Raw genomic sequence first — 47,851 nt, forward strand, 5'->3', positions numbered from 1 at the left:
ACACGGTTAGAGCTATTCTCTTTTTTCTTTTAACCAACAATAATTTTACACTAAGTTCTAATATTAACGATGTGTTTCTGAATTTTATCCATCTCCATTTCCGACTCATTCCGACAGATGGGGCAGAATTTTTCTCCAGATGTTTTCTTTCCATTAACCTATTCTCAGCTAGACATGTTAAAATAAGAGAGATAATATATTTGAAGGTGACACCCCCTTTATACGAATGTAAAGGGAAAGCACTTTCATAATAACAGATTTGGAGGGATTTTATGTCAACACATATTGGAGCAAAAAAAGGCGATATCGCCAAGACGATTCTGTTACCAGGTGATCCGCTAAGAGCGAAATTCATTGCAGAAACATTTCTGGAGAATCCGAAACAGTACAATGATGTCAGAGGTATGCTGGGTTATACAGGCACATATAAGGGTTTAGAAGTATCTGTACAGGGTACAGGAATGGGTATTCCATCAATTTCCATCTATGTGCATGAACTGATCCATGAGTATGGGGTCAAGAACCTCATGAGAGTTGGAAGCTGCGGATCTATGCAGGAAAATGTGAAGATTAGAGACGTTATCCTGGCCAGTTCAGCTTCAACGACCTCATCGATCAATAAGAACAGATTCAGAGGTATGGACTTCGCAGCTACCGCAAGTTTTGAACTTCTGCACACTGCATATACCAAAGCAAAAGAACTGGGTATCGACGTTCATGTAGGCAATGTCCTCAGCTCAGATATCTTCTATGATACAACTGGGGCAGCAAAGCTCTTTATGGATGCAGGAACACTAGGTGTGGAAATGGAAGCTGCAGCACTATATACTGAGGCCGCTCTTGCAGGCGTCAATGCGCTGACATTACTTACAGTTTCAGATAGTCTGATTACCGGAGAAGAAACAACAGCCCAGGAAAGACAGGAAACATTCAAGGAAATGATGAAGATTGCACTGGAGACCGCAGTAGCAATGGCATAATTCAATCAGAAGGTTAAAGAAGAAGTGCTGAGCACTTCTTCTTTTTAGTTAATTAATAAAAATTTATTGATAATCGATAAATTTAATGCTATGATATGAATATAATAAATAAAATTTATGAAAGTTGGTGTACTGATGAAAAGAATGTCTATTTCCTTATTCCAGATCGGTGTCCTGTTTATTACGCTCTGCATAGTGCTGCTATCCATATTCTGGCTGCCCGATACTGCGGCTTATTTTGCAGAAGAAGCTCCTGAGTGGGCTTATCTGAAATGGCCGCTTCTTGCAGGAATCTATGTGACGCTGGTTCCCTTTCTCTTTGCCATAATTGAAGGACTCAGGCTCAGCAGAAGAGTAGCAGTGAATGACGCGTTTTCGCGTAAATCTGTTCAGCATCTGAAAAACATCAGAAACAGTGCATTTGTCATTTCAGCCATGTATCTTGCTGGAACCATCGTGCTTTCAAGGCTGGTCGATATTTCACCTGGAATAGGACTGCTTGCCATAATCATTATGCTCGCATCTCTTATGCTGGGTCTGATCAGCGGCATTTTGGAGGAACTTTTACGTAAGGCATTGGAGATCAAAGAAGAAAATGATCTCACTGTTTAAGGAGGGGATATAATGGGTATAATCGTAAACTTGGATGTAATGCTTGCAAAAAGAAAAATGAGTGTTACAGAGCTTTCAGAGCGTGTCGGAATTACCATGGCCAATATCTCGAATCTGAAAACAGGTAAAGCCAAAGCTGTCAGATTCTCGACTCTTGAAGCAATCTGTAAAGCGCTGGACTGTCAGCCAGGGGATATCCTCGAGTATAGAGAAAATTAAAGTGAGAGAGGTAATGTATATGGATTTTGAACAGATCAGAAAAATCGATGATGAATTCAGGAGAGTTGAAGCGACATATGAGATTTTCAATGAAGATACGCGGCTGAACGGGTCACAGGCTGCAAGAGTGGAGTTTCTGACAACTGTCCGCTATATTGAAAAATACCTGCAGGAAGGAATGAAGATTCTGGATATCGGTGCCGGCGCCGGTGAGTACAGTCTTTATTTTGCAAAACGGAACTTTTCTGTTGATGCACTGGAATTATCAGAGTCAAATATAAGAGCTTTTGAGAAGAAAATCCGAAATGATATGGAACTTAAGCTGATAAAGGGGAATGCCATCAATCTTTCGATGTATCAAGATTCATCTTTTGATGCTGTTCTTCTGCTTGGGCCGCTCTACCACATTGAAAACATGGAATATCGGAACCTGTGTCTGAGTGAGGCAAAACGAGTGCTCAAGCCTGAGGGAAAGCTTTTTGTATCATTTATCAGCAATGACATGGTTATTCTTACAGAGTTCAGTTACAGAAATGATTTCTTTACCGATGATTCTTATGATCATGAAAGCTTCAAAGTGAAAAACTTCCCTTTTGTATTCTATACTGTTGAGGAGTGCAGAGAAATTCTAGCTGGTGCAGGGCTTAGTACACTTCATGAGATCGCTTCAGATGGCGTATCAGAACTTTTGGAGGATAAAATCAATACTCTGGACAAGAAGTCCTATGATCAGTATCTGAAGTATCATTACCATATCTGTGAAAAGCCGGAAATGATTGGGAGAAGCAATCATCTGCTGTATGTTACAGCAAAATCATCCATGAAATAAAAGAGCTGATACTTTTTTATTCATTTTTGATCAAATAATCCCTTTGACATTATGTAGTCAATGCCACTATACTAAGAATATAAATTAAAACTGAATAGTACTTTAGGTATCTTTGCATCAAGCAGAGATTTAAAAGGGAAAGAGGTTTGAATCCTCTACAGCCCCCGCTACTGTGTACAGGGATGAAATCTTCAGTAACCACTGAGCAATGCTCGGGAAGGTGAAGAGAGTAAGAAGATCTGTAAGTCAGGAGACCTGCCTATCGTAGTATGAATATTTCATAGCTTCGGAGGGAGGTTTGTGAGTTTTTTCTTTTGCAAAAAACACATGGATTATTCCATGTGTTTATTTTTTTGGAGGTTTACATGAAACGGGTGATAATTGCAGGGATCAGCAGCGGAGTGGGAAAAACAACGATCAGCATGGGCATAATGAGAGCACTGGCAAGAAGGGGCAGAAAGGTAATTCCATTTAAAACCGGTCCTGACTATATAGATACGGGTTTTCATCATGCTGCTACAGGAAGAGCTTCCGTCAATCTGGATTTATGGATGACCGGAGAAGAAAATACAAAATTTATCTATGGGCTACACAGAAATGAAGGAGATTTCGCTGTAATTGAAGGTGTTATGGGATTATATGATGGTCTGGGTGATGAGAGATCTACAGGAAGCACTGCTCATCTGGCCAAGGTCATTCATTCACCGGTCATTCTCATTATGGATGGATCTCATATGGCAGCTTCAGCTGCAGCTGTTGTTCTGGGATTCAAAGAATATGACCGTAACGTCCCCATAAGAGGGATCATTGTAAATAATGTGTCTTCAGAATACCATTTCAGACTGATCGAGGAAGCCATCACACGGACAACGGGCATTCCCTGTCTCGGATATCTGCCGAATAATCCTAAGCTCAAAGTACCTTCTCGCCACTTAGGACTATTTCAGCAGGAGGAAATCGAGAATATCGATGGTCTCATGGACGAGGCTGCTTCATTTATCGAACAGCACATCGATCTGGATCTTCTTGAAGAAGTATCTGAAGTTTATGAAGAAGTACCTCAAAATATTTCTATCGATCCACGAGCGTTTCTTGAAAATATCTGCAAAGATCTGAAACTTGGAGTAGCGAGAGATGAAGCGTTCTCATTCTACTATGAAGACAACATCAGGCTTCTCGAATACATGGGATTTGAAATTATTCCTTTCAGCCCTCTCCATGACAGTACGCTCCCGGATAATCTCGATGCGATCTATATTGGAGGCGGATATCCTGAACTGTATGGTGAGAAATTATCCAGTAACAGAACTTTTCTTGATTCCATAAGGGCTGCACTTGATAGAGGCATAGACACTTATGCCGAATGTGGTGGATATATGTATCTTATGGAAGGAATTGAAGACTCCGAAGGAAAGTTCCATAAAATGACAGGGTTCTTTGATGGATACTGCAAAATGACTAAATCCCTTCAGCAGTTCGGATATGCTGAAGTGCGGACTGAAACAGGAATTAATTTCAAGGGGCATGAATTTCATCATTCGAGGTGGACGGGTCCAGCTGAGACATCTCTGTCTCTTTCACTGAGCAAGCCCAAAGAACTGGGAAACCCAGTAAGCTGGAAATGCGGACAAAGGAAAGGGAACGTTCATGGTGCTTATGTACACATCCATTTTTACAGCAATCTTGAAGCGGTTAAGTCAATCGCGAGGGATATATATGAATCGAGGAGGTCAAGAAATGAAAACATTACAAATCAGAAAACAGACTAAAAACCAGATGCTTGTACAGATGAGTCTTCTTATCGCATTAAGTTACCTGGGATCACTCATCAAGATCCAGGGGTCTATTGCCCTGGATGCACTTCCAGCCTATTATGGTGCACTTATGCTGGGACCTTTGCCTGGTGCGGCAATAGGAGTTTCTGGACACATTCTGACTGCTCTGACCAGTGGGTTTCCCATGACGCTTCCCCTTCACCTTTTCGTTGCATGTTCAATGGGCGTCACTGTAGGTCTCTTTGGCTATCTGGCGAAAAACGTAAATCAGATCATGGCAGCAGCAGCAGGTGTTTTATTCAACGGACCTGTGAGCACATTAGGCGCAGCTTATGTCGCGTCACTCATGGGTCTGGGATTTTCAGGTAAAATCATGTTTTATGCGCTGATTGTGCCTCTGACACTGACATCAGCAGTGAATGTCCTGGGCGGACTGCTCCTTTACCGCACAGTCGTACGTTATATGAGACAGGAGAAAACACATGAAGTATCGTGATCTGAATCTGATTCCGTGGGATGAGGAAAGCTATCTTGTCATATCCTGCGACAGTGCGGGCGGTATTGGCGATAAATCAGGAGACATCATCACGACAGATCCAAGGACATTAGGCTTTCACACAGCTCAGGTTGCATTAATGGAAATGCTGTCCATTGGGGTTTATCCCTTTTTTCTCTCCAATACCTTGTCTGTGGAAATGGATCCGACTGGATGCGAAATTATACATGGTATACGAGATGCGCTAAAGATTTTCGATCTTCACGATAGAGTCGAAATCACTGGAAGCACTGAAGAGAATATCCATGTTATATCCTCAGGAATGGGACTTACGCTCCTAGGCAGAATCAGCACAAAGGAATTCAAGTTTCCTGAAACTCGGAAAGATGATGTTGCCGTGGCAGTTGGCCTACCCGTCTGTGGTCAGGGTGTACTAGATGGTGATGAAGCCGGTCGGTTCAGTCTTAAGGCGCTGAAAAAAATACTCGGTAAGGATTATATTCATGAGATCATACCGGCGGGTTCAGGCGGAATCATTCATGAAATATCGGAACTTGAGCAAAGGTCCAGTCTGATTTTTGAAAAAGGGGATACAGATACTCATGATATTTATACTTCAGCTGGACCCGCAACATCAGCACTCATCACTCTTCATAGAGACCATCTGGAACAGCTGAAGAAAGACCTCGCAATCCCGATGGTGATCATCGGAGAATTTATATGCGGAGAGGAACGTGAGAACAATTGGGAATAATCACTTTAGTCACAGGTGGTGCAAGAAGCGGTAAAAGCACTTTTGCCGAAAATATAATGTGGAACAAGACCGATGTTTTGTATATTGCCACAGCAGTTGCCTATGATGAGGAAATGAAAGAAAGGATTAGACTGCATAAGAATCAGAGACCAGAAACATGGGAAACCTTGGAAGCTTATGACCATCTAGCTGAGAAACTGTCTGAATCAGGTATATTTTATGACGGAATTCTACTTGACTGCGTCACTGTGATGCTGACAAATCTTCTTTTCTCCATTGAAAGCTTCAACGAAGAAGAAGTTAATGAAGAATTCTGGCGCACATTTGAATCTGAGACAATCCTTAAGATAAAGAAACTGCTTCGCTCCGGGCGAAGTATCACAGACCGGTTTATTCTGGTGACCAATGAAATCGGGATGGGACTTGTTCCGGAAACCGCATTTTCAAGATACTTCAGAGATATGGCAGGAAGAATCAATCAGATGATCGCAAAAGAAGCGGATGAGGTCTATCTGGTCGTATCGGGTATACCAATGATGATCAAAGGCGGAGACAAATCATGAACACTTTTCTTCTGATGCTTCAGCTGTTTACAAAAGTGCCGATTAGGAAGGAAGTCCCATTTGATCGGAGGAAGTTTAGCCGCGGTGTCGTGTTTTTTCCGCTGATCGGTCTTGTTATCGGGATCATGGTCAGCCTACCCACCTATGCCGCGGAGCGATATTTCGGAAGAGAAGTGTCTGCAGTCATTATGATCTTCTCTGCAGCAGCCGTAACGGGCGGCCTTCATCTTGACGGTCTTGCAGATACTATGGACGGTATTCTTTCAGCTAGAAGCAGAGATAAAATGCTTCTCATCATGAAGGACAGCCGTATCGGTACCCATGGCGTTCTGGCTCTGATCTTTACGATATTCGTCAAATACCAGTTTTTAATTAAAGTGGAAAGCAGTCTATTTATGTTAATGGTGATTGTTCTACCCGTAGCAGGAAGAACAGCCATAAGCGTTATGCTGCTAGGGTCACGCTACGCGAGGGAGGATGGTCTTGGTAATCTGTTCATCGGAAGAACAGAAGACATCGAATCGGTTGCCTCAGGTATTCTCGGAATGCTCATCACATTCGCTTTCCTTGGGTTAAACGGGATCGCGGCATTGGGTATAACACTTGTACTCACTGCGCTCTTCAGGCTGCGCCTGGATAAGATACTCGGCGGTCTTACTGGTGACACATTGGGCGCATTGAACGAGATGGCCGAACTGACCTATATTCCAATATACATCCTGATTGAAAGAGGGGTGAATCTTCTGTGACAACATATTATTTCGTCCGGCATGGAACAACGGATTTTAACGGTCTTGGTGTATATTTCGGGAAAACCGACAGCCCGCTGAATGTGGAGGGTATTCTTCAGGCCAAGGCATTAGGCGTATCTCTTTCAAAGGTCAATTTTGATGAGATCTACACAAGTCCCATGAAGAGGTGCGTAGATACAGCCAGGTTCATAACAGATAAAAGAATGCCTTATGTACTTGATGAACTCAGCGAACTTGATTTTGGACGGTGGGAAGGACTGGATTTCAGACAGTGCAGTGAAAGAGATCCTGAAGAGTTCAGAAAGTGGTCTGCGGATTATCGAAATACAGCTCCTCCGGAAGGCGAAAAATACACCGAATTCTACACCAGAGTAAGGAGATTCTATGAAGAGATCCTTATGCAGAAAGAGGGAACGATGCTGATTGTGGCGCACAAAGGTGTGCTCCAGCTCCTTGTCTCCCTGTTCCTCTCTGACAGTGACAGTCTTTTCTGGAATTTCAACTTTCTTCTTGGAAAATACAGCATCCTTGAACGATATGAGGACCACTGCACGATCAACAGACTAAATGTATAGAGGAGAATCACAAATGAATAGAAACATCATGATTCAGGGGACCTCATCATCCGTCGGAAAAAGTATCCTCACTGCAGCTTTGTGCAGAATATTTACCGAAGACGGATTCCGGGTTACTCCCTTTAAATCCCAGAACATGTCTCTCAATTCCCATGTGACCATGGATGGATATGAAATGGGACGTGCTCAGGTCCTTCAGGCTGAAGCCTGTAAAATTGCGCCTCGTGTCGAAATGAATCCTATTCTACTGAAACCCTCCACAGACCAGATGTCTCAGGTCATTGTGATGGGAAGGGTTTATGAGTCCATGAATGCCAAGGACTATTTTCTTCACAAATCTGAACTGAAAAAAGTCATCATGGACGCGTATGACAGGCTTATGGAGTCAAGTGACATCATCGTCATTGAAGGTGCAGGAAGTCCCGCGGAAATCAACCTCAAAGAGGACGATATCGTCAATATGGGCCTCGCTGAAATGGTTGATGCACCTGTAATTCTTGTGGCAGATATCGATCGTGGTGGCGTCTTCGCTTCCATCTACGGGACAGTCATGCTGCTCACGGAAAAGGAAAGGAAGAGAATAAAAGGAATCATCATCAACAAGTTTCGAGGAGACATCACTCTTCTTCAGCCTGGTATCGAACAGATCGAAAAGCTCGTTGGCATAAGAGTGCTCGGAACTGTGCCATACTTCAGCCATGATCTTGATGATGAGGACAGTGTGGTCGACTGGTCGAAGTTTTCAAGAGGCAGCGGGTCAAGGCTTGATGTGGTCATCATAAAACTTCCATATCTTTCCAATCTTACAGACTTTCAGCCTTTATCCCTTTTCAGAGACGTCAACCTCCGTTTTGCTGATCTAGGCGATGAGCTTGGTACGCCGGATCTTCTGATTCTCCCTGGAACGAAGTCTACTGTAGAAGCGATGAAAAGCATCAAAGCTAGCGGTATGGAGGATAAGATACTCGCCTGTCATGAAGCGGGAACTGTCGTCATGGGCATATGTGGAGGATATCAGATGCTGGGCAGGAAGATCATCGACAGACATGGTGTAGAGTCCGATGAGGAAGAGACTGAGGGGATGAATCTCATCGATATGGTCACCACATTCAGGGAGGTGAAGAAGACATCTCTTGTAAGCGGGAACAGCTATTTAACTGATGCAAAAATCAGAGGGTATGAAATCCACATGGGCGAGAGTGAGCATGGCGTCGAATATGTACCGCTTAATCGACTGACAGAGAGAAACAATGCTCAGATAATCGAGACTTCTGAGGGCGTGCTCGACAAAGAAAATGGTGTCCTCGGTACTTATCTTCACGGGATATTTGACAATGCAGGTTTCACTAAAGCGCTACTTTCCTATATCTGTTTAAGAAAAGGATTCATACCCCATGAAGAGAACATACCTGATTTCTGGGTGCATCGTGAAAATGAACTCGAAAGACTGGCGGAAACCGTACGGAAAAACATCGACATGGAGGCTCTATATGCTGTTCTTCACAACTGATTTCAGGGTTATCACAGCGGCCCTGATCCTGGACTTCACCTTTGGTGATCCTCAGAATCTCCGTCATCCTGTAATGGCAATCGGATACTACATTGACCGGTTTGAGGCGAAGTTAAACAACATTTCTGATACAGAGGCTAAAGGAAAAGCCAAGGGACTTCTCCTGTGGATCAGTACCATAGCAGTCACATTATTATCTGTAATCGGCCTTATGATGATCGCACTCACCATCCACCCGCTGGCTTACCAGGCAGTAAACATCGCTCTCCTGTGGATGGGGATCGCAGCGAAATCACTGAAAAAAGAAAGCATGAATGTCTATCATGCAGTCTGCAGTCAGAACATAGATGAGGCAAGGCAAAGGCTCTCCTATATTGTAGGCAGAGATACCCGGAACCTAAGCTTCGAATCCGTTATTCTGGCGACTGTGGAAACCGTTGCAGAAAACACCTCTGATGGTGTGATTGCGCCTCTCTTCTATGGACTCATAGGTGGTGCGCCTCTTATGTGGGCCTATAAAGCTGTAAACACCTTAGATTCAATGGTGGGCTATACCAGTGATAAATACAGGTACTTTGGGTATGTCTCGGCGAAGATGGACGATCTGTTCAACTACATCCCTGCAAGACTGACCGCGCTTTTTATGGTTGCCTCTTCATATCTCCTGGGTTACTCAGGAAAAGAAAGCTACAGGACATGGAGAAAAGACTGCAGAAATCACAAAAGTCCAAATTCGGGACACCCAGAGGCAGCGGCAGCAGGGGCTTTAGGTATCCAGCTGGGTGGCAGCTCCATATATTCCGGCAGGCTCGTACATAAACCCTATATCGGAATAAGAAAAAGAGAACCGCAACCTGAGGATATCAGAAGGACAAACAGAATGATGCAGACTGCAGCTGTGCTGTTTCTTGGCATCAGCGGTGCCATCATTAGGGTATACATGAAAGGAGGGGTCTAAAATGAATTATCACGGTGGCGATATCTATCGATATACAGATGAGATGACGGATTTCAGTTCAAACATCAATCCCCTAGGGGTGCCAGAAAGCTTTAAAGAAGTGCTGCTTGGTGAACTGTCCTCTGTGACCCGATATCCCGATAGAATGTATCGCAAACTGACCCGTTCCATCCATGACTATATAGAGAAGAGTGAGGATGAAGTGGCTATCGTTCTTGGCAATGGTGCAGTAGAAGTCATCTACAAGGCCATGCAGGCACTGCCTGTAGAGAGTGTGATCATTGCAGCACCAACATTCTCTGAATATAGAAGGGCTGCAGAGCTGTCAGGGCTCAGGTTCAATGAAGTGATCCTGTATGACCGCTGCGGAAGACTAAGGACAGGGGCACTCATCGATGTCATTACTCAGCGTACCCTGGTTGTTCTGTGCAATCCGAACAATCCTACGGGCACACTGACCCCGAGAGATGATTTCCTTAAACTGCTGGAAGTTCTGAAATCCCGTGAAGGTTACCTGATGGTGGATGAAACCTTCATAGAATTCACATCGGACTATCCGGGCTCAAGCATCATTGATGAAAGAATGGATAATCTCATCATCATTAGGGCACTGACAAAGTATTACGGGATGCCTGGTATAAGGCTCGGTTATGGGGTTTTCCATAACAGAGAACTTGGACAGAGGGTCAATTGGCTGATGGAACCCTGGCATATCAATACTTTTGCAGATCTTGCAGGGCAGACAGTGCTTTATGACAGAAAGTACCAGGAGGAAACAAGAAAATGGATCAGAGAAGAGAGAGCTTTTATGATGAATGAACTGAAAAAGCTTACGCAGTATACTTTTCTGACCACCGAATCAAATTTTATACTGGTGTCATCAAAAAAGTATACTGCTGTGGAAATTCAGGAGATTCTCCTTAAGGATAGACTTCTGATCAGATTGCCTGAAGGGTTCACCGGACTTGGCGAACATGAATTCAGGATCGCCATCAAGGACAGAAAATCAAATATGAAACTCATATCGTTACTTAAAGAAATTACATAATAAACAGGAGTGATAAAAAAATGAAAAGAAAAATTATAAGCTTATTAACGGTGTCTTTACTGACCGTGGGTATCCTTTCAGGATGCGGTGTAAAAAATGGAGAGAATGATCAGGTAGCCTCTGGAAATTTGGAGACGCCTGTAGAGGAAGAGACTGCTGAAGATGAGCATACAGTCTATCCCCTGACCATAGAAGATTCAGCTGGAAACACAGTGGTAATTGAAGAAAAGCCTGAACGGATCGTATCTGTGGCACCAAGCATAACAGAAACCGTGTTCGCACTTGGTGCAGAAGGACTACTTGTTGGAAGAACAGATTACTGCGACTATCCGGCTGAAGTATCAGGTGTTGACTCTGTGGGTACGCTGAAGGAACCCAATATCGAAAAAATCGTTGAACTTGAAACTGACCTTGTCATAGCATCTACTCATTTCAGTGATGATGTCTACGAGAAGCTGAATGAACTGGGCATAAAGGTTGTCGTGCTTAACCCCAATGACAGTTTCGCTGGCGTGTACAGCGTGATCGAAGTGCTTGGAGAAATTGTGGATCTCAGTGAAAATGCGGACAAGCTGAACAATGAGATGAAAGAGACAGTCGCTGAGGTAGAGGAGAAGGTTTCAGGCCTTAGTGCGCCATCGGTATATTATGTGGTGGGATATGGCGAGTTTGGTGACTTTACAGCGGGAGGCGGGACATTTATCAGTGAAATGATCAGAATGGCCAACGGTGAGAATATTGCCGATGATGTTGAAGGCTGGAGTTACAGTCTGGAAAAAATCGTTGAGCACGATCCTGAAATTGTTATCGTCTCCAAGTATTATGAGACAAAAGCTGGTCTGATTGAAGCGAATGGATACAAAGACTTAAGTGCGGTGAAAGCGGGCAATGTATTCGAAATTGACAGCAATATGATCGATCGTCAGGGACCAAGAATTGCGGAAGGCTTCAAAGCTCTGGCAGAAATCATACATCCTGATGCGTTCAAATAGGAGAATGTGATGAGTTTTATTGAAAGACGGGGTTTTTACAGATCGCTTTTCTTTGCTGTTTTGTTTGCGGTGATTGTTCTTGGCGTGTTTGTCAGCACTCAGGGTGCTGCAGATATCTCCTTTATTACCGCTGTAAAAATTCTGATCAGAAATATCCCTGTTTTTGGTGAAGCATTCGTCAAAGAGGAGACACTGTCAAATCATGAGACCATTATGATGAATATCAGGCTGCCAAGAATAATACTCTCTGCTGTGATCGGAATGGGGCTTTCTGTTGTGGGCGCAGTGTTTCAGGGGATGTTCAAAAATCCTATGGCGGACCCTTATATCGTCGGCGTCTCATCCGGAGCCGCTTTAGGTGCAAGTATTGCCATTGTATTCGGTGGTGCATCAGTTTTCGGAGCATATCTGTCCGTCCAGTTCGCAGCATTCTTGGGAGCAGTCCTCACGGTAGTCTGTGTTTATCAGATTGCAAGAGTCGGAACAAGGATTCCTTCTGTCACCCTACTTCTTGCAGGAGTTGCCGTTAGCTCCATGGCTTCGGCGGTGATCTCGGTGCTTATGATTTTCAATAGAGATCAGGCAGACAGCATCATCTTCTGGACCATGGGCTCTGTTTCTGCTGCAAGGTGGGAACAGGTGGGGTATCTTCTACCTGTTGTCCTTTCCGGCACAATGATCATTATGATCTTCGCCAAAGATTTAAACCTTATGATGGCAGGTGATGACACCGCACACAATCTTGGAGTTGAAATCGATAAAGCTAAGAAAATACTGCTTATGGTTTCCTCACTCATGATCGCTTTCATCGTCTCTTCCAGCGGAATCATCGGATTTGTGGGCCTCATCGTACCTCACGCTGTAAGGCTGCTTCTTGGACCTGATCATCGTGTGCTCATACCGTTTTCCGCCCTTGGGGGAGCAGTGTTTATGATCATCTGCGACACCATAGCAAGAACACTTCTTGCACCCATGGAAATCCCGGTAGGTGCAATCACAGCACTCTTCGGTGCGCCATATTTTATTTTCCTGCTCAATAAAACGAAAAAAAGGGGGACATCGTCATGACGGCAGTATCGATCAAAAATCTGAGCTTCAGTTATGGAGACTACCCGGCACTTAAACACATCGAGATAACCCTTGAGAAGGGACTGTTCTACAGTATCATCGGACCCAATGGATCGGGAAAGACTACGCTTTTGAAAAATCTTCAGAAAATCATTAAACCGGACAGCAGCTGTATCTATCTGAATGGGGAAGATATCCGCTTGGTATCGATCAGGGATCTTTCAAAACGCATTGCCACTGTTCCTCAGGAAACCCATATGGATTTTGACTTCACTGTACTGGATATGGTGCTCATGGGCAGGGCGCCTTACCTTAAGCGGTTCGAAACGGAAGGGGTTAATGACCTTGAACAGGCAAAAACTGCCATGGAAATCACGGATACATGGAAACTGAAAGATAAATCCATAAGGCACCTCAGTGGAGGCGAGCTCCAAAGAGCAATAGTGTCTAGAGCCATGGTTCAGGATACGGATATACTGCTTCTTGATGAGCCTGTTTCCCATCTTGATATACATCATCAGATTACCATACTGAGGACCGTTGCGGGATTCTGCAGATCCAAGGGAATTACCGTTCTTGCAGTTCTCCATGACATCAATCTGGCATCGGAATTCAGCGATTCGCTTATTCTGATGAATCAGGGAGAAATCATGCAGGTCGGATCGCCTGAGCTTGTGGTCAATGAGAGGTCCATGAAATCTCTTTTCGATATGGAGTGTATAATCATCAGCAATCCGATTTCTGGGAAACCCCATGTTATTCCATCAACAGTTATGTAATAAAGGAGAGTAAAATGAATAAAGGATTCATACATATCTATACCGGTGACGGTAAAGGAAAAACCACAGCAGCACTTGGGCTGACTTTTCGGGCAGCAGGCAGAAAGAGAAAAATCCTGTTTGTACAGTTTCTTAAAGGTATTGAGACTGGAGAACTGATCAGCATGATGGAAAATCCCTATATCGAACATCTGAATGTTGCAGAGACCACCCGTTTTTTCAATACCCTCCCAGAAGATGAGCAGACTAAAATGAGAAGTCGTACGCGAAGGGAATGGGCAGATCTTCTTGTAAAGATTGAAGACGGCAATTACGATGTGATCGTACTGGATGAAATCATGGCAGCAATGCATCATGGTCTTATTGAAGAATATGCTGTAATTGAACTGCTGAAATCGAAAAAGGTAAAATCGGAAATGATACTGACCGGCAGAAATGCTTCTTCGGAACTGCTCGGATTGGCTGATCTTGTGACAGAAATGAAAAAAGTGAAGCATTATTACGACTCTGGTGTGCTTTCAAGAAAAGGAATTGAATACTGAAGAAAAGGCTTCGGATGGAAATCCGAAGCTCATTTTTGCAGTTATAGTGAAAGTAGGAAATTAAATGGTTTAGAAATCTTTGGATATAGCATGCAATAAAGACAAAATACGGAATTGAAGTGATTTCAGTCTTATGTTCCTAAGCTCTTGTACTTCCGTTTCATTTATTTAACTCTATCTCTATGTTTTTCACGATCAAATGCCTAACAAATATAAGTATGTTAAAGAAAGCTGCAATATAGGCACAGTTGTATGGTATTCCTCGCAGTAGCGATTATAATCATTGGACTGCGCGAATCTTCTGATGGATAACTTCATTATTCCATCTGCCAAATCCAGTTTCTTTGCCAGGTACTTCATAGACAAGTAATCGGTTAAAATGATTTCCATAATATCAAGATCTGAACTCCATGATTGCAGTATATGGTTCAGGTATTTTACTTCATATTGCAGGCTCAAATTCAATCTGTACCAATTTCACCTGTCAAAGCAGTGGATTTTTAGTGTGATTATTACTCGTCATTCTATGTTTAATCAGATGCTTCATCTATCTAATTAAGTTGTTACTGCGGATTCTGCTTCTTCATAATTTCATATAAAAGCAAAAATACGGATGTGTTATCTTCATGATAATGCTTGCTTGTTTTTGTTTAGAAAAGATAAATAGAGAAAGTTGACAGTTCTTGTCTTCTGGAAAGGGAATAAAATTGATCTGTACGTCCGTGTATAACGGACACAATCCTAATTAGATTATAGTGATTATTGTAAAATGATTTGTATTTATACAAATCTGAATGGACATGATTTTGAGTCATACAAGAGAATAGATATGCCCTAAAGAAATTACTTGAGTTCAAATCTATTTCTTAGTATAAAATATATATTTACTGAAATTGTTTCAAAGAGGGAAGGAGAGGGGAAGAGATAGAATTATTACATATCACATATTATGTAAATTAAATGGATCAAATTCAGTGAATTTTCCACATGTTGCGGTTAGTATAATCAAATTAATACTACATATAGATAGATGACCGAGTCACATAGCTTGTGACTCGGTCAAATTTATTCATTTTCTTCAGATAATGGATTAGCTTTAACGGCTTCTCTAAGTGATTCATTATCTACATGGGTATAAATCTGAGTCGTGGATACATTTTCATGTCCAAGAATCATCTGTAGACTTCTGATATCAACTTTACCGTGCTTGTACATTAATGTGGCAGCGGTATGTCTGAGCTTATGAGGACTGTATTTTTCATCCAAAAGACCGGCACCTTGAACATGTTTTTTAACCAATACTTCTACGGATCTTTTGTTAATTGGTCTTCGGTGGGTGGACAGAAAAAGATAATCTTTATATTCATCATTAACATCGACTTTACTTCGTACGGTCATATATTCTTTGATGCTGGAGATGCATGCATGGTTTAAATAGACAACACGTTCTTTATTTCCTTTACCGATAACGGATAATGTATCATCTTTTATTTTACTGATACGGATACTTACAAGCTCAGATAGACGCATACCGCAGTTCAGGAATAATGTCAGTATACAGTAGTCACGCTTGAAATTTATATTTTCCTTATCCATCGATCTAAGAAGCTTAAGGCTTTCATCAAGGGTTAAGTATACGGGATTCCTTTTCTTGATTTTAGGCCTTTCTAGTTCTAAAGTTGGATCTTTGTCTAGGATACGGGCTTTGACGGATAAGTATTTAAAAAAAGTTTTGATACAGGCCGTTTTTCTGGCACGAGCATAAGCTGAATTATTACGTTTTTTATCCATATAGGATAAAAATGCGTATATTTCGGAAAGAGATATTTTACGCAGGAAATCGTCATCGATATCGTGTATCAGAATATCATCAAACTGAATGTCATTAGGAACAAGTCTGCGATGCATTTTCAGGAACTTGAAGAGCAGACCCAGATCATAACCATAAGCTTCAATCGTGCTGTCTGACTTACCACGGATTGTACTTGAGTAATTCAGAAAGTCTAAAACGCGTTCTGGATAAACTTCATAATTTATGTTATTTTGGTCGCTCATAATCATCATCCTTTTTGTGGTTTTCAGAAGGGCGATTTTAGCTGAAAATCCATATTTTAACTTCTCTATCCTAATTATAGCGTATTATATTCGCGAAATCAACATTTCGCGAATATAAATTATTTAAAGTGATATTTACAAGAATATCCCTCTTCTCTCCCAGATTTGAAGCGATTAACGATCTGCAGCGTAACGATATGTACAACATGATACCAGATCTGTTGTTTAATCTGCTGAAGATTCTACACGTAAATATTCTTTAACAGACTTGGTCTCAAAATCACAGCTCTGCTTCCTACGGTTTAACGTCAGCTGTTCGAAATATGATTTATTGATTCTATACAGTTTTGTTCACCAGCTTTTTGTGAGCTCATTTTCGGTCCTTACTGATTATCTCGAAATATATAGTTCTCTCGAAATATTTTTATATATAAACATCAAATATATTAAATGATTATGGATATGGTGTGTGTTCGAATTTCCTCAAAATTGAACGAAAAAGTGCCAAAATCCCGAAGAAGTTCGGGGTTTCAAATTGAAATCATGTGCTAATATAGATACAGAATAAGTTATAGCAATTAACTTATTGGGAGTTACTTCAATCCATCACGCAAGATCTATAAAGAGCTAGGCAAGCGTTCATCGCTTATCTAGCTCTTTATTTCTTTTATCCAGTATTCATCCATTTAGTCGAATATCATGAGATGATCATATCCTATCTGATCATACTCCACTGAAAATGAAACGGGATGGATTTCTTTCTCGGAAAACTTAACAGGAACTGTTGAAAAATATATTCCATCTGAATTTAACCTAAATGATATCCCTTTCATTAAATTATCTGTCTCCCCGACTTGCGTTTTCAGCTGATATGGCACTTCCCTTTTGAGTATTTTTTTGAGGTATTCTTCGTAGTCAAACTGTTCGTTGAATACATCTTCAAGGGTCATGATTGTACTGTTTTCGTCATATACTTCAAATTCAGTATTAAACTGACTGATACCTTCATGGCTGATGTTTCTGCTTTTTGCGAATAAAGTGTATTTGCCTATTAACGATACATCAGTGTTCTGGTAATACTGCGATTTTTTGCTGCTTATGTTCAATCTTGCTATTTCTTTATCATCGAGTTCACTGAATGCTTTAAAGTGTTCCTGAAGTTCAGATGTTAAGGTTGGTGGATACTGATAGTTGGAGTATATGTCCACGGATCCAGTTGTTTTCTCGATATGCTCGCCGGTCTGATGTTTGTAGTAGTGAGTGATCAGGATCTTTGAAACTGGCTTTTTATCGACATATAGATCGACATTACTCTTGAATCGCTCTCCGATGGCTAGAATTTCTTTAACATCATTGAATGGTATGCTGATGCGGCAATAATATAAACCTGTTTCAAATTCGGGAGTCTCATGATCGATTATCAGAATGATGGCATTTTCTGAAAGCATGAATTTCTGATTATCTGTTACACCTTTAAACGGCGCTATCAGTTTAGGATATCCGAAGGTATCCGAGTATTCGTCGCTGGAGTACTCCTTCTCTATATAGAACATGATTCTATTATTTAAAGCATCCTTATAGTCTGCATCATTTACGAATAAATCAGATAGTCTGATTTCCTTACCGGTATTCAGATCCAGATTCAGTACTTCTGTATATTCCACAAATTCTCCTGGTTCAGTACCGTTCTGGACGAAAACCTTACTGCCTGAAGCGCTGACGGAAATGATGTTGTTGTAGTTGAAAGATAAACCGGTTGCCAGATACTGATCGATCAGCTTTGATTTCTCGGATAGTCGTCTTCTGATTCCACGGTATGGTGGTAGATCGATACCTTTCACTTTCTCATGGAGTGCACTGATCTGTTCGTTGATAACGGCTTCGATTTTAGTGTCAAGGAGTCCCGAAATGGTCAGTCTCATTTCTCTGAAGCCGCTTGAATCTGAAGTTTCCTCATAGTGTTCTCTAAGTTTATTGACAGTCATGAAATTCAGGTCCACAGGTCCGTTAACTTGCCGAAATGGTGATAAATAAGCTTCTGTTTGAGTTTCTGAAGGCTTATCTTTAATGACTTCCTCTTTCGGTGTCAGACTACATCCGCCTGTTATCAGAAGTGCAGACAACAGCACTCCTGAGACTATACGTTTATAAGGAAAAACAGCTGTCTCCTGCTTATCTGACTTTGACATATCCGGCCTCCTCCATGAGATTCTGACCTTCATCTGACAGGATATAGGAGATCATTTTTCTTGCAGAACTATTTTTCGGCTCATCTTTGTTGATCACAGCATAATAAGCGGTGTGTAATGGATATTTACCTGAAGTGATACTGGAGTGTTCAGGCTTGATTCCATCAACCGAAAGCAGTTTAACTCGATCGTTACCCCACATCTCACTGGTGTAGTAATAATAAGAATATCCAATTCCATTTGGCTCATCGGTATACGCAGATACGGTATCTATCAGCTCACCCATACCTGCTATAACCTGTTCTGTGGGAGCTTCCATTGGCTCAGTATCTTTCATGACAAGATCAAGAAGACCAGTCTGACTTCCGGAATTGACAGGTCTCTGGTAAGGGATAATGCTGACATCCTCCCCTCCCACCTGCTTCCAGCTGGTAATCTCACCTGAGTATATTTTTCTGATCTCATCAAGAGTTAGATCATCAACCACGTTGTCAGTACCAGTCAGAAAAACAAAAGCTTCACTTACTATAGGGACGATCTCAAATTCTACATTTCTGCTCTTTGCCAGTTTCAGATCTTCTTCTGACGGGCTGGTCACAAAGATAATGTCCGCTTTCTTGTCGATGAGATTAAGATATGCTTCATGGGTCTTATTATGGACCACATACTGTCTCGCCTCTTCTATGGGTAAATCCATGAGCTGCGCAGCTAGAGCTTCAGACAAAGGTATGGTCACCGTAGAGCCGTCTACCGTGGGATACTGCTCAGCAGTGAATCTAAGTTCATCAGTTTGTGTCTTTGATGCATTGCATCCTGAAAGAAGCAAAAGCGACAAGAAAATGCCGGTGATTACCTGAAATATTGATGTTCTTTTCAATGATATCGCCACCTTATTAATAATTTCAGAAAATGCCTCAGTAGAGTTTACTGAGGCAATATATTTGATATTGTAACCATTACTGCGCGATTTCAATTTTTCCTATCTGATCAACCGCAATATTGAATGTTCTGGTTTCTTCTGCTGAATCCTTCCCTTCCCAGGATTTGAGATACCTAAATGTAAGCGTCGTTTCTCCTTCGCTGAGTCCTTTCAATTCATAGTGGTGAATGCCGCCGCTGCCGACTACATCCGAATCAGTTTCATCAGGAATATATTCATCGTCAATCAGTTCGAGTACTGCAGTATCATAATCATCGTATACCCAACTGAAGCCTGTTGTAGGATTTTCTTCAAGATCGATTATCAGAGAATCACCTTCTACTTTAGCCTCACCAGGTAGAGCGGCGTCATTTGGAGCGCACGCAGATGATAAGAACAGAAAAGCGGATACAGCAATTACTGCAAGAAATGTCTGGGTTTGATTTTTCATTTCTTTCACTCTTTTTTTTTATTTCAATATTCTGATTCTATGTTTAAAATTTATCACTATACCTCAGTTAACAAGATACAAATTGATTAAATTTCCTATCATTAAGGTACTGGGTAGTTATTGAGTCAGGACAATGAGTCTGGTGTAATATGAGAGCATATAACTGAAATTTATAAGCCTCGAATAAAGATGCTTTGTATGAGAGTAGTGCTGAAAAATGAGCATTTTAAAAGGGATTCATTTGAATCCCTTTTGCGTCTGATTGATTATCGATACACTTAAATCTTACACCATAATTTTTACATTACGGATAGTCATGTGATAGACAAGAGTCATAAATATAGGTACGATTGAAAGATATAAAATTATATTTAAAAGAATAAAATTCATTGTGTTTGATACTTCGCCATATTCTAAAAGATACCTTAGTACCATCCCCAACATGGTTAATAGTAAACTTGAAATGTATACGAATTTATATTTTTGTTTCCCAAAGATTATACCTAATCCTATACCAATTACTAAATATGAGCCAATTACGAGATACGCTTTCATAACATCAAAAGAACTCCTTTCATTACTGAAGGGAAATATAAAGCACCCCGCAAAAACAATATACCCTAAGATAAGCAGCTTAAGAATTTTAAGGTTTCCTTTAAAATTGAGTCTTAATTTAATCATGATACCTCCATTTTGTAATATAGGTTGAAATTACATAATTTCTCAGGATGAGATATAACAAAATTAGTATTTATACTTATGTCAGCCATTCTTTTAAATCCTTGATTCTCTTTTTTTTGATAGATTCTATAGTTGGAATGGGATATATCCACAACTATTTATATATTTATATTATACTTTATTTTAAGAAAATATTCCATTTTGTACGTAGATTCTTACGGAGCCTTAATGATACCTTTGTTTGACACTACTTTCATACAGAACGAATAAAAAAGATATCCCTTCCAAAGTAGGGATATCTCTGTAATCAGTTATTTCTGGTATGTCTTAATGCTTTAGGTTTATCCAGAATTTCACGCCAGATAATCCCTTTTTGCAGTTCAGAAAGATTGTAAGCATCGGATACTCTGGTACCCTGTGTGTTTATATCCTCGGAATTTGAAGCTTCAATATATTCCTCTGCATCTCCGATTTCATTGATGTCTTTGTTCTCACTTTCCCAAAGCAGCTGATCCTGGTCTGACTGTTCCTGGTACTCCAGATCACGCTGTTCTCTGAACAGCCTTTCTTTTTCAGCCTGAATTTTGTTGGTACGCTCTCGTTCTGTGTCTCTTGGGTCCTTCAGAACTTCTTCTCCAGCCAGCATATTGAAGAGTGAGGTAAGTCCACCCTGCACAGTTTCCGGTTTTTTGATTTCATTTAATCTGCTCTGTAAGGTAGCGCGATCAGCTGGCATTCTATTCACCGGTGTATTAGGAGGGACTCTTCTCTGACCGGGTTGAGGCTTTTTGGTTTTCTTGGTCAGTGATGAAATCACGCCAAAAATTACAAGCATTATTATAAAATCCATAGGAATCCTCCTATCTTAGTCTTCCTTCTGCTGAGGAGCCTGTTTTCCGCTCTGGGAAATCGCATCTCTCATATTTGTATCAGCCATGACGTTTCTCATATTGTAATAGTCGAATGCGCCGATATTTCCAGCTCTGAATGCATCTGAAAGTGCTCTTGGGACTTCTGCTTCCGCTTCAACAACCTTAGCGCGCATCGCTTGAACTTCAGCTTTCATTTCCTGTTCAAGAGCAACTGCCATAGCACGTCTTTCTTCAGCTTTCGCCTGAGCGATTTTCTTGTCTGCCTGAGCCTGATCTTCCTGAAGTTTAGCACCGATATTTCTACCGATATCAATATCAGCAATGTCTATAGACAGAATTTCAAAAGCTGTACCTGAATCGAGACCCTTCTTCAGTACTGTTGAGGATATGGAATCCGGATTTTCAAGTACTGAAGCATGACTATCTGAAGAACCGACTGTAGTAACAATACCTTCACCAACTCTGGCGATGATTGTTTCCTGTCCGGCACCACCGACAAGTCTGTCAAGGTTAGCACGTACAGTAACTCTTGCTTTAACTTTTACTTCGATACCATTCTTTGCTACTGCAGAGATGAATGGTGTTTCAATAACAACGGGATTAACGGACATCTTAACAGCTTCAAGCACATCTCTACCGGCAAGATCGATGGCAGCAGCTCTTTCGAACTGCAGTGGAATCTGAGCTCTCTCAGCTGCGATCAGAGCATTTACGACTCTGTCGACGTTACCACCTGCTAGGTAATGAGCTTCCAGACTGTTACCATTGAGTTTCAGACCAGCTTTGTCACCTTTAATCCAAGGATTAACGATTCTGCTTGGTACGACTCTTCTCAGTCTCATACCGATCAGATTGAAGAAACCGACTTTTACACCAGCTGCTAAAGCGCTGATCCATAAACCAACTGGGATTATGGTGAACAGTATAATGATCAGTACAAGTACGATTACAAATATGATTAGTGATCCATATAATTCGGGCATTTACTACAACTCCTTTAATTTTTCTTTGACGATGACTCTCATTCCTTCAACTCTGATAACGATTATTTCGGTACCATCCTGAACGAATTCCCCTAAAGTTACGACATCCACTAATTCATCGTCAAAAATAGCGGTGCCTGAAGGTCTCAATGTTGTTTTAGCGATGCCTGTTCTACCGATCAGATCGTTCAAGCCAGGTTTAGCAGCGACATAACCACGCTCGGGTGTTTCACCCATGTTCAGTACCAATTTTTTAAATATGTTCCGAATCGGCACTTACTTCAACTCCTTTAACTTCCTTAACGATGACTCTCATTCCCTCTACATTAGTAACGACGAGCCGTGAACCCTCTCGAATAAACTCTCCGGAAGTAACGACATCAACGAGTACTTCATTGAACTCTGCTGTACCTGCCGGTCGCAGTGTTGTCTTTGCTATGCCTGTCCTTCCCATAAGGTCCTTAAGACCGGGTTTTGCTGCAACATAACCTTTTTCAGGTGTTTCTTCCATATTCAGTATCAGCCTGCTGAATACTCGTCTTCCAGGTGTGAATCTGAATACGATGAATATCAGGATGGCAGCCCCGATTATGGCTATAACCAGAGATCTTATTGCGGTTGCCGGATCAGGTGTGGAAAGGAAGATACTTCCAAACAGAGCTGCAAGTCCCAGCACGCCTGCAATTCCAAATCCTGGAATAATGAACACTTCCACAAGCAGAAGTGCAAGACCGATGATAAATAGTAAAGCTGCTTCCCAGCCGGAGATTCCGGCCAGCATACCGCCGCCGAAGTATAAGGCTAATGCACCGATACCGATACCACCTGGTATTCCAAATCCTGGAGTGAAAAGTTCTATAAGGATTCCGGCAATACCGATCATAAGTAGAATAGTACTGATCGCCGCGGAGGTCAGAAAGTCTGTGACAAAGTTCAGCGTTGTTTTGCCTGAGGAACCAATGATATTGAATCCTTTATCGAGCTGCAGATCAAGATCGCTTCGATACAAACCGTCTGTCATACCATTCTTCAATGCTTCTTCAGCCGTCAGAGTAAGCAGTTTGCCTTCTTCAACAAGACCTTCAATTACGATGGAATCATCAGCCATAGCACGGGCAATAAGCGGATCACGTCCATTTTTCTCAGCCTGTGAGGCAAGCTCAGCTGACCAGACCGAAACTGTTTTTTCATCTGCTCTTTCTCCACTTACCTGCGGTTCAGCGCCGCCGATGGTGGAACCGTTGGTCATGTACATTTCGCTTCCACTAAGTGCCATCAAAGCACCTGCAGATATTGCACCGCCATCTACAAGGACAACTGTATCCATCGAAGAGATGGTTCTTGACATTTCAAGAGCTGAATCAACTCTTCCGCCTAACGTGTCGATAATGAGATATACTGCATCAGCCTGATTGTTTTCAGCTTCGGTATATGCATCTTCCAGCCATTGGGCCTGACTTGGTGATACTTCACCGCTGAAGCGGATTTCCCAGACATCCATTGCCATGACCGTAGTCAGGAATGTCGACAGGATCAGTATAGTCATCATCAGAGTTTTTAGGGTTCTTTTCATATGACATCCTCCTTTCAGAGATTAGACAGTTGAAGTCTAACTTAGATTATAAAGTTCTATGAGGTTAGATTCGACCACATGTCTTAAATATATCATATCACTAATAGCCCACACTTTCTATCATTTTTGAATATTCAACCATTTAGTGAAGCGCTGATAACATCATGTTTACCTCCATTTTATCGGCTGAAAGGAACGAATGAACCCTGCTGATTTTTCAGCAGGGTTCACTTTTTTAAATCTGTGCGTACCACGTTGTGGCATCATTGACTTCTTCTATTGTCAGACTATGTCCTTTGTTGTATTTCTTCATTGTCACATCGGCGCCATTACTACTGAGGAAATCTTCAAGTTTCATTGTATTCTCAATAGGGACGATTGGATCATTCTCTCCTGCTCCAATAAAAATGCTCACACTGCTCAGATCTATCTTCTCAGCGGCCTTCAATGGCACCATGGGGTGAAAAAGAATCGATCTTGTGAAGGTGTCACCGTAGAGATAGTGCATTGCTGCAATGATGTTTGCACCATTGGAATATCCGATACCAACAAGACTCTTTCTGTCAATCCCATATTCATCGACCGTCTCATCTAAAAACGTCACAATCTCTTTTGCCCTTGCCCTGATGTCCTCTTCATCAAAAATGCCCTCACTTAGTCTTCTGAAGAATCTGTTCATGCCATTTTCCGAGACGTTGCCGCGCAGTGACAGTATGGAAGCATCAGGGTCAATCATTCCTGCTAATGGAATCAGGTCTTCTTCAGTTCCACCAGTTCCATGGAAGAGGATCAGTGTCCTGTCTTTTTTATTTCCTTTAATAAATTTATGAATCATGATCATTCTCCTATCGATTGTTCATATTGACGACTTTCGTCTGTCGTTTAAATTGAAATCTGAGTTGCATTATTCTGCCAGTCGATAAATCGTGAAGCACTTAGGAAAAGCAATTCTATGCTTATATCTGGCTATAATCTCACCCTTTTCATGCCCTCAGTTTATAGTTTATTTCATTTAATGTCAAGGATGTAATTTAATAGCGTAAAACCTATTATTGCGAAAAAAAAGAGATGGCCATCTGGTCATCTCAGTTCTTTTCGATAAAGGATAATGCCTGATTCTGTACTGACAACGTATGTGAAATCAAAGTTGCCTTGTTCTTCGGTATTGAGGGTGAAATAAAGATTATAGACTTTCTTGCCGTTGTACACGTCGACATCGTAGCGTATGATTTCTTTAGTGAGCTGAGCAGCATACTTTTCTGTAGAAGCATTTGTTGCAAAATAGTTGATGATAATTTCCTTTGCTTCATTCACTGTAATCTTGTCTACATTATTCAGTACCTGAGGGTCTTCATGTTTAAATGAAATACTGATGAGTGTTCCATCACTGGTATACTGGATATATACGTTGTTTCCGGTGAAGAATTCGCCTTGCGTCTCCCGTGAGACACTCTCATACTGTTTTCTGCTATCACTGTAATTTATAGTGGTTTTGAATTTAGCTATATCATAGTCCAGTCTTTTGAGATTATCCTCATTCTTCAGTTTGATTTCCTCTTTTGCCGCAACATTAGGCGTGACGCCAGATGGTGCATTTCTAAGGAATATGGTCATCAGCTTTCCGTCGGGAGTTACCTCATAAAAGAATTTGGAATCTGTATATTCCTTTATGGTCATGCCGTCATATTCTTTTGTTCTGACGAATTTCACGTTTTCTTCTTTATCATTTGTGTAACTTAAAATCGGGGTCATCTGTACTATGGTATCCTCTTCATTTGAACTACATGCGCCTAGGATCAACATTCCTAAGATCAGTAGTATGCCAAGACTTATTTTTTTATTCATGTCAATCCTCCCTTTTTGGTACTTTAAAATTATAGCTTAAAATTATAAATTCTATATAAATTTTAATAATAGATTTCTTAAATAACATTAAGAATTGAGATATGAGGTTAATTCTTTTCAGGCAGAACGTATCAAGACCCTTTTCCGACGATAAACCTTGTCGAATCATCTTAAATTTAGAAAATTTCGGGGTATCTTCAGCCTGAAAACGCTCATATGCAAGTACTAAGCAGAACACGAAAAAAACAGGCACCTTCTCATCCGTATAGGTGGGAGGCAGTGCCTGTTTCTATATATAAGTGTACATAAAATGGTGCGCTTCGTTACAGTCCAAGAGTCTTTGCTGTAAAGAAACCTGGTGTCAGAAGACACACTACAGTGATAATGGTCGCTGAAAGAACGCCTCCGATGAAGTTGCAAAGAAGAGACTTCTTGAAGTCGAGACCCAGAAATGCTGCTACTGCACTACCGGTCCAGATGCCAGTAGTGGGCAGAGGAATCGCTACAAAAAGAATCAGACCGATTTCTTTTCTTTTTTCCAGTTTATCGCTGTTCTTTGCTATTTTGCTGTCTATAAGATCTACGAATTTCCTGAAAAAAGGTTTTGAAGCCAGGAACTTATATATTCGCTTAAAAAGAATCAGGATGAACGGTGAAGGGACAAGACTGCCAAAAAGAGAAAGAAGGAATATCGTTAAGGGTTCCATATTGTAGACAAAACCCAACGGGATTGCTCCCCTCTGCTCTATTATGGGTATCATTGAAAGGATAAAAACCTGTAATTGCTGACTCATATACTACTCCTTGAAGCCATGAAGCTCTCTCCTTATTTAGAGACGGATCATAAAATCATGGCAGTTATTCTAGACTGTGATGTCCGATTTCTGATAAGCACTGTTTTCATAGTGACTGATTAATGGATCGATTTCTTCTGTTATGAACTCCACGACCTGCTGAGGAGCTCGTCCGACATAATTTATCGGATCCAGGGTGTTCTGAAGGTCTTCCTGACCAAGGCCGAAGCGTTCGTCAGCAAGGATCCGCTCGATCAGATCGTTGTCCAGCCCCTCAAGCTTTACACGCCTCGAAGATTCCATGGAGTGTTCTCTGATGAGTTCATGGAGTTCCTGTCTGTCTCCACCTTTTCTGACCCCTTCCATGATGATGTTTTCAGTGGCCATGAAAGGAAGCTCCGCTTTCAGGTGTGCCGAGATCATTTTATCATAGACAACCATGCCTTCTGTGATGTTGATATAGAGATTGAGGACACCATCCAGAGCCAGGAAGGCTTCAGCTACAGCAATCCGCTTATTGGCTGAATCGTCCAGTGTACGTTCGAACCACTGAGTGGATGCTGTTATGGCCGGATTGAGCGCATCTACGATGATGTATCGGCTTAAAGCACCAATTCTTTCGCTTCTCATCGGATTTCTCTTGTAGGCCATAGCAGAAGAACCGATCTGGTTCTTCTCAAAGGGTTCTTCGATCTCTTTCATACTCTGAAGAAGTCTGAGGTCATTACTGAATTTGTATGCGCTCTGGGCGATTTCGCTGAGCGTATTCAGGATGAAGCTGTCGAGTTTTCTCGGATAGGTCTGACCTGTAACTTTGAAAGTCTTTGGAAAGTCAAAATGAAGTGATACTCTCCTGTCCAGGTCCTTGACCTTTTCTTCATCATTGTCAAAAAGACTCATGAAGCTTGCTTGTGTACCTGTAGTTCCCTTGACGCCGCGAAAACGCATATTGTCTATTGTCTGGGTAAGATTCTCAAGGTCCAGTGCCAGATCCTGCATCCAGAGTGTAGCGCGTTTTCCCACAGTTGTGATCTGTGCAGGCTGGTAATGGGTGTAACCTAGTGTAGGCAGGTCTTTATATTTTAGCGCAAATACCTTAAGGTTCTTTAAAACTTCTATTAGTTTTATCCTAATGAGCTGAAGGGCCTCTCTCATAATGATGAGATCGGTGTTGTCTCCCACGTAGCAGCTGGTCGCACCCAGATGGATGATCCCCTTCGCGGATTCCGCCTGCAGACCGAAAGCGTGGACATGGCTCATGACATCATGCCTCACGAGCTTCTCTCTGGCTTCTGCCTCTTCAAAGTTGATGTCGTCCTTAAACTTCTCCATCTCACTCAGCTGCTGCTCTGTAATAGGCAGTCCCAGCTCCATTTCAGCCTTTGCCAGTGCAATCCAGAGGGCTCTCCAGGTTCTGAACTTTTTAAGGTCAGAAAAAATATAGCTCATTTCCTTTGATGCATATCTTTTCGTCAGTGGACTTTCATAGGTATCTCTCATAACTTTGCCTCCTAAACTTCAACTAAATCTTCATCATAAGTCTATCATATTCTTTCTATTCTTCTGAATCCTGAAAACACAGTACGAAGAACAGCTACTTCTCCTCGCGGAAAGGGTCATCCATAACATATTTCAGGAATCCGTCATCCACAATGAGCTTTACACGCTTTGATTCATACAGATATTCCACATAACATCGCAGCATCCGCTCCACCACCATATATTTATACACAGAGCTCACTCTGATCTTCATTTTTTTCGAAACGGCTTTCAGAATGTCCTCCATAGTCATGGGCTTCGTGATCACAGACATGATTTCTTCCGCGCGGTTTCTATAGAAATAGATGTTATCCGTGATGAGGTCTCTGATGTCGGGATAGATGCCTTTGTGGGCGAGGATATACATTCCCGACTGTATCTTGTAGAGCCTGATCTTGCTTGCAATGTCCCTGGATAGAACGTGCGCATAAGGCAGCTTTGCGCTTTCCATCACTTCATGACTGATGAGCGCATCAGCGATATAGGTCACATCATCAGGGGTTGTAATGGAGATGTGTCCAGAACTGTGTCCTGGCGTATGAAGTACACCGAAGCTTATTCCGCACATCATGATCTCTGTATCCGAATCCTCTATGATCTGATCGGTCTTTACGATCATATGACCGAAATGTTCCATAATCTTGTTTATGGGATAGTTCGCATAGAAGATTTTAAGGGACAGGACAGATTCTACTATAAGGGCCTCTTCTCTGGGCATTGCAACCGGACAGCCGAACTTCTCCTTGAAATAGGCGGCATTGCCCACATGGTCGATGTGCGCATGGGAACAGATGATTCCCGATACTTCCAGAGCGTTTTCATCGAAAAACTGTTCCAGTCTTTCCCGGTCATTATTCTTGAGACCGGTATCCAGAAGGATAATGTGCGTATCATCGATCATATAGTAGGGCAGATACAGAAGGTCCAGATCAAGAACATAGGTATTGCCTCGTATGTGTTTCTTTTCCAAGTTCATCCCACCTTTACTCATCACCTTGACAGCATTATTATACTATATGGTCAGGGAAAAAGAAAAATGCATCAGCTGACATAACGGTTTCAGAATCTCCTGTAAAAAAGAAAAACTAGGACTGATGAATCAATCCTAGTATGTTCTTTACATTAACTGTTCCCGTATTCTAAAGGATTACTCCTCCAGAGTTTCGATCAGCTTAGCTACTTCTTCACAGGCAGCTTCTTCGTCTTCGCCATTGGCGATGACTGTGATTGTTGCGCCCTTTGTCACACCAAGTGACAATACGCCGATCAGGCTTTTCACATTGGCTTTTTTGCCGTTATATTCAACACTTACGTCAGACTTGAATGATGATGCCTTTTTAACCAGCAGTGTAGCAGGTCTTGCATGCAGGCCAGTAGGATTTTTAACTGCAACTTCTTTTGAAACCATTTAATCACCTCATATTCATATACTTTTAATAAACAACTTAATTATATCATGTTTTATTGCTAACACAACAAAATCTACAGAGAGATTTCCACGAACTTTACAAACGCGCCTGTAGCCTTGTAGTTGATGGTAAGATCTTTGATTTTTTCAGGTGTTGTGATGATGATCGGCGTGGTGATCTTTGCAGAGAGTTCCACAAAGTCTCTATCCATATAGAGGATCTTGTCACCCACCGTGACCATATCTCCAACTTTGACATATGTGGCGAAGCCTCGTCCGCCGAGTTTTGCGGTGTCAAGGCCCGCGTGGATGAGTATGGTGAGGCTCTCTTCAGTACTGATGGCTACAGCGTTGAGATTTTCTGAAACAAGTACCACTTCGCCAGATACGGGTGAAAAAAATATGTCTCCATCAGGGATAATGCATACCCCTGTCCCACCAAGAACATCATCTTTCAGATAGTGGTTCGCTTCTTCAAGTGGGATTACTTCCCCTGCGACGGGCATATAAAGTTCACATTTCTTATTCATCTCTTCTCCTCCTATGAAAGCTGAGACAGAAATTCTTCGATACGGTCGAATCCTTTTTTGATTGAATCTATGTTTATGGCATAGGAAAGTCTCACGAAACCTTCAAGTCCGAAGCCTGAACCCGGAATGAGGGCTACATTGTAGTCGGTGAGGAGTCTGTCTGCAAATGCGAGGGAACTGTCGATGACTTCTCCCTTGTAGGACTTTCCGATGAAGAAGCGGATATCCAGCATCAGATAGAATGCGCCCTGTGGATAGATGTACTTCAGTCCTTCCACGTTTTCAGCACGCTCCACCATGTAGTCGCGTCTCTTCCTGAATTCCTTGTTGAGTTCCGGTATGAAGCTCTGGTCGCCGTTTAAGGCTTCTACAGCGGCATACTGGACAAAGGATGTGGAGTTTGAGGTGGTGTGGCTCTGGATGTTGGACATGATCTTTATGAGATCCTTCGGACCTGCAGCATATCCGAGTCTCCATCCTGTCATGGCATAGGCTTTGGACAGGGCGTTTACGACAAGTGTTCTGCTGTAGGCATCTTCATTAAGCGCTGCGATGGAGTAGTGCTTTTCTTCTCCGTAGATGAGCGGCTCATAGATTTCATCTGAAATGATGAATAGGTCTTTCTCTCTGCATAGGTCTGCAAGATCCTGAAGCTCTTCTCTGGAATAGACTGTCCCTGTAGGATTATTCGGACTGTTGATGATGATCACTTTAGTCTTCTCTGTAAGTGAGGCTTCGATATTCTTTCTTGTAAACTTATAGCTGTCTGCTTCATCCGTATCCACAATGACAGGAACTCCGTCAGCTAGATGCACAAGATCTGGGTAGCTCACCCAGTATGGCTTTGCAATAAGCACTTCATCCAAAGGGTTGAGAAGCGCATTCAGGGCATTGGAAAGGCACTGCTTTCCTCCTGTGGAGATGATGATCTGTTCTCTTTTGTAGGCCAGGGCATTGTCACGGACAAATTTGGCGATGATGGCATCCTTGAGTTCATTGATGCCTGATGCAGGAACGTACTTTGTTTTCCCCTCATCAAGAGCCTTCTTGCAGGCTGCGATGATATTGTCCGGTGTATTGAAATCCGGCTCACCTGCGCCAAATCCGATGATATCTTTTCCCTGTGCCTTCATTTCCTTAGCCTTTGCTGTAATGGCCAAAGTGATGGATGGTGCGAGTTTCTTTGCTTTTACTGAAAAATCCATGTTTTTCCCCCTTTAAGTTGTTGCCTTTTTATCGTAATTTTTGAGACTGCGGTTAAATCGGATGAGCTTCATCATAAGATGATCATTTAGCCCATATTTTCCCAGTTTGTCATTGACCGAATTCAGCTTTGAATCCAGCTGACCATGGAAATCACTTCCACCGGTGATGATGAGTTTATTCTTTCTGGCCAGAGCATAAAATCTGTTGGTCAGATCTTTTCTATGAGAAGGATGATAGACCTCCAGTCCCAGAAGACCGTGAACCTTGAGCTCTGTGAGCAGCTCTTCAAAATGCAGATTATAGAGCTTTTCTCCGGGATGGGCAAGGACAGGTATTCCTCCTGCCGCCCGTAGAGCCTTGAGGGCTTCACGGGTATCGATCTTGAACCGCTTTTCATAGGCGATCTTATCCACATCGAGATAGATCTGGAAGGCTTCCTTGATATTGGCTACATAACCGTGCTCGATGAGAAGCTTTGCGATGTGGGCTCTCCCGTAGGAATCCTTCGGAGGAGCATCGTCGGGCAGATGGATGGAAAGTTCTTCCAGATTATGGATGATCTTATGATACCTTTCTATCCGGTCATTCTTGAAACGGTCCAGAAGAGCAAGAAGAGGCTTATCGTAAGGATCATGAAAATAGGAAAGGATATGCAGTTCAAGACCTTTATAATAGGTTGAAACTTCAACTCCTGAGATGATGGTTATGTCATCATATCCGCTTTCAAAATTCCCGTAGGCACCCATGGTGTCATGATCGGTTATGGAAATGTATCGGATCCCTTTTCTCCTTGCCTGTTCAATAACTTCATCAGGTGTAAATGCTCCATCGGAATAAGTCGTATGGATGTGCAGATCGCTTAGCATTACATCACCTTCTTTCTATATATTAAATTTAACATATTCTGTCATAAATGTAATGACATAAAGCAAAATTTAGAGGTATTCACATCCTCGTAGTATTAAGTGGAATTATCCTTTATTCTGTTATCCTTTACATGTTTATAAAGCGAAAAAGGAAAAGTGATGCCTGATCTGTTGCAGTTTTTGCAATGGATACTTCCTATGATAATCCTCGTGAGGAAAGCAGAATGACAAATTTATCTTCGGAATGCGTAAAAATGTGTCATCTGCCCCAAAAGGATATCCCCTATAATTGAGATAGAGAAGAGAGATAAAGGAGTGAAGTCATGGAGACGACGAAGGATCATAAAATGAGGATCATACAGGAGACGGTACCAGGTAAGCAGATTACGCTTGCTCATATCATCGCAAATCCCGATAAAGTGGTCTACAAGAAGCTGGGCCTCAATCCCCACGTGGATTACAACCGCTCCTCCATCGGCATCATCACCATGACGCCGAGTGAAACCGCAATTATTGCCGGAGATCTAGCGCTGAAGACCTCAAGTGTGGAGCTTGGATTTGTGGACCGTTTCAGCGGAACACTCATCATAACGGGTAAGATTTCTGAGGTTGAATCGGCCATAAGGGTAATTACAAACTACACACGTCATACCCTGGGATTCACGACATGTGAAATCACGAGGACCTGATCATGAAAAAGATGATGCTCGTTGGCAGGACCGAAAGCGGAAAGACCACACTCACCCAGGCTCTTCGCGGACAGAAGCCTGTCTATCACAAAACCCAGTACATCAGCTACCATGACGTGATCATCGATACGCCGGGAGAATATGCCGAGAACAAGAACCTTTCGCAGGCGCTTGCGCTTTATTCCTACGAAGCGGACATCATTGGCCTTCTTATCAGCGCAATCGAACCCTATTCGCTTTTTCCGCCCAACATCACCCCTTGTGTGAACCGGGAAGTCATCGGAATTGTGACAAAAATCGATCTTCCGGAGGCGGATACCGATCAGGCTGAAGAGTGGCTGAGGCTTTCAGGTTGCGAGAAGGTTTTTCATGTCAGTTCCACGACCGGTGAAGGTATCCCTCCGCTTCTTCGCTATCTCCTCTGACTCTATATCGTACCGATGAGACAATTAGAATGCCCGATGCAGAAATGATACTGCATCGGGCATTTTTGAGCTGTGCATCTTTACCAGAGATGCCTGGATAGTTCACTTAGAATCTCCTCTTCCTTACCTTCTGCCTCTTTGACACCGAGAGAAATTGAGGGCTTTGTCCTACCGTGGAAATCACTGCCTGCGGTGTAGAAGAGCCCCATTTCTTTGGCCTTTTTCAGATAGAAGGATCTGGTGGCGGCATCATGATAGCTGCTCATGGCTTCTATACCGGCAACTCCTTCAGCGATGATGCCGCTAAGGAGCGCTTCGTCTCTTCCGATGTTCTGACCCGGATGGGCGAAGACAGGAACGCCGCCCGTGTCCGTAATCAGCGAAACCGCTTCAGAGAGGGTCATGTATTCTATGGGTACATATGCAGGCTTCCCCTTGGCACAGAGGTCCCAGTAGAAATTGACGTACGGGTTGTCGCTTCTTTCCCCGTTATCGTAGTACGCGCTCAAAAGCGGATGAGACCTGTTGATCTCCTCCTCAAGGGCAGCTTCAGCTATGGTCTCACCGGTGATGATCCCGTAATCGGATATCTCTCTCACCCTTTCTCTTTTAAAGGCGATTCCCAGCTTTTCGATGAGTTCCATACGCTTTGTTCCCGCATAGATCTCCTGTTCTTCGATTTGCTTCTCATAATCGTGATAGCGCTCTTCTTCCCGGATTCCGTAACCGAGTATATGGAGGTTCACATCCATGAAGGTGCAGTCCAGTTCAATACCTGAGATGACATGGATTCCGTATCGCTTTGCAGCTGCCGTAGCCTCGGCTACCCCTCTGATGCTGTTGTGATCTGTCAGTGCCATGACCTTTATTCCTCTACCCTGACAGAGCCTTACCAGTTCAGCTGGGGTATGCTCCCCGTCAGCGCTGTAGTTCGAGTGCATGTGAAGATCGAGATAAGTCATATTTTTCACCGTAAAGGAGCTTATCCTTTATCCTTTCCTGTTATTTTTTCAGCTGATCATTTCCTTTCCCTTTTCATCCTGTGTTCTTCTCTTCATGAGCGCATTGATTCTTTCTGTGGAAAAGAGAAGGATACCGAGCATCAGAAGAAGATATGGCGTAAACAGCCATAGATAACCTCTTCCAGCGAGAAGACCGAAGAGTGCCGGCATGAGTGTGCTGCCCATATAGGCAAATGCCATCTGGATTCCGATGATGGACTGGGCATGTCTCTTTCCGAATCTCTGAGGCGTTTCATGAATCATCCCGGGGAAAATCGGTGCACAGCCAAGTCCGATGAGAAGAAATCCGGGAATAAGGAGCATGAAGAAGCCGGATAGCACCATAAGGACACCAGAACCGATGGACAGAATGCCGGCTCGGATGACACTTCTGAAGCTGAATTTCATGGTGATGAATCCGGTGATGAACCTTCCGATGGTGATTCCGCCAAAGAAAAGAGAAGTATATCTTGCTGCTGTCTCGGGCGTGAACCCTTGATAACTGACAAGATAGCTTGAACCCCAAAGCCCGGTTGTCATCTCCACTGCGCAGTAGGCGAAGAAGCTTAAGATGGCGTACTTCACACCAGGAATCTTATAGATGCCTTTCCCCTTTCCGCTGTCCTCTTGATCAGGTACAGGTCCAGAGACCGTCCCTTGACCGAATCTCGTCCATAAAGGAAGTGTTGTGAAGAGAAGGATGACGATGGTTACCTGGATAAGTGAAATGACAAAGTAACCGGTTCTCCATCCTCCCGCCCGTCCAAGAAAGAGCGACATGATCATAGGCCCGAGGGTTGCGCCAACGCCCCAGAAGCTGTGCAGCCAGCTCATGTGCTTCGCTTCGTAGTGCATGGCCACATATCCGTTCAGCGCCGCATCCACTGAACCTGCACCAAGACCCAGAGGAATGGTGAGGAGCATGAGCCAGTAAAAGCTGGAAGCGTAGGAAAATCCCATAAGCGCAATGGCCGTCATGAGTACACTCACAAGGGTCACTCTGCCTGTTCCGAACCTCTTTGTGACGCGCCCGCTCATGAAGCTCGAAATGATGGTTCCTCCTGTAGTCATGACAGACAGAATCCCCGCATGGGCTATAGGGACATCAAGTGCCAGGTGAAGAACGGGCCATGAAGCCCCGAGAACTGAATCAGGAAGACCCAGTCCGATAAATGCCATGTAGATGACGAAAAGAAAAAATGTTGCCATAGTATGTCTCGCTTTCTGCTTAGTGATTTCAATTATTTCATTAACTCGATTATAGAGGGATTGGACATTCCGGTCAAGGAAGGCACTCTGCACAGTGGCAAGCATATTCTTAAAAAAAAGAACAAGTCTTTCGACTTGCTCTTCTCTAATTTCAAATTCAATATCCAAAACGGGTTTCGGATTATTTTGCGTAATCAACCGAGCGGGTTTCTCTGATCACATTGATCTTGATCTGTCCAGGGTATTCCATTTCTTCCTCGATTCTCTTCACAATAGATCTTGCCATAAGCATGGCTCCCGGATCGTCAACCACTTCAGGTTTAACAATGATTCTTATTTCTCTTCCAGCTTGAATTGCATATGACTTCTCAACACCTTCGTAAGAGTTAGCAATTTCTTCCAGTTTCTGCAGTCTCTTGATATAGTTTTCAAGAGTTTCACGTCTTGCGCCTGGTCTTGCCGCGGATATTGCATCTGCTGCCTGAACCAGTACGGCTTCCATGGACATCATTTCGACATCACCATGGTGAGCGCCTATTCCGTTGACTACAAGTGCCGATTCGTGATATTTCTTCGCTAAATCTGCACCGATGATTGCGTGACCACCTTCAACTTCGTGATCTACGGCTTTTCCGATATCATGGAGCAGTCCTGCCCTCTTTGCGAGTGTTACGTCCAATCCCAGTTCTGAAGCCATAAGCCCAGCCAGGTTGGCCACTTCGATAGAATGCTTAAGGACATTCTGTCCGTAACTTGTTCTGAATTTCAGTCTTCCCAGCAGCTTAAGCAGTTCCGGATGAATACCATGGATACCGATTTCGAAAGATGCCTGTTCGCCTTCTTCCTTGATCTCATTTTCCACGTCTTTTTTGGATTTCTCCACCATTTCTTCGATTCTGGCAGGATGAATTCTACCGTCTACAATCAGTTTCTCAAGAGTAAGTTTTGCAACTTCTCTTCTGATCGGGTCAAAACTTGATAGAATAACAGCTTCTGGAGTATCGTCTATGATGAGATCGACTCCTGTCAGGGTTTCAAGTGTCCTGATGTTTCTACCTTCTCTACCGATGATTCTTCCCTTCATTTCATCGTTTGGCAGGGTAACAACATGTACTGTTGTTTCAGATACATGATCCGCTGCACATCTCTGAATTGAAGTAGTGATGATTTCACGTGCCTTCTTGTCTGCGTCTTCCTTAGCTTTGGATTCCATTTCTTTGACCATCATGGTCAGATCTCTCTGAACCTCGCCTCTGACTTCATCCATAAGCACTTTTTTAGCATCTTCCTGAGTAAGTCCTGCGATCCTTTCAAGTTCGGATCGTCTTGATGCAAGCAGCTCTTCTGCCTGAAGCTCTTTAACACTAAGATCGGAGATCTTCTTGTTCAGTGTTTCTTCCTTCTTTTCCAGCTGTTCCATCTTCTTGTCCAAGGATTCTTCTTTCTGAATGGTCCTTCTCTCAAGTCTCTGGACTTCGCCTCTGCGTTCGCGTACTTCTTTTTCCGCTTCCGATTTCAGCTTAAAGGCTTCGTCTTTGGCTTCAAGTGATGCTTCTTTTTTTAGGGCTTCCGCTTCTTTTTTTGAATCCTCAAGGATTCTCCTGCTGTCTGTTTCCGCATTGCTAAGGATTTCCTTAGCTTTTTTCAATTTACTATTCGATAAATATAAGATTATGGCACCGACCACTAATAAGGTAACCACACCGGTTACGATGATAGCAATTTGTTCTGTGCTCATATTTACACCTCCTTGCTTATTTAGTCATTTTTTATAGCTAAATGTGAAAGCTTGGAAAGTGCATATTATTCTCACTGTTCAATTGATAAACCAATACAAATTTATTGTATCGTATCCCCTTATAAGTGTCAAATAAATCATGTCCGTTTTAAGGGCTTTTTGTCCTTTTTTTGAACGCTCTCCTGCATTAAACTGATTTTTCAGAGCAATCGGATTCTGGAGGAAAATGAACCGTTCTTGTGAAGTGTTCCAGATAAAAATAAATGAAACCGGTCGAGTGACCGGTTTCGTCTGAATGGGTTTATTCCTGCTTGGATTTTTTTCCAGCCTTCAAAGTTTCTTCGTTCAGATCTGACGATTCTTCAGCTTCAATTACCGGTGTCGGTGCTGCATCAGACATGACTGCTAAAGGCAGATTATACTTTGAACGGATTTTGTTTTCGATTTCCAGTAGTGTGCCTGGATTCTCTGCAAGGTAGATCTTTGAATTCTCTCTACCCTGTCCGAGTCGGGTACCTTCATAGGAGAACCATGCTCCGGACTTGTCCACGATTTCTTCCTTGACCCCTACATCCAGCACGTTTCCTTCTCTTGAAATACCGCCGTTATACATGATATCGAATTCCGCCATTTTAAATGGAGCGGCGACCTTGTTCTTGATGACTTTGATTCTGGTTCGGTTACCGATGACATCATCACCGTTCTTGATGGAATCGATTCTTCTGATATCCATTCGTACGGAAGCGTAGAATTTCAGTGCACGACCGCCTGGTGTGGTTTCGGGGTTACCGAACATGACACCGATCTTTTCTCTTAGCTGATTGATGAAGAGAATGCTGCAGTGTGTCTTGCTGACTGTACCGGCAAGCTTTCTTAATGCCTGGGACATCAGTCTTGCCTGAAGACCCATGTGGCTGTCTCCCATTTCGCCTTCGATTTCCGCTCTTGGTACAAGTGCGGCTACGGAGTCGACAATGACCAGGTCAACTGCATTGGATCTGACGAGCGCTTCGGCAATTTCCATTGCCTGTTCGCCTGTATCCGGCTGTGAAACAAGAAGATTGTCAATATCCACACCCAGTCTTTTTGCATACTGCGGATCAAGAGCATGTTCTGCATCGATAAATGCAGCTATGCCGCCAAGCTTCTGAGCTTCAGCAATACAATGCAGAGCTACTGTGGTTTTACCTGAAGATTCAGGCCCATATATTTCGATGATTCTGCCTTTTGGAATACCACCGATTCCGAGTGCGATATCCAGTCCGAGACAGCCAGTAGGAATTGAATCCAGATTGAGCTTAGAATCTGCGCCAAGTTTCATGACTGAACCCTTACCAAACTGCTTTTCGATCTGGGACATAGCGGCATCCAAAGCCTTCATTTTATCTGCATTAATATTAGCCAAATCATTCACTCCTTGTGTGTTTAAAATTGTATATTCTTCCAATAAAGAACATTCGTTCAATTAATTATAAGGTAAATTCACTGCACTGTCAACCGGATTAACTGGTATGTATTATGGTGTAAAAAACACTATTTATTCATTTTGTTTTCCAGTTTCTCCACGTAGCCTTTTATTTCAAGAAGAATCTCATCGTCACTGTCCATGAGCTCCGCTATGGCGATATGTTCTTTGGCTGCCTTGAGATCGCCAAGGTTCAGATAGCACATGATGAGGTTTGTCAGAATCTCGATGGTCCTTACCTGTTCAAAAAGAGTCCTGAAGTATTTCACTGCCTGATGATAGTCTCCGATTGCAGCATAGTTTATGCCCAGCTCATTCAGGACATCCACATATGCGGAATCCACAGCCAGAGCATCATTGAGATAGTAGATGGCTTTCTCGTGATTTTTCAGTATCCGGTAGGCTATGGCGATCATCAGAAGAAGTCTCGGATTGTCTTCTTCGCGGTTAAGCAAAGGAAGGACAAGTTCAAGAAACCTCTGGGGATTTTCATAGAGGATTTCCTCCCCTTCAGTGATGCGTGACTTACGGTCAAGAAATTCGATCTCTTCAGAGATTTCATTTGTTTCCTCTCCGCCGAGTCTCAGATATTCTCTGATGTTGAAAAGCGCACCGCTGAAATCACCTGCAAATCTCAGAGCAGAGCCCTTGAACAGATACCCTTCGTTCATGCCTGCCGCTATAGCCTCTTCGGCATATTTTTTAAGGGCATCACGATACATTTCACCACTCAGGGAAAGCTCCTCAAGAAGCACGAGCGTATTTCTTAAGACTTCCTGTTCTCTGTGGATATGATATAAGCCCAGAAGGTAGATCAGTGCATCTTCCAGTTTTTCCTCTTTGAGAAGTTTCGTCACAAGTCCTTTGATGACTCCTTCCCGGCTGATCCCGGTCAGTATAGTACGGTACAGTCCGATCTGATTGAAATCAGGATCGGCACCAGCTACATAATACATGCCTTTCACGAATTCACCGAAAGGTAGATCTTTAGTCAGATCCTTATTGATGTTGTCCGCGATGTATTCCGGAGACAACGGCAGAAATAGATCTTCACTGATCTGCCTTACCTCGGGAATCTCAAAATGTGTGGCGATGATCTCTTTATTGAGTTCCAGAAAAATAAGGCTTGAGAGTTTTGATTTAAAATGTTTGATATATTCCAATTTATCCTCCTTGAGGTTTTCTGAAGATGAGGGCTTACCCTAATTTTCAAAACCCCTGTTCACGATGGAGATCACTTCACTTTTGAATCTGGATAGCTTTTCTTCTGCATCTTCAAGTGAATGTCCCTTGACGGCCATATAAGCCTTCATTTTAGGCTCTGTACCGGATGGTCTTACGACGAACCATGACTCGTCTTCCAGAGTGTATTTGATGACATTTGACGCTGGAAGCGTGATGGATGTCTTTTCTCCTGTTAGAACAGAAACCTTCTCGCGGAGTTTGTAGTCTTCCTTGTAGAGCGTCTTCACGCCGCCGATTTCTGTAAGGGTATTGTCTCTGAAATACTGTATGCATTTTCTGATTTTTTCCTGACCGTCTTTACCTGCGAGTGTGAAGGATTCGATTTCTTCTCTGAAGAACCCGTATTTCTCGTAGATCTCCACAAGTGCATCATAGAGGGTCATTCCTCTTGTTTTATAGTAAGTCGCGATTTCACAGAGAATCATGGATGCGACAACTGCGTCCTTGTCTCTTACATAGGTACCGGCGAGGTAGCCGAATGACTCTTCGAAACCGAAGATGAATGTCTTTTCCTCGGTTTCCTGGTATTCTTCGATCTTTTCACCGATATACTTGAATCCGGTCAGGACATCCAGAAGATCTACACCGAAGTCGTCGGTGATGTTTCTTACGCTTTCTGTAGAAACGATGGTCTTGATCACCACGCCGTTTTCCGGAATGGTATTCTCCTCTTTCATGGCTTTCAGGAGATAATAGGTGATGAGCATGCCGATCTGATTTCCCGAAAGAACACGGTCGTTTCCTTCGCTGTCCTTCACGATGACGCCGACACGGTCGCAGTCAGGATCGGTGCCGAAAATGATGTCGGGATTGACTTCTTCTGCGAGTTTCAGTGCCAGTTCGAAGACCTGAGGATTCTCAGGATTCGGATAAGGTGCTGTCGGGAAAGTTCCGTCTGGAAGCTCCTGCTCCTTGACCACATTGACATTTGTGTAGCCGAGCTCCTTCAGAACACGACGCACAGGAATATTTCCTGAACCGTGGATCGGCGTGTAGATGATGTTCAGTTTATGGGCGTTTTCCTTCACCATATCTTTTTTCACGGTCAGTGTCTTGATGGAGTCGATATAGGTTCTGATCACTTCTTCACCGATATATTCAAGAAGCCCTCTTTCCACAGCTTCCTCTTTAGTGATGGAAGAAACATCTTCAAATCTTTCTATGGAGCGTATCTCCTTAAGAATGTTATCCGCTTCCTCGTCGGTCACCTGCCCGCCGTAGGATCCGTATACTTTATATCCGTTATACGCCTGGGGGTTATGAGATGCGGTGATGACGATACCTGCGCTGGTACTGTAATGCCTTACGGCAAATGAGAGAAGCGGTACCGGTGCAAGAGCGTCATAAAGATAGACCTTGACACCATGTGCGGCCAGAATCAGTGCGGACACTTTGGCGAACTCGTCGGACTTGATTCTGGAATCATAGGCGATTGCACAGGAAGGGTGTTCTATATTCGCTTTCAGATATCTGGCGAGACCTTCAGTGGCTTTGCCGACAGTATAGATGTTCATGCGGTTTGTTCCCGCACCAAGTATACCGCGAAGACCTGCGGTGCCGAATTCGAGTTCTGTATAGAATCTGTCCTCCAGATCTTTTTCATCAGTAATTCCCCTAAGTTCGTCTTTGAATTCGGGCAGAACGAATTCGCTGTCCAGCCATTCCTGAAGTGTTTCTTTATAGGACATGATGTTTCCTCCTTTGTAGATGCATACTTTACTCACATTATAATATATTCTCGGAGAGATTTCACAGGTTTATCTTGTATTGGTCAGGTTTGTCTGCAGAGGAAAAAAATGTTTATCCAGATGAGATGAAAATCTCTTCAATATATAATAGAATGGTAGTAACAAAGAAATGTGAATTATCATTGTAAAATCAAAGATTTATGCTATTATAAAATAGTTATTTTTAAAATGAATGTCTACCACAATGATGAGTATACTGAAAGAAGGTGGCTGTAAAGTTGTATAAGCTGAACCAAAACGAAACACCTCTTTTTGATGCCCTTATGGAATATGTGGATCGGGAAACTGTTCCCTTTCACGTACCAGGTCATAAAAAAGGAGAAGGAATTGAAAAGAAATTCAAAAAATACATGGGTGATAATCCCTTCAAGATAGATGTCACTGTCTTCCAGCTGGTCGACTCCCTGCATCATCCTACAGGACCGATCAAAAAGGCACAGGAGCTTGCAGCCGATGCCTATGGTGCAGATGCATCTTTCTTTTCCATCCATGGCACCTCAGGTGCGATTCAGGCCATGATCATGTCCGTGGTCAGTGCCGGAGATACCATCATTGTGCCCAGAAATGTGCATAAATCCATTACAGCAGGAATCATTCTTAGTGGTGCCATCCCGGTCTATATGCAGCCTGAGCTGGACAAGAAGCTGGGTATCGCCCAGGGAGTGACGCCTGAAACAGTGGAAGAAACTCTAAGAGAGAATCCGCATGCAAAAGCGGTGCTCATCATCAATCCGACCTACTATGGCGTTGCGACGGAGCTTGAAAAAATCGCAGAGATCGTTCATGAGTATGACATTCCGCTCATTGTGGATGAAGCTCATGGCCCCCACCTCGCTTTTTCAGACAAACTCCCCATGTCCGCCATGGAAGCAGGCGCAGATCTATGTGCACAGAGCACCCATAAGATCATCGGTGCCATGACTCAAGGCTCGATACTCCATGTGAGAACGAAATATGTCAGTGCAGCGAGAGTGCAGCAGATCATGAACCTTCTTCAGACCACATCACCTTCCTATCTTCTCCTTGCATCCCTGGATACCTCAAGGAAGCAGATCGCTCTTGAAGGTGAGGAGCTTTTGGATAAGGCAATTGAAAATGCCACCTATCTGAGAAATGAAGTCAACAAAATCGAAGGCTTCTACTGCTTCGGAAACGAGATTCTCGGGAATCCCGGGGTTCATGCGCTGGATCCCACAAAGGTCTGCATCACCTGCAGAGACCTCGGCATAACAGGATTCGATCTTGATATGATCCTGGCCAACAAGTACCACATCCAGATGGAGCTATCTGATCTGTACAACACCCTTGCGGTAGGAAGCTTCGGTGATACCAGAGAAAACATGGACAAGCTCATCGAGGCACTTAAGGAAATCAGTCTGGAATACATGAACATGAATCAGGTGAAGCCTGACTTCCTGGACATTCCATCCATTCCGAAACAGGTTCTTATTCCAAGAGAAGCCTTCAATGCCGAAAAGGAATCTGTACTTCTCGAAGACAGCATCGGAGAAGTCTCAGGAGAATTCCTCATGGCTTATCCTCCGGGAATTCCAGTACTATGTCCGGGAGAGGTCATCACAGAAGAAATCGTGAACTATGTCAATGATCTGAAAAAGACAGGATTATATGTTCAGGGAACGGAAGATCCGAGAGTGGAATACATCAAAGTGGTCAATAAATAGGGTAATGAAAACAGAAACCGGAGAAGCGGCATAGTGATATGCAGCTTTTCCGGTTTTAAAATGCACGGGAAATTTATGAACGGTTCCGGTCGATGATTAGATATTTGAGCACACTCAGATATTCTCTGAGATAGCCTTTCACAAGTGTTGTTGGCGGGGTCTTTGCAGGGATACCGAAAGCATCCAGGCCTTTTTCCCGGGCGATGAGTGTTCCACGATAGACATGGTAGTCGTTGCTCACGATCCCGAATTTCAGATCCTGAAGATTCCATTGAGGGAAATTTTCCTCCAGTACACTGATGCTGAAACCGACATTCTCATAGGTATTGAAAGAGTGCTCTTCCGTAAGGATTCTCATAGGAGAAATTCCCTTATCCAGAAGATAGTCTCTCATGGCAGATGCCTCTGTAATCTCCTCTCCTCTACCCATGCCGCCCGATACAACAGCTATGGTATCCGGATGAGTGTTCAGATAGGCATAACCTTCATCCAGCCGAAACTGAAGCGATGGAGAAGGCGTCCTTCCATAGAGCCTTGCACCAAGGATGATGAGGACATCCGCTCTTTCCTCTGAGGTTTTTGAGGCATGATAGATGATGAGTCCTTCAATTATGATAAATGTGAGGATAAATACTGAGGCTAGAATGAAGATGACATACTTCAGTTTTCCATTGTTCAGATACCGTCTGTTTTTCGTTTTTTCCATAAGATCTCCACGAGGGATAGAAGACAGCCGTCTTCATCCAGTATTTCATGATAGGAATGATTGTCCTTGAGCTCCGTTTTCACAAGAACACTTCCACCAGGGAGTTTTTCCTTCTTGTAGACAATGGACATATCCTCCGGTACATGCTCGATCAGGTATGTCTCGTCCCTGTCTGTAGTTAGTGACTCCATCGCCCAGCCGACATAGACGGTATTGTTCACATGCTGATTGCTGTCGATATCCTGGAATCTCAGCTCAATCAACTTTTCATGGGTGTACTCCACATTCTTTCTTTTCTTGAGAGGTGTCGGATCAAGAGCTTTTACAATCGAATCCTGCCTTAAAGAAAGGCTTTCGTCCAGTCCGCCGGTATAGATTTCCTTTACGGGAGCTGGAATCTTCACCATCTTTCTTCTGTCCTTGTCGATGACAATCCAGACCGACAGAGCGTAGCCCACCATATTCCCCTCTTCATCCGTCACATAGAAATAGCGGTGAGAGTAGATGTCCTTGTGAAAGAGTGCAAAAGTCGTAAAGGTCAGCTTTTTGGCATAATAGTCCCCTTCGGACAGATGAAGCTTCCAGGAATACAGAACCCATACCATGCCGAGCTCTTCCATATAATTTGGTGAAAGGCCCAGACTTACAGTGTGGTACATGGATGTCGTATTGAGCATCTGCACGAATGAGTCCAGTTTCATATATAGAAACCGGTCTGTCTCCTTGAAATCTATGATTGTGTCTTTGGAATATTCCTTCATGATGTCCTCCCGTTCCGTAAAAATTTCTTGTAAATTAAATGCTTCATTACTGACATTCTGTAAGTTGAAGCGTCGATATTATGAATATATCCCAAATATTTTAAATTCATCTTAATATTTGATAAAAGACTGGAAACAATGAGATTGCTCAAAATGTGATTATTGGTTATAATAGTCAAAATCAAAGAATGAAATGGAGAAAAAAGAATGGAAGATATACTGATCCTCGTAGATGAACAAGATAACTTTCTGGGATATATGGGCAAAGAAGAGGCACACTTTAAAGGTGTCAAGCATAGAGCATTCAGCATATTTGTCTTTAATGATAAAAACGAGCTTCTGCTTCAGCAGAGAGCCTTAGATAAATATCATACACCGGGGCTATGGAGCAACACCTGCTGCAGTCACCCTAGATACGGAGAAACTACGATGAATGCTGTACATCGAAGACTGCCCGAAGAGATGGGATTTGATACCGAGCTTTCTCATGTTCATGAGATGTCCTATAAAATTTCCTTTGACAACGGCGTCACCGAGAACGAATATGATCATGTATTTGTCGGACGCTATAATGGAGATCCGAAGATCAATACAGAGGAAGTCCATGACTATAAATGGATTGCTATGGAGGATCTCAAGGCGGATATGGAAAGAAGTCCTGAAAAATACACCTTCTGGTTTAAAAGAATCATCAGTGAATTTGATTTTCTGAAAGCGATGGAAACGGAAAAAACAGCATAAAATTGTCCGAAAGACATGTCGGGATGACATGTCTTTTCTCTTAATATACTTTGACAACCATAGGCTTAGGACCTAAAGTTATAAGTAAACAATTGAAATCTTAAAACCGCGGGAGGCTCTTATGTTCAACTGGACTGCATTTCTGACCTATATCATCATCATGTCGGTTACACCCGGTCCCAATAATATCATGTCCATGACCCATGCCAGCCGTATGGGCTTTAAAAAGAGCTATCCGTTCAATCTGGGGGTTTTTGCGGGAGCTTTAATCGTCATGCTCCTCAGTACATTCTTCTCAAACCTTCTCTACAGCTATATCCCCAAGGTTGCGCCATTCATGCTCTTCATCGGAGCAGGATATATGCTCTACCTTGCCTATAAGATCTTCACCAGCGGAAAGGACTTTAAGCCAAGCAGAATGACTGATGCCAGATTTTCCACAGCGGTCCTTCTTCAGTTCATCAATCCGAAGCTCTACATCTACAGTGTAACCGCCATGGGATCCTATATCCTGCCCTACTATCAGGAAAGAGTGACGCTCTTTTTCTTTACGATTCTTCTGACCTCCATGGGCTTTTTAAGTACAATTCTATGGGCGCTCTTCGGATCGCTGTTCAGAAAGCTGTTTTCGGAACATGCAAGGCTCGTTAATACCATTATGGCGCTGCTTCTTGTGTACACTGCAGTCTCGCTGTTCTTCTGATCACAGAGATTCATAGAAGGTTATCTCAATAATCAAGATATAAAGAAAATAGGATTCGAATGAACGAATGACATTTTCTTTATAGATAAGATTACAGCAATCTGATTTATTGATTACTTTCAGTAGAAAAAGATTGATTACTTCTTTTTACGGTTTTCCTTAAAGACAAATCTGCTCAGCACAAAATAGACCGCAAGGGTGATTACAGCATATGATCCGAAAATCACGACAATTCTTCCATCGAAACCTTTCGTAAAAGGATTGTAACCGGAAGTTCCCGTTCGTCCTTCAATCAGTCTGTACATTAAAGATGTTACAACCAACGTCAGTACAATGATTAGAGTGTTTCGCTTATCTCTTCCCATATCTCTGGTCTCTCCTCCTTTTTTCTGTAAATTCGAAACTTCTATCTTTAGGCGTTTTTCAGTTTCACATAATCATATAGCAGATTCAGCAGGAAAAAGGCGATTAAACTACCGAATACAATAAAAGTCCCCATCATTTCCTTTTCCGTTCTATTAATATAGGCCATAAAAAACTGAAGCAGCATCGTTCCAATAATGAGAACAAGAGCAAATAATCTCGTTAATTTTGGCGTCTTTTTAGATTCTGCGGCTTTGGCAGTCCCTTCAACGAGAAATTCGAGAAATAACTCTACGAGTATATCCATATATCAAGCTCCCTTCTTATCGATGATATTGTAATCTTCTTCAAGTATTCAATTTTCAACATAGATCTCATAAAGCTTCATTTTTGATAGATCACTATCGCTGTCAGCTGGAAATTTAACTTAGAATAATAAATCTGCTCTTCGATCAGGAGCTGTCAGATTGTTGCACTCCACTTCCCCATCTTATTGATGTTGTTTCTGATGCTGATGATCTGTCCTGCAAAAATCAGTAATAGACCGGCGATATTGATGAAGAAGGCAATAACTGCTTCCATGGATAGATTCCTGGTAAATGTAAATGTGTAGAAACCGAAAGCCATCATGATATGTGCGAACGTACGGGTTCTGCGCCAGGCATCCATTTCACTTTCTGATACCCTCTCCTGTGCATACTTTGGCGTTCTCTTTCCCCTGTAGAGCAGAATGCCGTCGATGATGAGGTATAATCCGACAATATTGATCCATTGAGAAACCATACTAAATAAAGGCATACTCCTTACCACTCCTGCCATGATCTTTTTATATTCAAACTTTTGAACATAATCATTTTATAATATTCACATTTTTTATATAGTATAAGCATAACAAATAAGTGATGTATATTCAAGAAAGATGTGAATTCTAAATTCATCTCAAATATCGATATATAGAATCGAGTAGGGAGAAATTTCTTCCCCCTCTCACACCACCGTACATGCCGTTCGG

The 47,851-nt window shown here is 42.6% G+C and carries 51 protein-coding genes and 1 riboswitch; of the genes, 22 read left to right on the forward strand and 29 right to left on the reverse strand.

Annotated features, from left to right (window positions below):
* Positions 1-272 precede the first annotated feature (272 nt).
* The 17 genes from deoD to RTX25_RS11185 all read left to right on the forward strand — a co-directional run bounded on the left by deoD (position 273) and on the right by RTX25_RS11185 (position 14,452).
* Positions 273-980 (forward strand): purine-nucleoside phosphorylase, encoded by a 708-nt coding sequence (gene deoD, locus RTX25_RS11105; RefSeq protein WP_312653661.1) that lies wholly within the window; start codon positions 273-275, stop codon positions 978-980.
* A 135-nt stretch (positions 981-1,115) separates the two neighbouring features.
* Positions 1,116-1,592 (forward strand): DUF2975 domain-containing protein, encoded by a 477-nt coding sequence (locus RTX25_RS11110; protein ID WP_312653663.1) that lies wholly within the window; start codon positions 1,116-1,118, stop codon positions 1,590-1,592.
* Positions 1,593-1,604: 12 nt separating this feature from the next.
* Positions 1,605-1,811 (forward strand): helix-turn-helix transcriptional regulator, encoded by a 207-nt coding sequence (locus RTX25_RS11115; RefSeq protein ID WP_312653665.1) that lies wholly within the window; start codon positions 1,605-1,607, stop codon positions 1,809-1,811.
* A 19-nt stretch (positions 1,812-1,830) separates the two neighbouring features.
* Positions 1,831-2,640, forward strand: a complete 810-nt coding sequence (locus RTX25_RS11120) for a methyltransferase domain-containing protein (protein ID WP_312653667.1) — start codon at positions 1,831-1,833, stop codon at positions 2,638-2,640.
* A gap of 87 nt (positions 2,641-2,727) precedes the next feature.
* Positions 2,728-2,918, forward strand: a riboswitch (cobalamin riboswitch).
* 87 nt (positions 2,919-3,005) lie between these two features.
* Positions 3,006-4,409 (forward strand): cobyrinate a,c-diamide synthase, encoded by a 1,404-nt coding sequence (locus tag RTX25_RS11125; protein ID WP_312653669.1) that lies wholly within the window; start codon positions 3,006-3,008, stop codon positions 4,407-4,409.
* On the forward strand, positions 4,378-4,911 hold the full coding sequence (locus tag RTX25_RS11130) for an ECF transporter S component (RefSeq protein WP_312653670.1): 534 nt from the start codon (positions 4,378-4,380) through the stop codon (positions 4,909-4,911). The genes RTX25_RS11125 and RTX25_RS11130 overlap by 32 nt, the downstream gene beginning before the upstream one ends.
* Entirely contained in the window at positions 4,898-5,665 is a 768-nt protein-coding gene (locus tag RTX25_RS11135) for a hypothetical protein (protein WP_312653672.1), read from the forward strand. The genes RTX25_RS11130 and RTX25_RS11135 overlap by 14 nt, the downstream gene beginning before the upstream one ends.
* Positions 5,656-6,228 (forward strand): bifunctional adenosylcobinamide kinase/adenosylcobinamide-phosphate guanylyltransferase, encoded by a 573-nt coding sequence (gene cobU, locus RTX25_RS11140; protein WP_312653674.1) that lies wholly within the window; start codon positions 5,656-5,658, stop codon positions 6,226-6,228. The genes RTX25_RS11135 and cobU overlap by 10 nt, the downstream gene beginning before the upstream one ends.
* Entirely contained in the window at positions 6,225-6,977 is a 753-nt protein-coding gene (gene cobS / locus RTX25_RS11145; protein WP_312653676.1) for an adenosylcobinamide-GDP ribazoletransferase, read from the forward strand. The genes cobU and cobS overlap by 4 nt, the downstream gene beginning before the upstream one ends.
* Positions 6,974-7,555, forward strand: coding sequence for a histidine phosphatase family protein (locus RTX25_RS11150; RefSeq protein WP_312653678.1), 582 nt, complete (start codon positions 6,974-6,976; stop codon positions 7,553-7,555). The genes cobS and RTX25_RS11150 overlap by 4 nt, the downstream gene beginning before the upstream one ends.
* A gap of 13 nt (positions 7,556-7,568) precedes the next feature.
* Positions 7,569-9,065 (forward strand): cobyric acid synthase, encoded by a 1,497-nt coding sequence (locus tag RTX25_RS11155; RefSeq protein WP_312653680.1) that lies wholly within the window; start codon positions 7,569-7,571, stop codon positions 9,063-9,065.
* A complete protein-coding gene (gene cbiB / locus RTX25_RS11160) occupies positions 9,046-10,023 on the forward strand; it encodes an adenosylcobinamide-phosphate synthase CbiB (RefSeq protein ID WP_312653682.1) in 978 nt (325 codons plus the stop codon). The genes RTX25_RS11155 and cbiB overlap by 20 nt, the downstream gene beginning before the upstream one ends.
* 1 nt (position 10,024) lies before the next feature.
* Entirely contained in the window at positions 10,025-11,071 is a 1,047-nt protein-coding gene (locus RTX25_RS11165; RefSeq protein WP_312653684.1) for an aminotransferase class I/II-fold pyridoxal phosphate-dependent enzyme, read from the forward strand.
* Between the two features lie 20 nt (positions 11,072-11,091).
* Complete coding sequence (locus RTX25_RS11170) at positions 11,092-12,063, forward strand: ABC transporter substrate-binding protein (protein WP_312653686.1); 972 nt, start codon at positions 11,092-11,094, stop codon at positions 12,061-12,063.
* Between the two features lie 9 nt (positions 12,064-12,072).
* The gene (locus tag RTX25_RS11175) at positions 12,073-13,131 is read left to right on the forward strand and encodes an iron chelate uptake ABC transporter family permease subunit (protein ID WP_312653688.1); all 1,059 of its coding nucleotides are present in this window, start codon (positions 12,073-12,075) and stop codon (positions 13,129-13,131) included.
* Positions 13,128-13,910, forward strand: coding sequence for an ABC transporter ATP-binding protein (locus tag RTX25_RS11180; protein WP_312653690.1), 783 nt, complete (start codon positions 13,128-13,130; stop codon positions 13,908-13,910). The genes RTX25_RS11175 and RTX25_RS11180 overlap by 4 nt, the downstream gene beginning before the upstream one ends.
* A 14-nt stretch (positions 13,911-13,924) precedes the next feature.
* Positions 13,925-14,452, forward strand: coding sequence for a cob(I)yrinic acid a,c-diamide adenosyltransferase (locus RTX25_RS11185; RefSeq protein ID WP_312653692.1), 528 nt, complete (start codon positions 13,925-13,927; stop codon positions 14,450-14,452).
* Between the two features lie 1,065 nt (positions 14,453-15,517).
* On the opposite strand, the gene RTX25_RS11190 is transcribed toward RTX25_RS11185, so the two are convergent.
* The 18 genes from RTX25_RS11190 to RTX25_RS11275 form a co-directional block, all read right to left on the reverse strand.
* Positions 15,518-16,507, reverse strand: a complete 990-nt coding sequence (locus tag RTX25_RS11190; protein ID WP_312653694.1) for a tyrosine recombinase XerC — start codon at positions 16,505-16,507, stop codon at positions 15,518-15,520.
* Positions 16,508-17,193: 686 nt separating this feature from the next.
* Positions 17,194-18,696, reverse strand: a complete 1,503-nt coding sequence (locus tag RTX25_RS11195; RefSeq protein WP_312653696.1) for a hypothetical protein — start codon at positions 18,694-18,696, stop codon at positions 17,194-17,196.
* Positions 18,680-19,573, reverse strand: coding sequence for a substrate-binding domain-containing protein (locus tag RTX25_RS11200; protein WP_312653698.1), 894 nt, complete (start codon positions 19,571-19,573; stop codon positions 18,680-18,682). The genes RTX25_RS11195 and RTX25_RS11200 overlap by 17 nt, the downstream gene beginning before the upstream one ends.
* A gap of 79 nt (positions 19,574-19,652) precedes the next feature.
* Positions 19,653-20,066 (reverse strand): protease inhibitor I42 family protein, encoded by a 414-nt coding sequence (locus RTX25_RS11205; RefSeq protein ID WP_312653700.1) that lies wholly within the window; start codon positions 20,064-20,066, stop codon positions 19,653-19,655.
* Positions 20,067-20,351: 285 nt separating this feature from the next.
* A complete protein-coding gene (locus RTX25_RS11210) occupies positions 20,352-20,747 on the reverse strand; it encodes a hypothetical protein (RefSeq protein ID WP_312653701.1) in 396 nt (131 codons plus the stop codon).
* Positions 20,748-21,054: 307 nt separating this feature from the next.
* Positions 21,055-21,597, reverse strand: a complete 543-nt coding sequence (locus tag RTX25_RS11215; RefSeq protein ID WP_312653703.1) for a hypothetical protein — start codon at positions 21,595-21,597, stop codon at positions 21,055-21,057.
* A 15-nt stretch (positions 21,598-21,612) separates the two neighbouring features.
* Complete coding sequence (gene floA, locus RTX25_RS11220; protein WP_312653705.1) at positions 21,613-22,602, reverse strand: flotillin-like protein FloA; 990 nt, start codon at positions 22,600-22,602, stop codon at positions 21,613-21,615.
* Between the two features lie 3 nt (positions 22,603-22,605).
* Positions 22,606-22,878 carry an NfeD family protein gene (locus RTX25_RS11225; RefSeq protein ID WP_312653707.1) on the reverse strand — a complete coding sequence of 91 codons (273 nt, stop codon included), beginning with the start codon at positions 22,876-22,878 and terminating at the stop codon, positions 22,606-22,608.
* Positions 22,856-24,175 carry an NfeD family protein gene (locus RTX25_RS11230; protein WP_312653709.1) on the reverse strand — a complete coding sequence of 440 codons (1,320 nt, stop codon included), beginning with the start codon at positions 24,173-24,175 and terminating at the stop codon, positions 22,856-22,858. The genes RTX25_RS11225 and RTX25_RS11230 overlap by 23 nt, the downstream gene beginning before the upstream one ends.
* Before the next feature lie 235 nt (positions 24,176-24,410).
* Positions 24,411-25,010: an alpha/beta hydrolase gene (locus RTX25_RS11235; protein ID WP_312653711.1), complete on the reverse strand. Its 600-nt coding sequence runs from the start codon at positions 25,008-25,010 to the stop codon at positions 24,411-24,413.
* A 245-nt stretch (positions 25,011-25,255) separates the two neighbouring features.
* Positions 25,256-26,020, reverse strand: a complete 765-nt coding sequence (locus RTX25_RS11240) for a hypothetical protein (protein WP_312653713.1) — start codon at positions 26,018-26,020, stop codon at positions 25,256-25,258.
* 323 nt (positions 26,021-26,343) lie between these two features.
* A complete protein-coding gene (locus RTX25_RS11245) occupies positions 26,344-26,814 on the reverse strand; it encodes a small multi-drug export protein (RefSeq protein WP_312653715.1) in 471 nt (156 codons plus the stop codon).
* A 69-nt stretch (positions 26,815-26,883) separates the two neighbouring features.
* Positions 26,884-28,314: an adenylosuccinate lyase gene (purB, locus tag RTX25_RS11250; protein WP_312653717.1), complete on the reverse strand. Its 1,431-nt coding sequence runs from the start codon at positions 28,312-28,314 to the stop codon at positions 26,884-26,886.
* A gap of 94 nt (positions 28,315-28,408) precedes the next feature.
* A complete protein-coding gene (locus tag RTX25_RS11255) occupies positions 28,409-29,323 on the reverse strand; it encodes an MBL fold metallo-hydrolase (protein ID WP_312653719.1) in 915 nt (304 codons plus the stop codon).
* A gap of 177 nt (positions 29,324-29,500) precedes the next feature.
* On the reverse strand, positions 29,501-29,761 hold the full coding sequence (locus RTX25_RS11260) for an HPr family phosphocarrier protein (RefSeq protein ID WP_312653720.1): 261 nt from the start codon (positions 29,759-29,761) through the stop codon (positions 29,501-29,503).
* Positions 29,762-29,835: 74 nt separating this feature from the next.
* Positions 29,836-30,291, reverse strand: a complete 456-nt coding sequence (locus RTX25_RS11265; RefSeq protein ID WP_312653722.1) for a PTS glucose transporter subunit IIA — start codon at positions 30,289-30,291, stop codon at positions 29,836-29,838.
* A gap of 11 nt (positions 30,292-30,302) precedes the next feature.
* Positions 30,303-31,496, reverse strand: coding sequence for a pyridoxal phosphate-dependent aminotransferase (locus tag RTX25_RS11270; protein ID WP_312653724.1), 1,194 nt, complete (start codon positions 31,494-31,496; stop codon positions 30,303-30,305).
* A 12-nt stretch (positions 31,497-31,508) separates the two neighbouring features.
* Complete coding sequence (locus tag RTX25_RS11275) at positions 31,509-32,363, reverse strand: PHP domain-containing protein (protein ID WP_312653726.1); 855 nt, start codon at positions 32,361-32,363, stop codon at positions 31,509-31,511.
* Between the two features lie 323 nt (positions 32,364-32,686).
* Here RTX25_RS11275 and RTX25_RS11280 point away from each other — a divergent pair, with 323 nt between their 5' ends.
* Both RTX25_RS11280 and RTX25_RS11285 read left to right on the forward strand, forming a co-directional pair.
* Entirely contained in the window at positions 32,687-33,052 is a 366-nt protein-coding gene (locus RTX25_RS11280) for a BMC domain-containing protein (RefSeq protein WP_312653728.1), read from the forward strand.
* Between the two features lie 2 nt (positions 33,053-33,054).
* Complete coding sequence (locus RTX25_RS11285; RefSeq protein ID WP_312653730.1) at positions 33,055-33,477, forward strand: EutP/PduV family microcompartment system protein; 423 nt, start codon at positions 33,055-33,057, stop codon at positions 33,475-33,477.
* 80 nt (positions 33,478-33,557) lie between these two features.
* Here RTX25_RS11285 and RTX25_RS11290 read toward each other — a convergent pair whose 3' ends face one another.
* The 6 genes from RTX25_RS11290 to RTX25_RS11315 all read right to left on the reverse strand — a co-directional run bounded on the left by RTX25_RS11290 (position 33,558) and on the right by RTX25_RS11315 (position 41,823).
* Positions 33,558-34,439, reverse strand: coding sequence for a PHP domain-containing protein (locus tag RTX25_RS11290; RefSeq protein WP_312653732.1), 882 nt, complete (start codon positions 34,437-34,439; stop codon positions 33,558-33,560).
* 48 nt (positions 34,440-34,487) lie between these two features.
* Positions 34,488-35,687, reverse strand: a complete 1,200-nt coding sequence (locus tag RTX25_RS11295; RefSeq protein ID WP_312653734.1) for an MFS transporter — start codon at positions 35,685-35,687, stop codon at positions 34,488-34,490.
* 181 nt (positions 35,688-35,868) lie between these two features.
* Complete coding sequence (rny, locus tag RTX25_RS11300) at positions 35,869-37,425, reverse strand: ribonuclease Y (RefSeq protein WP_312653736.1); 1,557 nt, start codon at positions 37,423-37,425, stop codon at positions 35,869-35,871.
* A 301-nt stretch (positions 37,426-37,726) separates the two neighbouring features.
* A complete protein-coding gene (recA, locus tag RTX25_RS11305) occupies positions 37,727-38,830 on the reverse strand; it encodes a recombinase RecA (RefSeq protein WP_312653738.1) in 1,104 nt (367 codons plus the stop codon).
* 128 nt (positions 38,831-38,958) lie between these two features.
* Positions 38,959-40,053 carry a capsular biosynthesis protein gene (locus RTX25_RS11310; protein ID WP_312653740.1) on the reverse strand — a complete coding sequence of 365 codons (1,095 nt, stop codon included), beginning with the start codon at positions 40,051-40,053 and terminating at the stop codon, positions 38,959-38,961.
* A gap of 39 nt (positions 40,054-40,092) precedes the next feature.
* Complete coding sequence (locus RTX25_RS11315) at positions 40,093-41,823, reverse strand: phospho-sugar mutase (protein ID WP_312653742.1); 1,731 nt, start codon at positions 41,821-41,823, stop codon at positions 40,093-40,095.
* Positions 41,824-42,101: 278 nt separating this feature from the next.
* Here RTX25_RS11315 and RTX25_RS11320 point away from each other — a divergent pair, with 278 nt between their 5' ends.
* Positions 42,102-43,565 carry an aminotransferase class I/II-fold pyridoxal phosphate-dependent enzyme gene (locus RTX25_RS11320; protein WP_312653744.1) on the forward strand — a complete coding sequence of 488 codons (1,464 nt, stop codon included), beginning with the start codon at positions 42,102-42,104 and terminating at the stop codon, positions 43,563-43,565.
* A gap of 73 nt (positions 43,566-43,638) precedes the next feature.
* Here the strand turns inward: RTX25_RS11320 and RTX25_RS11325 are convergent, their stop codons facing one another.
* A complete protein-coding gene (locus tag RTX25_RS11325) occupies positions 43,639-44,271 on the reverse strand; it encodes a YdcF family protein (protein ID WP_312653746.1) in 633 nt (210 codons plus the stop codon).
* Entirely contained in the window at positions 44,241-45,032 is a 792-nt protein-coding gene (locus RTX25_RS11330; RefSeq protein ID WP_312653748.1) for an acyl-ACP thioesterase domain-containing protein, read from the reverse strand. Before RTX25_RS11330 ends, RTX25_RS11325 begins: the two co-directional genes overlap by 31 nt.
* A 207-nt stretch (positions 45,033-45,239) precedes the next feature.
* Between RTX25_RS11330 and idi the strand changes: the two genes are divergently transcribed.
* Positions 45,240-45,773 (forward strand): isopentenyl-diphosphate Delta-isomerase, encoded by a 534-nt coding sequence (gene idi / locus RTX25_RS11335; protein WP_312653750.1) that lies wholly within the window; start codon positions 45,240-45,242, stop codon positions 45,771-45,773.
* A 121-nt stretch (positions 45,774-45,894) separates the two neighbouring features.
* The gene (locus RTX25_RS11340) at positions 45,895-46,476 is read left to right on the forward strand and encodes a LysE family transporter (RefSeq protein WP_312653752.1); all 582 of its coding nucleotides are present in this window, start codon (positions 45,895-45,897) and stop codon (positions 46,474-46,476) included.
* 137 nt (positions 46,477-46,613) lie between these two features.
* Here the strand turns inward: RTX25_RS11340 and RTX25_RS11345 are convergent, their stop codons facing one another.
* The 3 genes from RTX25_RS11345 to RTX25_RS11355 all read right to left on the reverse strand — a co-directional run bounded on the left by RTX25_RS11345 (position 46,614) and on the right by RTX25_RS11355 (position 47,637).
* Positions 46,614-46,841, reverse strand: coding sequence for a hypothetical protein (locus RTX25_RS11345; protein WP_312653754.1), 228 nt, complete (start codon positions 46,839-46,841; stop codon positions 46,614-46,616).
* Positions 46,842-46,888: 47 nt separating this feature from the next.
* Positions 46,889-47,146 carry a hypothetical protein gene (locus RTX25_RS11350; RefSeq protein WP_312653756.1) on the reverse strand — a complete coding sequence of 86 codons (258 nt, stop codon included), beginning with the start codon at positions 47,144-47,146 and terminating at the stop codon, positions 46,889-46,891.
* A gap of 155 nt (positions 47,147-47,301) precedes the next feature.
* Positions 47,302-47,637: a hypothetical protein gene (locus RTX25_RS11355; protein ID WP_312653757.1), complete on the reverse strand. Its 336-nt coding sequence runs from the start codon at positions 47,635-47,637 to the stop codon at positions 47,302-47,304.
* Between the last annotated feature and the right edge of the window lie 214 nt (positions 47,638-47,851).

Origin of the sequence: Proteiniclasticum sp., from assembly GCF_032054185.1 — a bacterium.
Taxonomy (GTDB): Bacteria; Bacillota; Clostridia; order Clostridiales; family Clostridiaceae; genus Proteiniclasticum.

What these genes read in the sequence shown, in the direction of transcription:
- deoD (WP_312653661.1), top strand. Translation starts at nt 273, where the DNA reads ATGTCAACACATATTGGAGCAAAAAAAGGCGATATCGCCAAGACGATT.
- RTX25_RS11110 (WP_312653663.1), top strand. Translation starts at nt 1,116, where the DNA reads ATGAAAAGAATGTCTATTTCCTTATTCCAGATCGGTGTCCTGTTTATT.
- RTX25_RS11115 (WP_312653665.1), top strand. Translation starts at nt 1,605, where the DNA reads ATGGGTATAATCGTAAACTTGGATGTAATGCTTGCAAAAAGAAAAATG.
- RTX25_RS11120 (WP_312653667.1), top strand. Translation starts at nt 1,831, where the DNA reads ATGGATTTTGAACAGATCAGAAAAATCGATGATGAATTCAGGAGAGTT.
- RTX25_RS11125 (WP_312653669.1), top strand. Translation starts at nt 3,006, where the DNA reads ATGAAACGGGTGATAATTGCAGGGATCAGCAGCGGAGTGGGAAAAACA.
- RTX25_RS11130 (WP_312653670.1), top strand. Translation starts at nt 4,378, where the DNA reads ATGAAAACATTACAAATCAGAAAACAGACTAAAAACCAGATGCTTGTA.
- RTX25_RS11135 (WP_312653672.1), top strand. Translation starts at nt 4,898, where the DNA reads ATGAAGTATCGTGATCTGAATCTGATTCCGTGGGATGAGGAAAGCTAT.
- cobS (WP_312653676.1), top strand. Translation starts at nt 6,225, where the DNA reads ATGAACACTTTTCTTCTGATGCTTCAGCTGTTTACAAAAGTGCCGATT.
- RTX25_RS11155 (WP_312653680.1), top strand. Translation starts at nt 7,569, where the DNA reads ATGAATAGAAACATCATGATTCAGGGGACCTCATCATCCGTCGGAAAA.
- cbiB (WP_312653682.1), top strand. Translation starts at nt 9,046, where the DNA reads ATGCTGTTCTTCACAACTGATTTCAGGGTTATCACAGCGGCCCTGATC.
- RTX25_RS11165 (WP_312653684.1), top strand. Translation starts at nt 10,025, where the DNA reads ATGAATTATCACGGTGGCGATATCTATCGATATACAGATGAGATGACG.
- RTX25_RS11170 (WP_312653686.1), top strand. Translation starts at nt 11,092, where the DNA reads ATGAAAAGAAAAATTATAAGCTTATTAACGGTGTCTTTACTGACCGTG.
- RTX25_RS11175 (WP_312653688.1), top strand. Translation starts at nt 12,073, where the DNA reads ATGAGTTTTATTGAAAGACGGGGTTTTTACAGATCGCTTTTCTTTGCT.
- RTX25_RS11180 (WP_312653690.1), top strand. Translation starts at nt 13,128, where the DNA reads ATGACGGCAGTATCGATCAAAAATCTGAGCTTCAGTTATGGAGACTAC.
- RTX25_RS11185 (WP_312653692.1), top strand. Translation starts at nt 13,925, where the DNA reads ATGAATAAAGGATTCATACATATCTATACCGGTGACGGTAAAGGAAAA.
- RTX25_RS11190 (WP_312653694.1), bottom strand. Translation starts at nt 16,507, where the DNA reads ATGAGCGACCAAAATAACATAAATTATGAAGTTTATCCAGAACGCGTT.
- RTX25_RS11195 (WP_312653696.1), bottom strand. Translation starts at nt 18,696, where the DNA reads ATGTCAAAGTCAGATAAGCAGGAGACAGCTGTTTTTCCTTATAAACGT.
- RTX25_RS11205 (WP_312653700.1), bottom strand. Translation starts at nt 20,066, where the DNA reads ATGAAAAATCAAACCCAGACATTTCTTGCAGTAATTGCTGTATCCGCT.
- RTX25_RS11210 (WP_312653701.1), bottom strand. Translation starts at nt 20,747, where the DNA reads ATGATTAAATTAAGACTCAATTTTAAAGGAAACCTTAAAATTCTTAAG.
- RTX25_RS11215 (WP_312653703.1), bottom strand. Translation starts at nt 21,597, where the DNA reads ATGGATTTTATAATAATGCTTGTAATTTTTGGCGTGATTTCATCACTG.
- floA (WP_312653705.1), bottom strand. Translation starts at nt 22,602, where the DNA reads ATGCCCGAATTATATGGATCACTAATCATATTTGTAATCGTACTTGTA.
- RTX25_RS11230 (WP_312653709.1), bottom strand. Translation starts at nt 24,175, where the DNA reads ATGAAAAGAACCCTAAAAACTCTGATGATGACTATACTGATCCTGTCG.
- RTX25_RS11235 (WP_312653711.1), bottom strand. Translation starts at nt 25,010, where the DNA reads ATGATTCATAAATTTATTAAAGGAAATAAAAAAGACAGGACACTGATC.
- RTX25_RS11240 (WP_312653713.1), bottom strand. Translation starts at nt 26,020, where the DNA reads ATGAATAAAAAAATAAGTCTTGGCATACTACTGATCTTAGGAATGTTG.
- RTX25_RS11245 (WP_312653715.1), bottom strand. Translation starts at nt 26,814, where the DNA reads ATGAGTCAGCAATTACAGGTTTTTATCCTTTCAATGATACCCATAATA.
- purB (WP_312653717.1), bottom strand. Translation starts at nt 28,314, where the DNA reads ATGAGAGATACCTATGAAAGTCCACTGACGAAAAGATATGCATCAAAG.
- RTX25_RS11260 (WP_312653720.1), bottom strand. Translation starts at nt 29,761, where the DNA reads ATGGTTTCAAAAGAAGTTGCAGTTAAAAATCCTACTGGCCTGCATGCA.
- RTX25_RS11265 (WP_312653722.1), bottom strand. Translation starts at nt 30,291, where the DNA reads ATGAATAAGAAATGTGAACTTTATATGCCCGTCGCAGGGGAAGTAATC.
- RTX25_RS11270 (WP_312653724.1), bottom strand. Translation starts at nt 31,496, where the DNA reads ATGGATTTTTCAGTAAAAGCAAAGAAACTCGCACCATCCATCACTTTG.
- RTX25_RS11275 (WP_312653726.1), bottom strand. Translation starts at nt 32,363, where the DNA reads ATGCTAAGCGATCTGCACATCCATACGACTTATTCCGATGGAGCATTT.
- RTX25_RS11280 (WP_312653728.1), top strand. Translation starts at nt 32,687, where the DNA reads ATGGAGACGACGAAGGATCATAAAATGAGGATCATACAGGAGACGGTA.
- RTX25_RS11285 (WP_312653730.1), top strand. Translation starts at nt 33,055, where the DNA reads ATGAAAAAGATGATGCTCGTTGGCAGGACCGAAAGCGGAAAGACCACA.
- RTX25_RS11290 (WP_312653732.1), bottom strand. Translation starts at nt 34,439, where the DNA reads ATGACTTATCTCGATCTTCACATGCACTCGAACTACAGCGCTGACGGG.
- RTX25_RS11295 (WP_312653734.1), bottom strand. Translation starts at nt 35,687, where the DNA reads ATGGCAACATTTTTTCTTTTCGTCATCTACATGGCATTTATCGGACTG.
- rny (WP_312653736.1), bottom strand. Translation starts at nt 37,425, where the DNA reads ATGAGCACAGAACAAATTGCTATCATCGTAACCGGTGTGGTTACCTTA.
- RTX25_RS11315 (WP_312653742.1), bottom strand. Translation starts at nt 41,823, where the DNA reads ATGTCCTATAAAGAAACACTTCAGGAATGGCTGGACAGCGAATTCGTT.
- RTX25_RS11325 (WP_312653746.1), bottom strand. Translation starts at nt 44,271, where the DNA reads ATGGAAAAAACGAAAAACAGACGGTATCTGAACAATGGAAAACTGAAG.
- RTX25_RS11330 (WP_312653748.1), bottom strand. Translation starts at nt 45,032, where the DNA reads ATGAAGGAATATTCCAAAGACACAATCATAGATTTCAAGGAGACAGAC.
- idi (WP_312653750.1), top strand. Translation starts at nt 45,240, where the DNA reads ATGGAAGATATACTGATCCTCGTAGATGAACAAGATAACTTTCTGGGA.
- RTX25_RS11340 (WP_312653752.1), top strand. Translation starts at nt 45,895, where the DNA reads ATGTTCAACTGGACTGCATTTCTGACCTATATCATCATCATGTCGGTT.
- RTX25_RS11345 (WP_312653754.1), bottom strand. Translation starts at nt 46,841, where the DNA reads ATGGGAAGAGATAAGCGAAACACTCTAATCATTGTACTGACGTTGGTT.
- RTX25_RS11350 (WP_312653756.1), bottom strand. Translation starts at nt 47,146, where the DNA reads ATGGATATACTCGTAGAGTTATTTCTCGAATTTCTCGTTGAAGGGACT.
- RTX25_RS11355 (WP_312653757.1), bottom strand. Translation starts at nt 47,637, where the DNA reads ATGCCTTTATTTAGTATGGTTTCTCAATGGATCAATATTGTCGGATTA.